The 57671-nt window shown below is 67.0% G+C and carries 52 protein-coding genes and 3 pseudogenes (1 of these 55 running past the window's edge); 30 read left to right on the forward strand and 25 right to left on the reverse strand.

The window, feature by feature from the left end:
• Positions 1-555 precede the first annotated feature (555 nt).
• Positions 556-1425 (reverse strand): SPFH domain-containing protein, encoded by an 870-nt coding sequence (locus VGZ23_11965; protein HEV2358307.1) that lies wholly within the window; start codon positions 1423-1425, stop codon positions 556-558.
• Positions 1426-1869: 444 nt separating this feature from the next.
• On the opposite strand from VGZ23_11965, the gene VGZ23_11970 reads away from it, so the two are divergent.
• The 3 genes and pseudogenes from VGZ23_11970 to groL all read left to right on the forward strand — a co-directional run bounded on the left by VGZ23_11970 (position 1870) and on the right by groL (position 4412).
• Positions 1870-2109, forward strand: a complete 240-nt coding sequence (locus VGZ23_11970; GenBank protein HEV2358308.1) for a hypothetical protein — start codon at positions 1870-1872, stop codon at positions 2107-2109.
• A gap of 213 nt (positions 2110-2322) precedes the next feature.
• A pseudogene (locus VGZ23_11975) lies at positions 2323-2764 on the forward strand (SufD family Fe-S cluster assembly protein).
• A gap of 16 nt (positions 2765-2780) precedes the next feature.
• Positions 2781-4412: a chaperonin GroEL gene (gene groL / locus VGZ23_11980; GenBank protein HEV2358309.1), complete on the forward strand. Its 1632-nt coding sequence runs from the start codon at positions 2781-2783 to the stop codon at positions 4410-4412.
• A 96-nt stretch (positions 4413-4508) separates the two neighbouring features.
• Here the strand turns inward: groL and fabZ are convergent, their stop codons facing one another.
• On the reverse strand, positions 4509-4958 hold the full coding sequence (gene fabZ, locus VGZ23_11985) for a 3-hydroxyacyl-ACP dehydratase FabZ (protein HEV2358310.1): 450 nt from the start codon (positions 4956-4958) through the stop codon (positions 4509-4511).
• A 421-nt stretch (positions 4959-5379) separates the two neighbouring features.
• The gene (locus tag VGZ23_11990) at positions 5380-5796 is read right to left on the reverse strand and encodes a PIN domain-containing protein (protein ID HEV2358311.1); all 417 of its coding nucleotides are present in this window, start codon (positions 5794-5796) and stop codon (positions 5380-5382) included.
• 28 nt (positions 5797-5824) lie between these two features.
• On the opposite strand from VGZ23_11990, the gene VGZ23_11995 reads away from it, so the two are divergent.
• The 3 genes from VGZ23_11995 (at position 5825) to VGZ23_12005 (ending at position 15550) form a co-directional block, all read left to right on the forward strand.
• Positions 5825-5959 (forward strand): hypothetical protein, encoded by a 135-nt coding sequence (locus VGZ23_11995; GenBank protein HEV2358312.1) that lies wholly within the window; start codon positions 5825-5827, stop codon positions 5957-5959.
• 639 nt (positions 5960-6598) lie between these two features.
• Positions 6599-15397 carry a glucoamylase family protein gene (locus VGZ23_12000; protein HEV2358313.1) on the forward strand — a complete coding sequence of 2933 codons (8799 nt, stop codon included), beginning with the start codon at positions 6599-6601 and terminating at the stop codon, positions 15395-15397.
• A gap of 3 nt (positions 15398-15400) precedes the next feature.
• Positions 15401-15550, forward strand: a complete 150-nt coding sequence (locus VGZ23_12005) for a hypothetical protein (protein HEV2358314.1) — start codon at positions 15401-15403, stop codon at positions 15548-15550.
• A gap of 186 nt (positions 15551-15736) precedes the next feature.
• Here VGZ23_12005 and VGZ23_12010 read toward each other — a convergent pair whose 3' ends face one another.
• Both VGZ23_12010 and VGZ23_12015 read right to left on the reverse strand, forming a co-directional pair.
• Positions 15737-16735, reverse strand: coding sequence for a sugar ABC transporter substrate-binding protein (locus VGZ23_12010; protein HEV2358315.1), 999 nt, complete (start codon positions 16733-16735; stop codon positions 15737-15739).
• A 34-nt stretch (positions 16736-16769) separates the two neighbouring features.
• Complete coding sequence (locus tag VGZ23_12015) at positions 16770-17768, reverse strand: ABC transporter permease (GenBank protein ID HEV2358316.1); 999 nt, start codon at positions 17766-17768, stop codon at positions 16770-16772.
• 203 nt (positions 17769-17971) lie between these two features.
• On the opposite strand from VGZ23_12015, the gene VGZ23_12020 reads away from it, so the two are divergent.
• Positions 17972-18217: a hypothetical protein gene (locus VGZ23_12020; protein ID HEV2358317.1), complete on the forward strand. Its 246-nt coding sequence runs from the start codon at positions 17972-17974 to the stop codon at positions 18215-18217.
• Positions 18218-18338: 121 nt separating this feature from the next.
• On the opposite strand, the gene VGZ23_12025 is transcribed toward VGZ23_12020, so the two are convergent.
• From VGZ23_12025 to VGZ23_12040, 4 genes are all read right to left on the reverse strand, one after another.
• Positions 18339-19253: an ABC transporter permease gene (locus tag VGZ23_12025; protein ID HEV2358318.1), complete on the reverse strand. Its 915-nt coding sequence runs from the start codon at positions 19251-19253 to the stop codon at positions 18339-18341.
• On the reverse strand, positions 19219-20139 hold the full coding sequence (nikB, locus tag VGZ23_12030) for a nickel ABC transporter permease (GenBank protein HEV2358319.1): 921 nt from the start codon (positions 20137-20139) through the stop codon (positions 19219-19221). The genes VGZ23_12025 and nikB overlap by 35 nt, the downstream gene beginning before the upstream one ends.
• Before the next feature lie 5 nt (positions 20140-20144).
• On the reverse strand, positions 20145-21710 hold the full coding sequence (locus VGZ23_12035) for an ABC transporter substrate-binding protein (GenBank protein ID HEV2358320.1): 1566 nt from the start codon (positions 21708-21710) through the stop codon (positions 20145-20147).
• Between the two features lie 175 nt (positions 21711-21885).
• Positions 21886-23577, reverse strand: a complete 1692-nt coding sequence (locus VGZ23_12040; GenBank protein HEV2358321.1) for an ATP-dependent DNA ligase — start codon at positions 23575-23577, stop codon at positions 21886-21888.
• A 76-nt stretch (positions 23578-23653) separates the two neighbouring features.
• Here VGZ23_12040 and VGZ23_12045 point away from each other — a divergent pair, with 76 nt between their 5' ends.
• The 4 genes from VGZ23_12045 (at position 23654) to VGZ23_12060 (ending at position 27495) form a co-directional block, all read left to right on the forward strand.
• Entirely contained in the window at positions 23654-24892 is a 1239-nt protein-coding gene (locus tag VGZ23_12045; protein HEV2358322.1) for an MFS transporter, read from the forward strand.
• A gap of 51 nt (positions 24893-24943) precedes the next feature.
• On the forward strand, positions 24944-25864 hold the full coding sequence (locus VGZ23_12050) for an LLM class flavin-dependent oxidoreductase (GenBank protein ID HEV2358323.1): 921 nt from the start codon (positions 24944-24946) through the stop codon (positions 25862-25864).
• 210 nt (positions 25865-26074) lie between these two features.
• Positions 26075-26470, forward strand: a complete 396-nt coding sequence (locus VGZ23_12055; protein ID HEV2358324.1) for a hypothetical protein — start codon at positions 26075-26077, stop codon at positions 26468-26470.
• 53 nt (positions 26471-26523) lie between these two features.
• Positions 26524-27495: a hypothetical protein gene (locus tag VGZ23_12060; GenBank protein ID HEV2358325.1), complete on the forward strand. Its 972-nt coding sequence runs from the start codon at positions 26524-26526 to the stop codon at positions 27493-27495.
• Positions 27496-27531: 36 nt separating this feature from the next.
• On the opposite strand, the gene VGZ23_12065 is transcribed toward VGZ23_12060, so the two are convergent.
• The 3 genes from VGZ23_12065 to VGZ23_12075 form a co-directional block, all read right to left on the reverse strand.
• On the reverse strand, positions 27532-28389 hold the full coding sequence (locus tag VGZ23_12065) for an aldo/keto reductase (GenBank protein ID HEV2358326.1): 858 nt from the start codon (positions 28387-28389) through the stop codon (positions 27532-27534).
• A 142-nt stretch (positions 28390-28531) separates the two neighbouring features.
• A complete protein-coding gene (locus VGZ23_12070; GenBank protein HEV2358327.1) occupies positions 28532-29719 on the reverse strand; it encodes an FAD/NAD(P)-binding oxidoreductase in 1188 nt (395 codons plus the stop codon).
• 35 nt (positions 29720-29754) lie between these two features.
• A complete protein-coding gene (locus VGZ23_12075) occupies positions 29755-30456 on the reverse strand; it encodes a hypothetical protein (GenBank protein HEV2358328.1) in 702 nt (233 codons plus the stop codon).
• A 118-nt stretch (positions 30457-30574) separates the two neighbouring features.
• Between VGZ23_12075 and VGZ23_12080 the strand changes: the two genes are divergently transcribed.
• Positions 30575-31207 carry an ArsR family transcriptional regulator gene (locus VGZ23_12080; GenBank protein HEV2358329.1) on the forward strand — a complete coding sequence of 211 codons (633 nt, stop codon included), beginning with the start codon at positions 30575-30577 and terminating at the stop codon, positions 31205-31207.
• 51 nt (positions 31208-31258) lie between these two features.
• On the opposite strand, the gene VGZ23_12085 is transcribed toward VGZ23_12080, so the two are convergent.
• Both VGZ23_12085 and VGZ23_12090 read right to left on the reverse strand, forming a co-directional pair.
• A complete protein-coding gene (locus tag VGZ23_12085; GenBank protein HEV2358330.1) occupies positions 31259-32899 on the reverse strand; it encodes an AMP-binding protein in 1641 nt (546 codons plus the stop codon).
• A 97-nt stretch (positions 32900-32996) separates the two neighbouring features.
• On the reverse strand, positions 32997-33203 hold the full coding sequence (locus VGZ23_12090; GenBank protein ID HEV2358331.1) for a hypothetical protein: 207 nt from the start codon (positions 33201-33203) through the stop codon (positions 32997-32999).
• A 124-nt stretch (positions 33204-33327) separates the two neighbouring features.
• On the opposite strand from VGZ23_12090, the gene VGZ23_12095 reads away from it, so the two are divergent.
• Together VGZ23_12095 and VGZ23_12100 are read left to right on the forward strand one after the other, a co-directional pair.
• Positions 33328-34500 (forward strand): sensor histidine kinase, encoded by a 1173-nt coding sequence (locus tag VGZ23_12095; protein ID HEV2358332.1) that lies wholly within the window; start codon positions 33328-33330, stop codon positions 34498-34500.
• The gene (locus tag VGZ23_12100; protein ID HEV2358333.1) at positions 34497-35177 is read left to right on the forward strand and encodes a response regulator transcription factor; all 681 of its coding nucleotides are present in this window, start codon (positions 34497-34499) and stop codon (positions 35175-35177) included. Before VGZ23_12095 ends, VGZ23_12100 begins: the two co-directional genes overlap by 4 nt.
• Here VGZ23_12100 and VGZ23_12105 read toward each other — a convergent pair.
• From VGZ23_12105 to VGZ23_12130, 6 genes are read right to left on the reverse strand one after another with little or no spacing between them, the layout of a single operon-like run.
• Positions 35107-35955 carry a YihY/virulence factor BrkB family protein gene (locus VGZ23_12105; protein ID HEV2358334.1) on the reverse strand — a complete coding sequence of 283 codons (849 nt, stop codon included), beginning with the start codon at positions 35953-35955 and terminating at the stop codon, positions 35107-35109. The genes VGZ23_12100 and VGZ23_12105 overlap by 71 nt on opposite strands.
• Positions 35952-37205, reverse strand: a complete 1254-nt coding sequence (locus VGZ23_12110) for a 1-acyl-sn-glycerol-3-phosphate acyltransferase (GenBank protein ID HEV2358335.1) — start codon at positions 37203-37205, stop codon at positions 35952-35954. Before VGZ23_12110 ends, VGZ23_12105 begins: the two co-directional genes overlap by 4 nt.
• Positions 37206-37219: 14 nt before the next feature.
• On the reverse strand, positions 37220-38038 hold the full coding sequence (locus tag VGZ23_12115; GenBank protein ID HEV2358336.1) for an alpha/beta fold hydrolase: 819 nt from the start codon (positions 38036-38038) through the stop codon (positions 37220-37222).
• Between the two features lie 8 nt (positions 38039-38046).
• On the reverse strand, positions 38047-39294 hold the full coding sequence (locus VGZ23_12120) for an MFS transporter (GenBank protein ID HEV2358337.1): 1248 nt from the start codon (positions 39292-39294) through the stop codon (positions 38047-38049).
• A gap of 2 nt (positions 39295-39296) precedes the next feature.
• Positions 39297-40988 carry a long-chain fatty acid--CoA ligase gene (locus tag VGZ23_12125; GenBank protein HEV2358338.1) on the reverse strand — a complete coding sequence of 564 codons (1692 nt, stop codon included), beginning with the start codon at positions 40986-40988 and terminating at the stop codon, positions 39297-39299.
• An 18-nt stretch (positions 40989-41006) separates the two neighbouring features.
• Positions 41007-41657, reverse strand: a complete 651-nt coding sequence (locus VGZ23_12130; GenBank protein ID HEV2358339.1) for a lysophospholipid acyltransferase family protein — start codon at positions 41655-41657, stop codon at positions 41007-41009.
• Between the two features lie 381 nt (positions 41658-42038).
• Between VGZ23_12130 and VGZ23_12135 the strand changes: the two genes are divergently transcribed.
• The 6 genes from VGZ23_12135 to VGZ23_12160 all read left to right on the forward strand — a co-directional run bounded on the left by VGZ23_12135 (position 42039) and on the right by VGZ23_12160 (position 47109).
• On the forward strand, positions 42039-42599 hold the full coding sequence (locus VGZ23_12135) for a hypothetical protein (protein ID HEV2358340.1): 561 nt from the start codon (positions 42039-42041) through the stop codon (positions 42597-42599).
• A gap of 36 nt (positions 42600-42635) precedes the next feature.
• Entirely contained in the window at positions 42636-43463 is an 828-nt protein-coding gene (locus tag VGZ23_12140; protein ID HEV2358341.1) for a methyltransferase domain-containing protein, read from the forward strand.
• 86 nt (positions 43464-43549) lie between these two features.
• Complete coding sequence (locus VGZ23_12145) at positions 43550-44434, forward strand: hypothetical protein (GenBank protein ID HEV2358342.1); 885 nt, start codon at positions 43550-43552, stop codon at positions 44432-44434.
• A 34-nt stretch (positions 44435-44468) separates the two neighbouring features.
• Positions 44469-45329, forward strand: a complete 861-nt coding sequence (locus VGZ23_12150) for a tetratricopeptide repeat protein (GenBank protein ID HEV2358343.1) — start codon at positions 44469-44471, stop codon at positions 45327-45329.
• Between the two features lie 74 nt (positions 45330-45403).
• The gene (locus VGZ23_12155) at positions 45404-46435 is read left to right on the forward strand and encodes a DUF2157 domain-containing protein (protein HEV2358344.1); all 1032 of its coding nucleotides are present in this window, start codon (positions 45404-45406) and stop codon (positions 46433-46435) included.
• A gap of 8 nt (positions 46436-46443) precedes the next feature.
• Positions 46444-47109: a hypothetical protein gene (locus VGZ23_12160; protein HEV2358345.1), complete on the forward strand. Its 666-nt coding sequence runs from the start codon at positions 46444-46446 to the stop codon at positions 47107-47109.
• A 24-nt stretch (positions 47110-47133) separates the two neighbouring features.
• On the opposite strand, the gene VGZ23_12165 is transcribed toward VGZ23_12160, so the two are convergent.
• Both VGZ23_12165 and VGZ23_12170 read right to left on the reverse strand, forming a co-directional pair.
• Positions 47134-47355, reverse strand: coding sequence for a DUF5652 family protein (locus VGZ23_12165; GenBank protein HEV2358346.1), 222 nt, complete (start codon positions 47353-47355; stop codon positions 47134-47136).
• A gap of 10 nt (positions 47356-47365) precedes the next feature.
• A complete protein-coding gene (locus VGZ23_12170) occupies positions 47366-47794 on the reverse strand; it encodes a cupin domain-containing protein (GenBank protein ID HEV2358347.1) in 429 nt (142 codons plus the stop codon).
• A gap of 984 nt (positions 47795-48778) precedes the next feature.
• Between VGZ23_12170 and VGZ23_12175 the strand changes: the two genes are divergently transcribed.
• The 8 genes and pseudogenes from VGZ23_12175 (at position 48779) to VGZ23_12210 (ending at position 52926) form a co-directional block, all read left to right on the forward strand.
• The gene (locus VGZ23_12175) at positions 48779-48967 is read left to right on the forward strand and encodes a hypothetical protein (GenBank protein ID HEV2358348.1); all 189 of its coding nucleotides are present in this window, start codon (positions 48779-48781) and stop codon (positions 48965-48967) included.
• Between the two features lie 4 nt (positions 48968-48971).
• Positions 48972-49808 carry a serine protease gene (locus VGZ23_12180; GenBank protein HEV2358349.1) on the forward strand — a complete coding sequence of 279 codons (837 nt, stop codon included), beginning with the start codon at positions 48972-48974 and terminating at the stop codon, positions 49806-49808.
• A gap of 91 nt (positions 49809-49899) precedes the next feature.
• Positions 49900-49995, forward strand: a pseudogene (locus VGZ23_12185) (VOC family protein).
• Positions 49996-50193 (forward strand): annotated as a pseudogene (locus VGZ23_12190) (ring-cleaving dioxygenase).
• Positions 50194-50234: 41 nt separating this feature from the next.
• The gene (locus VGZ23_12195) at positions 50235-50477 is read left to right on the forward strand and encodes a DUF2630 family protein (GenBank protein ID HEV2358350.1); all 243 of its coding nucleotides are present in this window, start codon (positions 50235-50237) and stop codon (positions 50475-50477) included.
• Positions 50478-50692: 215 nt separating this feature from the next.
• The gene (locus VGZ23_12200; protein ID HEV2358351.1) at positions 50693-51700 is read left to right on the forward strand and encodes a hypothetical protein; all 1008 of its coding nucleotides are present in this window, start codon (positions 50693-50695) and stop codon (positions 51698-51700) included.
• Positions 51701-51723: 23 nt separating this feature from the next.
• Positions 51724-52002 carry a hypothetical protein gene (locus VGZ23_12205; protein ID HEV2358352.1) on the forward strand — a complete coding sequence of 93 codons (279 nt, stop codon included), beginning with the start codon at positions 51724-51726 and terminating at the stop codon, positions 52000-52002.
• Between the two features lie 60 nt (positions 52003-52062).
• Positions 52063-52926 (forward strand): GNAT family N-acetyltransferase, encoded by an 864-nt coding sequence (locus tag VGZ23_12210; GenBank protein HEV2358353.1) that lies wholly within the window; start codon positions 52063-52065, stop codon positions 52924-52926.
• Here the strand turns inward: VGZ23_12210 and VGZ23_12215 are convergent.
• The 3 genes from VGZ23_12215 to VGZ23_12225 are packed head-to-tail and all read right to left on the reverse strand — an operon-like array spanning position 52923 to position 55352.
• The gene (locus VGZ23_12215; GenBank protein HEV2358354.1) at positions 52923-53930 is read right to left on the reverse strand and encodes an aldo/keto reductase; all 1008 of its coding nucleotides are present in this window, start codon (positions 53928-53930) and stop codon (positions 52923-52925) included. The genes VGZ23_12210 and VGZ23_12215 overlap by 4 nt on opposite strands.
• 1 nt (position 53931) lies before the next feature.
• Entirely contained in the window at positions 53932-54240 is a 309-nt protein-coding gene (locus VGZ23_12220) for a MoaD/ThiS family protein (GenBank protein ID HEV2358355.1), read from the reverse strand.
• Positions 54237-55352: a sialidase family protein gene (locus tag VGZ23_12225; protein HEV2358356.1), complete on the reverse strand. Its 1116-nt coding sequence runs from the start codon at positions 55350-55352 to the stop codon at positions 54237-54239. The genes VGZ23_12220 and VGZ23_12225 overlap by 4 nt, the downstream gene beginning before the upstream one ends.
• A gap of 209 nt (positions 55353-55561) precedes the next feature.
• Here VGZ23_12225 and VGZ23_12230 point away from each other — a divergent pair, with 209 nt between their 5' ends.
• Together VGZ23_12230 and VGZ23_12235 are read left to right on the forward strand one after the other, a co-directional pair.
• Positions 55562-57169, forward strand: coding sequence for an ABC transporter substrate-binding protein (locus VGZ23_12230; protein ID HEV2358357.1), 1608 nt, complete (start codon positions 55562-55564; stop codon positions 57167-57169).
• A gap of 72 nt (positions 57170-57241) precedes the next feature.
• Positions 57242-57671: the beginning of an ABC transporter permease gene (locus VGZ23_12235; GenBank protein ID HEV2358358.1), read on the forward strand. It continues 476 nt past the right edge of the window; the window shows 430 of its 906 coding nt (coding positions 1-430); the start codon lies at positions 57242-57244; its stop codon lies beyond the right edge, outside the window.

Raw genomic sequence — 57671 nt, forward strand, 5'->3', positions numbered from 1 at the left:
ATGAGGCCGGCCGGCGCGCTCGCGGCGCCGCGGTGCATTTCCTTTCCACCTTGGCGTGGGCCGAGGTACTGCGGGACTTGATGCCGCGGTTGGAAGCGTTCAGGAAGGCCCAATAGGCGGGCCTTGGACGCGTCCGCTACGTGACGATCCGCGCGGCCCGCGGCCATGGGGGTAATCGCAAAATCCCCTCCCGGCACCATCCCGGTTCCTGGTTTGGCAACTTCCACGGTCCAGCAGGGCTGGTAGGTTTCCGCGAACTTCCCCCGACGCGGCGGGCGCCGTCAAGATAAACCATGTCGGCAATGAGCGGGGAGGCGGTCGACGCCGGTCTCGCCCCACGTCTTGATCTCATGTCCAGGCCTAAGCGCTGCGCTTGATCTGCTCGATTTTCTCCGGCTTGAGCAAGATCTGCAAGTTGCGATGCGAGGCCGACCCTGGAACATCTTCTACGATGGCCTCTATGTGGTCACCGCGGCAGCGGAAGGCACCCTTGGCGATGCGGCGCCCGCCCAGACACCGTGGGCCGCGTTGCTCGCCGGCAGCACGTCGGAACGGTTATGGCGTCCTCTCCGGCGGAATCCCGCGCACCCCACCCATGAACGGCTCGAGCAGTTTGGTGAACTCCATCGGGAACACGAACTTCGTGGCCGGGCCCGCTCCGAGCGCTTTCAGGGCCTCCAGGTACTGGAGGCTCATCGTATTGGTGTCCACGGTCTTGGCGATGCTGAAGATCCTGTCGAGCGCAAGCGAGAACCCCTCCGCCCGGAGGATCGCGGCCTGACGGTCGCCCTCGGCCTTTAGGATGGCCGACTGCTTTTCTCCCTCGGCGATGGTGATGGCGGCCTGTTTCTTCCCGTCGGCCTCCGTGACGAGCGCGCGCCGGCTCCGTTCGGCGGACATCTGCCGCGTCATCGCATCCTGGACGTCCTTGGGAGGCGTGATCTCGCGGATCTCCACGGTGGTCACCTTGACCCCCCACCGCTCCGTGACCTCGTCGAGCTTGGCGCGCATGGCGTGATTGATCCGGTCGCGCTGGGTCAGGGCCTCGTCGAGGCTGAGGTCGCCGATCACCGCGCGCAGCCCGGTCGTGGCGATCCCCTGGGCGGCGCCGGCGAAGTTGCCCACCTGGATGACGGTGAGCTGCGGGTCGAACACCTTCCAGTAGATCAGGAAATCAATGGAGATCGGCGCGTTGTCCTTGGTGATGCAGGTCTGCGCGGGGATCTCGAGGAACGCCTCCCGGAGGTCTACCCACACCGCCTTGTCGACGATCGGGATCAGGTAGACGATCCCCGGACCCTTCGGGCCGAAGCTGCGGCCTAGGCGGAACACCACCAGGCGCTGGTACTCGCGGACAATCTTGATCCCGTTATACGCCAAGAGCACGGCGACGATGACGACCGCGACTGCGAACCCAGATCCCATGGTGGCTTCCCTCCGACCCTGCAGTCCCTTCGCCTTCGTGGGACCGGCCTCCTCGCAGCGCCTTCGGCCTCTGCCGGGCTACCGTTTCCCTTTTGAGACCGGGCATCTCTCGGCGCTGGTCGTGCCTGTTGGCACCGACGGCAGTTCCCATGTGCTTGCCTCGAAAATCGCCCGCCACCTTCGTGCGGCCTCGCGGGGCTGCGGGGCATGCTTCTGGCGTAGGCTGGAGGGATGGAAGCAGGCCGCCAGTACAGGTAAAGCCCCAGATCTGGACCGATGAGGCCCCTTGCCGGCTTCGCTTCTCCGCTCAAACAAGCGTACACTGAGAGTGCTTTCCCCTTCCTTACGCCCGCGGCCATGTCCCCGGCACCCGGTCGGCTCCTCGGAGGAGAAGGCACCCGATCGCAGCCTATGCGACCAGAGCCAGTGTTGAGGAGGATGACCATGGCGATCGACACCGAACGGAACCGGGTATTGGCTGCGTTACGGGATCAGCCGGACGGCGCGAACAGCTCCGTCCTGGGTGAGCATCTTGGCCTCGTGCGGGAGGACGTGGAACGCCATCTTCTCTACTGCGCCGATTACGGGTTGGCGACGTGGAAGCGAGTTCGGAGCGGATTGGGGCAGGCCGTGATCACGGAGCGCGGCCGCGACTACTTGGTGCGCCAGGATCGGTCGCCCTGAGCAAAGTAAGACGCCAAAGTCGGACCGAGCCAGGGATACGACGGTCAAGGTAGAGGTCGAGTGGCATATGCCATGCCGTCGGGGGAGTGTAAGCAGCGTTCCTTCTGGCACGGCTGGTGCCTGATCAGCGCCGCTCGTCCTGCGTCGCCCCGGCTGGTCGACGAGCTTGTCTGGGTCGGGTACGATGCGATCCGGCCGCAGCCCAGGTGGACAATGGAAATCATCTCCGCCCGTAGGTTCACAGCGCGGGCCAGGGCGTCGGGCGAGGCACTCGGCCGGGCCGGGCACCAGGGCCTCGTGAAGATCTATCCGGGCGCCAAGGGCATCAAGTGTGCCGGCCGCAGCGACGCGCTGATCCTCGACGACCGCTCGCGGTCGGACACGTGTCCGACGATGGCGATCGACGAAACGGACGTCCAGGTGACCCACGGAGGCGACCGTGGTCAAGGTCTCGGACGAGCAGCTGTTCTATCTCATGAGCCGCGGGATCAACCAGAATGAGGCGACGAACATGATCGTCCGGGAATTGTCGAGCCGATCTCACGCGAGTTGCCGATGGCGTACAGCCGCGGAGCTGAACCGGCTGATCCAGTTTGCAATGGAGGGTCGGTCGGCTAAACGGCCCCGCAGTGAGACGGGAGCGAGGAACTTTTGATTGAGGAGGTTGTCGCATGCCTGCCAAACTATTGCTGTACCATGAGGATGCCCGAAAGGCCCTGGAGCGCGGCGTCGAGAAGGTCGCGAGCGCCGTCCGTGTGACGCTCGGCCCGAAGGGCCGCAATGTCGTTCTGGAGAAGAAATGGGGCTCGCCAACGATCACAAAGGATGGCGTGACTGTCGCCAAGGAAATCGAGCTCGAAGATCCCTACGAAAACATGGGCGCGCAGCTCGTCAAAGAGGTGGCGAGCAGGACCAACGACGCTGCCGGGGACGGCACGACCACGGCCACCGTGCTCGCGCACGCGATCGTTAAGGAGGGCCTGAAGAACGTCGCGGCGGGCGCCAACCCCATGATCGTGAAGCATGGAATCGACAAGGCCGTGGACGCCCTCGTGGACGCACTCAAGAAGATCAGCGTGCCGCTCGAGGGCAAGGAGCATATCGCCCACGTCGCCGGCATCGCCGGGAACGACCCCGAGATCGGGCGGATCATCGCTGAGGCGATGGACAAGGTCGGCAAGGATGGCGTGATAACGATCGAGGAATCGAAGGGTGTTGAGACCATGGTCGAGGTCGTCGAGGGCATGCAGTTCGACCGCGGCTATATCTCCCCGTACATGATCACTGACGCCGACAAGATGGAAGCGGTCATTGAGGATCCGTACATCCTCCTGACCGAGAAGAAGATCAGCGCGGTCAAAGACATCGTCCCGGTCATGGAGAAGCTAATACGGTTCGGCAAGCCGCTCGTGCTCATCGCCGAGGATGTCGACGGCGAAGCTCTGGCCACGCTGGTGGTGAACAAGCTGCGCGGTATCATGCCAGGTGTGGCGATCAAGGCCCCCGGGTACGGGGACCGCCGCAAGGCGATGCTCGGGGACATGGCGGTCCTCACCGGCGGCACGGTGATCAACGACGACATCGGTATCAAGCTCGAGAACGTCGAGGTCGAGATGCTGGGCCGGGCCTCAAAGATGCGCGTGGCCAAGGAAGACACCACGATCATTGAGGGACGGGGAAGCAAGAAGGACATCCAGGGGCGGATCGCCCAGATCAAGAAGGAGATGGAAACGACGACCTCCGACTACGATAAGGAAAAATTGCAGGAGCGCCTCGCCAAGCTCGCCGGCGGGGTGGCCCAGATCAAGGTCGGCGCTGCGACCGAGACCGAGCTCAAGGAGAAGAAGCATCGATTCGAGGACGCGCTGAACACCAGCAAGGCCGCCGTCGAGGAGGGGATCGTCCCCGGAGGCGGGGTGGTCTTGCTCAACATCGCGAAGGCCCTGGACAAGGTGGACGCCGATGATGCCGACGAGAAGAGCGGCGTCAACATCGTCCGCAGGGCCATCGAGGAACCAGCCAAGTGGCTCGCGGCGAACGCCGGCATGGAGGGGGCAGTTGTTGTCGAGCGGATTAAGTCCGAAAAGCATGGCATCGGCTATGACGTCGCCGAGGACCGCTATACCGACATGCTGAAGGCAGGCATCATTGACGCGACCAAGGTCACGCGGCTGGCGTTGCAGAACGCCGCGAGCGTTGCGAGCCTGCTCCTCACGACCGAGGCACTCGTTGTGGAGAAGGGCAAGAAGAATGCGGCGGCGGCCACCCCAGGCGGCTACAACCCGGAGGACATGGACATGTAACGCCTGCCGGCGAGGGGTCGTCAATGAACTCCAGGAACCAGATCCGCGAGCGTCTGGCTTTCTTCGATCTCTTCTGAGGCCAAATCGAACAAGAGACTACCGGTTGGCGGACGTCGCCCCATCAACCGCGACCAACCCGTAGGTCACAATCCCCTCGGCCACGACCATGCCCTCTACCGTGGCGGTCAGTTGCGCCTTTCCGAACGGACCCTTTCCCCTCAGTGCAACCACGGTCGTGATGAGCTGGTCACCGGGGCGCACCGCTCGGCGAAACCGTACACGTTCGAGATTCGCGAGGTAGATCAGACGACCATCGATGTCGGGGCGAAATGACACGAGGATAGCCGCAACTTGAACCATCGCCTCGACGATGAGGACCCCGGGCATCACCGGATTCCCTGGGAAGTGGCCCGCGAAGAACGGCTCGTTGATTGAGACGTTCTTGACCCCGACGATGCGTTCGCCCGGTATCATCTCCAAGATGCGATCAACGAGCAAGAATGGGTAACGCTGCGGGAGTCTCGTCAAGATCTGCTGAATGTCCATCGCACGCTGCTGTGCTCTTGTCTAGACAAAGATTATCCTACGCAGAGCCACACGAGAATGCCCCGGACCAAAAGTTCGAGGAGGGGCGGGTAATTCCTCGAAAAGGGGCACCGCCTCTCCATCCATGCCGAACTCCTGCACAAGATCGGTCCTCACCAGTTGCGCCATCATGCGGCCACGTCGATTCCCCAAGCAGACTGGGGACCTGGAACTCGTGCGGCAGGTTGAGGCAGAACGATATGGCTGGACATTCCAAAAATAAGTGACATTAGCTCGGCCATTGCGCTCGATGACATTTGGATGAAACATCTCCCTAGGCTATCCGTACTTGTGCTTGTCTGTCAAAACGAAATCCCCTTCCCGGCACCAATGAAATTCTCATTTTGACCAATCTCTAGTTCTGGCGATACTGCACTCGCCGCTAAGGCATTAGGGTGAATGGTTTCCTTCCATGCAATCGATAGGTAGAAAATCCCCGGTGATCCAGGGTGAAGACCTGGTCGGTCTGACTCTCTTCGGCCAAGGCAACCAATGTGGCGTCGGCATAGTCCATGGGCAGATCCCGGTACTTCGCCATGAGGTCTGCAACACGGCGGAGGCTTTCTTGCGAGGAAGGTACCATCAGGAATGCGCCACGAAGGAAGAACTCCAAGCAGGCCTTCCGCGATGGCCATGCTGGGCCGACGAGATAAAGCGCCTCTGTGAGAACGGCTTCCGTTGTTAGGACCGGGCCCGCCGCCCATCGCTCCAGTACGGCCACGCAGTCTTGGTGCGCTCTCTCGCTGCGGTCGACCAGGGCGACGAACGCCCCCGTGTCGAGCAAAAGCTCAACGGGCACGCCGCAGGCGCCTCAGGAGATAGTCTCGGTGATGCCGCCCCAAGTCGGGTATGCCGCTCTCTACGCTTCCCAGCAGGTCCCGCACCAAGTCGATCGGCCGGCGCTGCGTCCCGAGATCAGCCTGGTTCAGGAATTGCTCCAAAGCCAAGCGGGCCACTTCTGATCGCCTGCGCCTTGTGCGTTTGGCGACTCGCTCGAGCCTAACGGCCAAATCGGTAGGCATTCGGAGCGTCAGTTGGGTCTCCACAATCTCGCTCCACTTCGTTTTTGCAATTCAACGTAATGCATTGCAATTCGGAAGTCAAGAGCTGATCATGTGGGAGTGATGATCCGATGGCGTGGCGGCCATGGGGATATCGCAAAATCCTCCTCCCGGCACCGAGAGTCCTTTCGCCGGCCGAGAAGCCTCGGTGCTTCCGGCCGATCCGGCCTTGTGCACGGCATCGATTCAACCCGGGGCTGGGAAGTCGTCGGTTGTCCTCGCGCCTGTTATACTAACCGGGGATAATGCGCAAGATGTTAGTGTGGTGGCGTCTCCCTCGGCCGACCAGACGCTGGTTTCTCCGAGGCTTCGTGCGGCGACTCCGCCAACATTCCGAAGGCACCCAAAAGCCACGATAGACATTCGGGGAAGAGGGGTATCGTTGGTGCAGCTTCACGGGTATCACACGCTGCTGTTTTATCCGTTGCACCCGGTGGCGGCCGGTGCCACAATGGCCGGCGGGCGGGTGCCATTCAGCGGCAGTGCACGACGGCTCGCGAACATCTCCCGTGCCAGAATCCCGCATTGCCAGCATGAATCATGAATACGGATCAACCGTCAGCCTTCACGCTCGATGATCTGGAAGAACCCATCCGGGCGGAGCTTTTCAGCCTGGAGCGGCTGGAGCAGCACGCCGAGAGTCTTGCGGCGGCGCAGACCGTCACGAACGATGTGAACCAGGGCCGTCCGCTGACCCCGCGGGTCGCAGAGAACGGCCGCGTGCTGCTGGAGTCATATCGGGTGATTGCTCCAGCGATTCGGGAGGAGTATGCGATCGTACCTGCGGCTGAATGGCTGGTTGATAACTTCCACATCGTCGGCCAGCAACTCCGGGAGATCGAAGACGATTTGCCGACCGGCTACTACCGCAAACTTCCGAAGCTCGCCTCGGGTTACTTGCACGGGTATCCACGCGTGTTTGGTCTGGCCTGGGCCTATGTGGCACACACGGACAGCCGTTTCGATCCGGACACGTTGCGCCGTTTTGTGACAGCGTACCAGCGGGTGCAGCCGCTCACCATCGGTGAGCTGTGGGCCGTGGCCATCAGCCTCCGGGTCGTGCTCGTGGAAAACCTGCGCAGGCTGGCCGAGCGCATCGTACGGAACCGCACCGCGCGCCAGGATGTCGACATGCTGGTTGACAGCGTGCTTGGCGCAAACGGACACGCTCCCATCTCAGCGGAAGCGGCTCTCCGCCGCTTCGAAGGAACACCGCTCGGGACAACCTTTATCGTACAGCTGGTCCAGCGTCTGCGCGATCTCGGCCCGAAGATGGATGTTGTCCAGCGTTGGCTCGACCAGCGCGTGGCTGCGCGGGGGACCACGGCTGACGAAATTGTCCGGACCGGGCACCAGGCACAGGCGGCGATGAACGTCACGGTACGGAACATCATCACCAGCATGCGTTTGATGACGGACTTTGATTGGTCCGAATTTTTCGAGAGCGTCAGCTTGGCGGACGAAATGCTGCGAAACGAAACCAACTTCGCCGAGATGGATTTTGCTACGCGGGATTCGTACCGCCATGCGATCGAGGACCTCTCGCGAGGATCGCACCATTCGGAAATCGAGGTGGTGAGACGTGTGGTGGGCCGTATCAAACAGGCTCTCCCGGAGCCACCTGGCGATGGCCCGCCACGCGAGGACCGGCGTGCGGATGCGGGCTATTACCTGATTGCTGAGGGGCGTCCGGCGTTTGAGCGCGAACTCGGTTACCGCCTCGCGTGGCAAGGTCGGCTCCTGCGCCTATATTTGCGAAGCGCGGTGCCGGGCTACCTTGGGACGATCGCCCTCGTCGCCGCCCTGATTGTGCTGTTGCCGCTGCTACATGAACGAGACGCTGGAGTCGCGGCGTGGGGGCTGGTGCTGCTCGGCCTCCTCGCGGTCGTGCCTGCTTCCGACCTGGCGATCGCGCTCATCAACCGAGCCGTGACCCACTCACTCAGGCCGCAGGTGTTGCCGCGGCTGGAGTTGCGCAACGGCGTCACGCAGGAGCTGCGAACGATGGTCGTCGTGCCCACGTTGCTCACGACCCAACATCAAGTCGAACAGTCAGTGGAGCGGCTGGAGGTCCACTACTTGGCGAATCCGGATGACGAACTGCGGTTTGCGCTGCTCACTGACTGGCTGGACGCGCCGACCGAGAGCCTCTCCGGCGATGACGAACTCCTTGCTGTCGCGGTGGATGGCGTCGTGAAGCTCAACAAACTCTACGGTCCCACTTCCGACGGCGGCGAGCGCTTCTTGCTTTTTCATCGGAAGCGTGTCTGGAACGAGGCCGAGGGCACGTGGATGGGGTGGGAGCGCAAGCGAGGGAAGCTGCGCGAGCTGAACCGGGTGCTTCGGGGCGGCGCGAACACGACGTTTCTGCCGATCGGCGGACGCCCGGTGCAAGCCCCGTCGGGTGTTCGGTACGTCATCACGCTCGATGCGGACACGCGTCTGCCGCGGGGCGCCGCGCGTCGTTTGGTCGGGACCATGGCGCATCCACTCAATCAGCCGAGCATCAGCGCGCGCGCTGGACGCGTCATCGAAGGCTATGGGATTGTGCAACCGCGCATCACCCCATCGCTGCCGGTCGACCACGAGGGATCGTTGTTCCAGATTATCTTTTCTGGCCCGCGCGGCATGGATCCGTATGCCTCCGCGGTTTCGGACGTCTATCAGGATTTGTTCGGAGAAGGTTCGTACACCGGCAAGGGAATCTACGACGTGGATGCGTTTGAGACAGCCCTGGCGGGCAAGATGCCGGATAACGCGCTGCTGAGCCACGATCTCTTCGAAGGCATCTTCGCGCGGGTTGCGCTGGCGTCAGACATCGAGCTGTTCGACGAATTTCCCTCGCACTATGAGGTGGCGGCTGCCCGGCAGCATCGCTGGGCGCGCGGCGATTGGCAACTATTGCCGTGGGTCTTCGGACGTGGGCGCGCAGCGTCAGGAGAGCGACGTGTCGCGATTCCCGCGATTGGCCGCTGGAAGATGGTCGATAATCTGCGGCGCTCGTTGTCCGCCCCGGCGGCGTTTTTCACGTTGGTCACTGCCTGGCTGTTGCCGTCGGCTGCCGCCTGGGTATGGACGACCTTCATCTTGACGACGGTCGCGATTCCCGCACTGCTGGCCTCCCTCATCGGATTCACCCCTCCTCACCGTGGGATCTCCAAGCGCGCCTATTTTCGCGCCGCCCTCACCGACCTTTCGGTCGGCGCGTCCCAGATAGGGATTACCGTGACGCTGTTGGCGTCCCAGACATGGCTGATGCTTGACGCGATTCTGCGGACTGTGGCTCGTATGTTTGTCACTCACCGGCGTCTCTTGGAGTGGGTGACTGCGACACAGACCAAGTCTGGGGGCGATCTGACGCTCTCTGGAGTCTATACACGCATGGCCGGCGGCGTGGTGCTTGCGGTGGCGGTGCTGGCGATGGTCGCCGTTGAACGGCACCCGGCGCGGGCCGCTGCGCTTCCGTTCATCGTTCTTTGGATTGCCGCACCCGCGGTCGCACGGTGGATCAGTCGCCCTCCGAGGCGCACCGGGGTCGAGCCGCTCTCCGAGGCCAACGCTCGAGTGCTCCGGGTGATTGCGCGCCGAACGTGGCGTTTTTTCGAGGCATTCGTGACTCCCGCAGACCACGCGCTGCCTCCCGACAATTTCCAGGAGGACCCGAAGCCAGTCGTGGCTCATCGAACGTCACCGACGAACATGGGGTTGTATCTGCTGTCCACGTTGGCGGCGCGCGACCTGGGCTGGCTAGGTACGGTGGACGCCGTTGAGCGATTGGAAGCCACCCTCGAGACCATGCGCCGGCTCGAATTGTTTCGCGGGCACTTCTACAACTGGTACGACACGGGCGAACTTCGTCCGCTCGATCCAAAGTATGTTTCCTCAGTGGACAGCGGCAACCTGGCCGGACATCTGCTCGCCCTCGGGAACGGTTGCCGGGAACTGATCCAGCACTCCTTTCTGGGACAGCGTGCGTTCGCCGGTGTACTCGATACGATTGCGCTCTTGCGCGAAGCGCTCAGCGAGATCGCAGAGACGCCACGCACGCATATCGTCACCCGGAAGCAGCTCAGCAATGCCATCGAGGCACTGGTCACCTCGCTGCAGCCGGCGCCGGTGACTCCCGTCGAGTGGGCGGCGCGTTTCGTCGAGCTAAGGACCCGGGCTCACACCATCGCCGACATTGCGCACGCCCTCGCCCAGGAACGCGGAGACGCTTCCGACTCCGAGTTGTGCGCGTGGGCGGATGCCGTCACGGCATGCGTTGAGAGCCACGCGCGGGACGCGGCGATGTTTGTTCCGTGGATCCGGCTGGATTCGGGCAGGAGTACGGCGACGGCCGAGCGGGCTCTGGGGCGGTCGCCGGAGTGGGTATCGTTCGAGTCGCTGTTTCACCCGCTCCCTGCGCTCGCGGACATTCCGGAGCGATTCGACGAGGCACTGCGTGAGCTTGCCGCATTCCGCGCAGACTTGCTCGGCCAATCATCCGCGACCACCGACACCTTGGCGTATGTCGATGCCCTGGCGCAAGCCATCCGGCGTTCAGCGGACGATGCCGCCGCGCTCGTTCGCCGCCTTACCGCGATCATACGGCGGGCCGAGGCTATGTTCCGGGAGATGGATTTCGGCTTTCTGTTTGATCATACGCGCCGGCTTGTGTCCATCGGGTATCGTGTCACGGACGGCGCCTTGGACGCCAACTGTTACGATCTGCTCGCTTCCGAGGCGCGCCTCACGAGCTTCATCGCCATCGCCAAAGGCGATATCTCGCCATCACACTGGTTTCGTCTCGGCCGACCGCTGACGCCGGTGGACCACGGGTCCGCCCTCATGTCGTGGTCAGGCTCCATGTTCGAGTATCTCATGCCGGTGCTCGTAATGGCGTCGCCGAGCGGCAGCTTGCTGAGCCAGACGTACGAACTGGTGGTGCGGCGGCAAATTGCCTACGGTGCAGAGCGCCACGTGCCCTGGGGAATCTCGGAGTCGGCGTACAACGCGAGGGACTTGAACCTCGCGTACCAATATACGAGCTTTGGCGTGCCGGAATTAGGGCTCAAGCGCGGACTCAGTGAGGATCTTGTGATCGCGCCATACGCAACCGCACTCGCGGCCATGATCGACCCTGGCAAGGCGATGCAGAACTTTGCGCACCTTGCCACGGTCGGCGGAACGGGGACGTACGGATTTTATGAAGCGCTCGATTACACGAGGGCGCGGGTGCCCGAAGGTGAACATGTCGCGATCGTGCGCGCATACCTGGCACACCATCAGGGCATGTCGGTGGTCGCGCTCGCCAACGTGCTCAACGATGGGGCCATGCGCACCCGATTCCACGCAGATCCGATCGTGCAGGCGACCGAGCTGCTATTGCAGGAGCGTACGCCGCGCGACGTGCTGGTCGCCCAGCCTCGTGCGGAAGAAGTCTCCGCGGCGGCGCGTATTGGGGAGCACGTTTCGCCAGTAGTGCGCCGATTCACTACCCCGTACGACGCAGTGCCCCGGACACATCTCCTTTCGAACGGACGCTACCGAGTGATGGTAACGACGGCGGGCTCGGGGTGGAGTCGCTGGCGCGATCTCGCGATCACGCGTTGGCGCGAAGACGTGACGCGGGACTGCTGGGGTACCTACATGTTTCTTCACGATGCGCAGACAGGTCAGTCTTGGTCGGCGGGCTACCAACCCAGCGGTGTCGCTCCAGATGCCTACGAAGCCCGGTTCACCGAAGACCGTGCCGAAATCACTCGGCGGGATGGTGCACTGACTACCACGCTCGAGGTGGTTGTGTCGGACGAGGACGATGCCGAGCTGCGCCGCGTATCGATCACCAATCTCGGTGTACGCACACGCGAAGTTCAAATTACGTCATATGCGGAGCTTTCGCTGGCGCCACAGGCCGCTGATGTGGCGCACCCCGCGTTTTCTAATTTGTTTGTGGAGACGGAGTTCGTATCGGCTGGGGACGCGCTTCTCGCGACGCGCCGTCGGCAAACCGATAAAGAGGCCGCGGTCTGGGTTGCGCATGTCGCGGTGGTGGACGGTGACTCCGTTGGGGAGCTGCAATGCGAGACGGATCGCGTCAGGTTCCTCGGACGCGGGCATCATGTGCGCGCGCCCGTCTCCATTATCGACGGGCGGCCTTTGTCGAACACCGCCGGTGCCGTCCTCGACCCTGTGATGAGCCTGCGGCGGACGGTGCGTATCCGGCCGGGCATGACCGCGCGCGTTGTGTTCTCCACGATTGTCGCGCCGGCTCGCGACCAGGTGCTGGCCCTGGCGGACAAGTACCGGGATGCGGGCACGTTCGAACGCACGCTGACGTTGGCCTGGACGCAGGCGCAAGTGCAACTGAATCATCTGGGGATCACGCCTGACGAAGCGCACTTGTTCCAGAGGCTGGCCAATGCCATCCTGTACTCGGATCCTGCTTTGCGACCGTCTTCGGAGGTGCTGAGCCGCGGTGCGCTCGAGCTTTCTGCACTTTGGTCGCACGGGATTTCGGGTGATCTGCCCATCGTGCTGGTTCGCATCGACGAGGCGGAAGATGTCGGAATCATCAGGCAGTTGCTGCGGGCGCATGAGTACTGGCGTCTGAAGCGATTGTCCGTTGACTTGGTCATTCTCAATGAGAGACCGCCGTCGTATGAACAGGAGCTGCAGGGGGTCTTGGATGGGCTGGTGCGCGCACGGCGGCAGCGCATGGCGTTGGACCCGAGCGACATTCACGGGGACATTTTTCTCCTGCGGGGAGACCTGCTGACGGCGCAGGAACGCACGCTGTTGCAGACGGCGGCTCGCGCGGTGCTGCTCAGCCGGCAGGGCTCATTGGCTGAGCAAGTGCTCCGGTCTCAGCGCGCCGACGCAGCGGCGCGACCCGTTTCGCGGCCGCGTCGCCCGGGAAACAGGGCGGACGTAGCGCTGAATGCCCCCGAGCTCGAGCTCTTCAACGGCCTCGGCGGCTTCGCGGACGGTGGCCGAGAGTATGTGATCATGCTCGGGGAAGGCCTGCGCACGCCTGCCCCGTGGGTCAATGTGATTGCAAACTCCGCGTTCGGGTTTCTCGTTTCGGAGTCCGGCTCTGGCTACACGTGGTCGCTCAATAGCCATGAGAATCAACTTACTCCCTGGTCGAATGACCCGGTGACGGATCCGCCCGGTGAAGCGCTTTACATTCGCGATGAGGAAACTGGCGAAGTCTGGACCCCGACGCCGCTGCCGGTTCGGGATGAATCGTCGCCGTATGTGGCGCGGCACGGCCAAGGCTACAGCCGGTTCCAGCATGGCTCGCGCGGGATTCTGACGGATTTGCTGCAGTACGTGCCGGTGCAAGACCCGATCAAGATCTCCCGTCTCGTCCTGCAGAATCATTCGGCGCGTTCCCGTCGCCTCTCCGTGACCGGATACGCGGAATGGGTACTCGGGAATTCGCGCAGTTCGACCGCTCCGTACATTGTCACCGAACTCGACGCGCAAACGGGCGCGCTGCTTGCGCGAAGGGCGTGGAGCGGCGAGTTCGGCGGACGCATAGCGTTTGCCGATCTCGGAGGGCGCCAGAGTTCCTGGTCGGGCGATCGCACCGCGTTTCTGGGTCGGAATGGCGTGCCTGAGCGGCCTGCAGCACTTGAGCGAGGTGGACCGCTTTCCGGAAGGGTGGGCGCGGGTCTCGATCCGTGCGCGGCGATGCAAACGCAGCTTGAATTGCGTCCCGGCGAGCGCGCTGAAATCGTGTTCTTCCTAGGTCAGGGGGAGAGCCGGGAAGAGGCGCGGGAGTTGATCAATCGCTATCGCGCCGCAAACCTCGACGGGGTCTTGCGAGACGTCACCCGGCGATGGGACGGCGTGCTCGGTACCGTCCAGATCGCCACCCCCGAGCGGGCAATGGACGTCCTCGTGAACCGCTGGTTACTCTACCAGACGCTTTCCTGTCGGGTCTGGGCCCGCGCCGCATTCTATCAAGCGAGTGGAGCGTATGGCTTCCGTGATCAGCTCCAGGATGTGATGGCGCTTGCCGTGGCTACACGCGATGTTGCTCATCAACACCTCTTGCGTGCCGCCGCGCGCCAGTTCACGCAAGGCGATGTTCAACACTGGTGGCACCCGCCGTCGGGACGCGGAGTGCGCACGCGCATTTCGGACGACTTGCTATGGCTTCCATACGCCGTCTTCCAATTCATCGAGGTGGCGGGCGATAACGGCGTGCTCGACGAAGTCGTACCGTTCCTGGAAGGCGAAGCGCTCGCTCAGGGACAGAACGAATCTTACTTCCAACCGCGGATCTCGGAAACCACCGGTACACTCTTTGAACACTGCGCGCGTGCGCTCGATCGGAGCCTCGCGGTGGGAAGTCATGGGCTCCCGCTGATTGGGACGGGAGATTGGAACGACAGCTTGAACCGCGTCGGGCCGCAAGGCAAGGGAGAGAGCGTGTGGCTGGGGTGGTTCCTGCATACGATTCTCTGGGAGTTTGCCAAGATCGCGGATGCGCGGGGCGAGCACCAGCGCGCGGAGACCTGGCGGCTGCACGTCAGCGCGCTGAAGGCCGCGCTCGAGCGGCACGGATGGGACGGCGAGTGGTACCGCCGCGCGTATTTTGACGACGGCACACCGCTCGGCTCTGCCACAAACACGGAGTGTCGGATTGACTCCATTGCTCAATCCTGGGGCGTCATCAGTGGTGCTGCCGAGCCGGGCCGTGGACCGCGCGCGATGGCCGCGGTTGACCAGATCCTCGTGCGGCGGCCGGAGGGGCTTGTGCTGTTGCTCACGCCGCCCTTTGACCGGACGGCGCACGACCCGGGCTACATCAGCGGGTATGTGCCCGGCATCCGCGAAAACGGCGGGCAATACACGCACGCTGCCGTGTGGACCGTGCTGGCCTTTGCGGCACTGGGCGACGGAGACAAGGCGGCTGAGTTGTTCGGCATGCTGAACCCGATTAATCGCGGCGTCTCGCGAGCGACCGTGCAGCGGTACAAAGTGGAGCCCTACGTGGCGGCCGCCGATGTGTATTCCGAACCCCCGCACGTGGGGCGCGGCGGCTGGACCTGGTATACCGGATCAGCCGGATGGCTCTATCGCGCGGCGATCGAGTGGATGCTGGGTTTTCGCGTGCGCGGAACAACGTTCTCAATCGATCCTTGCATCCCGCGAATCTGGCCCCGGTACTCCGTCCGTTTTCGGTATCATTCGGCAATCTACAACGTCCAGGTGGAAAACCCGTCCAGCGTTTGCCGAGGTGTTATTCTGGCTGAACTGGATGGCGAGCGCCTGGTGGGTTCTGCAACCATACCGCTTGCCAACGATGGCGCGGAACATCAAGTCCGCATTGTGTTGGGATAAGCGATGCGTGAGCGGTTGGCACAGGAGTTGCTTGAGGAGGAGGCCACGGATTTTCTCGGACGGGATCGCTACGTCCGCCACCGCGGGGCTTACCGGAACGGCTATGAGCCGGGCCGAGCGTGGACCGGCATCGCCCAAGACAGGCTGCGCTAATTCCCGATCTCGACCGGGCGCGCTATTTCGAAACCTGAGCAGACCGCGTACCTGCGGCGCAAAGACGCCGCCCCCGCGAGCGCCCGAACGGCGCCGAAGCGCTTCTCGATCTGGTGCATCTGGACGAGCGGGGTGCTCACCGGCCTTCCCTTTTGGCGTGGCGGCGGGCTCGTCACCGCATCCCCGTCACGGCTTCCAGCCAACCGGGCCCCGCTCGAGGGTGAAGTCCACCTGGTCCACATTCTGCTTTGTCACGACGAAGTACGGTGTGTAGAGTTGCGTGGGTACCGTCCGGCCCGACAGGATGTTGATCGCCGCCCTCACGCCCCACCTACCCATGATCTGCGCGGTCTGGACGATTGCGCCGGTGAGGAGTCCGTCCCGCAGCAGCTTCTCCGCGTCGGGCTGCAGGTCGACCGTGACGATCTTGATCTTGCCGGCCTTGCCCGCCGCGCGAATCCCCTGCGCAGCGCCGATCGCGAGGAAGTCGGCCGCGCACATTACCCCGTCGATCTGCGGAAAGGTCTGCATGAAGTCCTCCATCAGCTTGAGCCCTTGGTCCGGGGTATTCACCGAGTTCTGCTCGCCGAGGATCTTGATCGAAGTGTTGGCCCGAATATACTCCTTGAATCCCGCGGAGCGCAGCTCGAACGGCGAGGCTCCCGCCGCCGCTTTCAACATCACGACGTTGCCCTTTCCCCCGAGGACCTGGGCCATGAGTTCGCCTTCCTTGCGCCCGAGGAACTTGTCGTCGGAGCGGATCCGGGTCGCCACATGCGGACTGTCCGTCATGACGTTGATATTGATGACCGGGATGCGGGCCGCGTAGGCCTTCTCTACTACCGGGACCGTGCCCGGACCGGACACGGCGACCAGCAGGATGGCATCCACTTTGTTCGCAATCAAGTCTTCCATCTGGGCTATCTGTCTGTCGAGGAACTGGTAACCGCCGGCGTCGTGGAGGAGAATCGAGGCGCCGAGCGCGCGGGCTTCGTCCTGAATCCCGTAAGCCATGCCGATGAAGTGCGGGTTGGCGAGTTGAGTGATAAGCACGCCGAGCCGGTAGGCCTTGGCCGGTTTGGGCGGGCGCGCGTATGGCGCGTCGAGCGATGGGGCCGCCCATCCGAGGCCGGCGATTCCGAACACCAGCACGACAAGTCCCGCCAGGACCCTCAGGTGTCGCATACCGGTGATCCTCCCTTCTCCTCCATGATGGAGCTCATGCGCGGCGCTCGCGGACGAAATCGGTGCCGACGGCGAGCACGATGATCAGCCCGATCAGGATCATCTGGATGAACGAGGACACATTCAGGAGGTTGAGCCCGTTTCCCAGGATCGCAATGATGAGCACGCCGAGGAACGTCTGTACGACGCTTCCCTCTCCCCCGCCAAGCCGCGTCCCCCCGATCACCACCGCGGCAATCGCATACAGCTCCTGACTCTCGCCGATGGTCGGTTGACCGGAGAACGTTCGAGCGGTGAGGATCAGGCCGGCACAGGCCGCAAGAAAGCCCGACAGCGCGTAAGCCATTCCCTTATGCCACGCCACCGGGACCCCGCTGAGCCGCGACGCCTCCTCGTTCCCGCCGATGGCCAGCGTGTTGAAGCCAAACGGCGTTTCGGTAAACACGATGTGGGCGACGAGAAAGGCGGCAATCGCGACGGCGGCCGGGACCGGCACGGGGCCCAGGGTCCCGGACCCCAGCCAGAGCAACGGGGTTGGGAGACCTGAGATCGGCTGGCCACCGCTGATTGTAAACGCGGACCCGCGGGCGATCGACAGCGCCCCGAGCGTTACGATGAAGGGTGGGATTGGCGTGCGCGCGACGAGCATCCCGTTCACAGTCCCTACGCCGGTGCCCAGGGCGAGACCGGCCAGCATCCCTGGCAGGAAGCCCCATGCCAGCATCGCCAGCGCTGTGCACACACTGATGAGAGCCATGAGCGCGCCCACCGATAGGTCGATGCCGCCGTTGATGATGACAAAAGTCTGCCCGATGCTAATGAGCGCGAGCGGGGAGTACTGGCGGGCGACGTTACTCAGATTCGTCACCGTCAGGAAGTTGTGGTTGACGAGCGAGAACACGGCACCGAGCACGAGCAATACCACAGGCAGGCCTATCCGCCTCCACGGTACCTCCGGCCGGGCGGGCCGGGTCGCGTCAATGGTGCGGGCCCCTTCGACCGCATCCGCGGGCAGCGCCGACGTTCTGCTCATTCCGTGTCGGCCCCCACGAGCGCCGCAGCCATGCGCACTGAAGTTTCCGCCTGTGATTGACGTCAGGACAAAACGGGATTCGAGTGTTCGTCGTCGGCTTGTCATCCCCTCCGTTCCTTGCTCGAGGATCTTCGCGAATGGTGTCCCCCCGAAGCATGCGCCTCGGCCGTGTGATCGCTACCTGCTCGTGAGAGTGCGCAGCAGTGCCCTTCACGATCCCGACCGCGAGTGCGCACAGCCTGCGGGGTGCCGTCCACGATCCGCACCATGTGCTCCAGATCCGCGGTGACGGCGGTGCCGGCGCCGACGACCGTCAAGATCGCGGCCAGGCAATTGACCGCGCTCGCCCGGGCGGCTTCCCGGCCACGCGCAACATCCGCATCGGTGGCCAGCGCGCCTTAACAGTCACGACCTCCCATGCCAGACACCTGGCCGGCAAGGCAGAGTAGAGTCCCCACGCGCTCCGCGGGAACGTCGTTGGCGACGGGCTTCGGCGGCGGCGGGACCGTCACGCCAAGCTCGCGTAGTCGATCGTCAATCCGACCCAGGCAGCCTCTCTCCCCTTTCTGGTCAGTGTAGCCGCGGATCGAGTGCGTCGCGCAACCCGTCGCCGAGCAGATTGAAACCCATGACGCTCAGGAAAATCGCGCCCCCGGGAATCGTCGACACCCACCACGCCTGCCGCAGGTACGTCCGGCCCTCCGCGACCATGGCGCCCCATTCGGGCGCCGGCGGCTGCACCCCCAGGCCGAGAAAACTGAGGCCCACGCCGGTGAGAATCGCCGTGCCGAGACGGAGGGTGAGCAACACGACGACGGGTGCGAGGACGTTGGGGAGAATGTGCGCCCGAATAATGTGGACGTCACTCCCGCCCACCGCGCGGCCGACCTCGACGTAGGCTTCTTCCTTGACCGACAAAACGGATCCCCGCACGAGACGCGCCACCCCGGGCACACCGGCGATCCCGATCGCGAGCATCACGTTTTGAATTCCCGGTCCCAGCACCGCGACGATGCCGATCGCGAGCAGCAGCCCCGGAAACGCCAGCCAGACATCCACCACCCGCATGATCAGATTGTCGGCGCGGCCTCCAAAGAATCCGGCGGCGATCCCGAGGGGCAGCCCCAGGAGAAAGGAAAGCGCGACCGAGATCGCCCCGATCGTGAGCGAGATCCGGCCGCCGTAGAGGAGACGGCTGAGGATATCGCGGCCGAACGAGTCCGTGCCGAGCGGGAACCTCCACGTCGGCGGTTGGAGGGCGAGGCTGAATTGTGCGCCCGCCGGATCGTGCAGGGCGAGCTTGGGGGCCAGCAGCGCCCCCATGAGGAACGCCGTGACGACGATTGCCCCGGCAAGCGCGCCGCGGTGGCGGACGAGCCGGCGGACGCCGATCGCATAATGCGAGCGCAGGCCGGCCCCGGGTGCCGCCCCGGCCCGCGCGGCCCCGGGTTCAGGCGTAGCGGATGCGGGGGTCGAGAAGGCCATAAAGGAGATCCACGAAGAGGTTGACGGCGACGAAGGTCACGGCCGCGACCAGCACGATGCCCTGGATCATCGGCAGGTCACGATTGAAGATCGCGTCCACGGCGAGCCGGCCGATGCCCGGCCAGCCAAAGACCGTCTCGATGATCACGGCGCCGCCGAGCAGTCCCGCGAACTGCAGTCCGACGATTGAAAGCACCGGGATGAGCGCGTTCTTCAGCGCGTGCCGCAGCACGGTCCGGGTTTCGCCGGCGCCCTTGGCGCGGGCCGTGCGGATGAACTCCTGCCGCAGCACCTCGAGGAGGCTGCTGCGGGTGAGGCGCGCGATGATAGAGGCCGCCTCGGTTCCGAGCGTCACGGCGGGCAGGAGAAGACTCCCGCCGGTGTCGGCCCCCGCCGCGGGCAGCCAGCGCAGATAGTAAGAAAACACCAGGATCAGCACGAGTCCAAACCAGAAGCTCGGCAGCGAGATTCCGGCCAGCGCCAGGACCATCGACGCGTAATCCAGGAGCCGCCGGTGATGAAGCGCGGCGACCACGCCGAGCGCGAGCCCAAGGGCCATCGCGACGGCCATGCCGGCGGTTGCGAGCCGCAGCGTGTAGGGCAGGCGTAGTGCGATTTCCTCGGCCACCGGACGGCCGGAGTGGATCGAGCGCCCCAGATTGCCGTGGAGCAGGCGCCACAAGAAGACGCCGTACTGGACCGGCAGCGGCCGGTCCAGCCCCAGCGTGTGCCGGAAGGCGGCGATCTGTTCGGCGGAGCCGTAGTCCTGAAGCATGACCTGGGCGGGATCGCCCGGGACCAGGTGGATCATCAAGAACACGAGCACCGACACGCCCAGCAGGACGGGAACGAGCTGCAGGAGCCGCTGCGCGAGGTAGCGTTGCACCGCCGCTACTTCTGGAGATATGCGTCGTCGAGCAGCAGCGTGCCGAATTTGTCGACATACAGGTCGCGGACGCGCGGCTGGACGAACGTCACGTCGATCGGGCTGGCCAGCGGAATCCAGGGCGCCTGCTCGAGCAGGAGCTCCTGGAGGCCGCGGTAGACCGCGAGCCGCTTCTGCGGATCGACCGTCACGCGGCCCTGCTCGAGGAACCGGTCCACCTGCGGGTTGGAGAAATGCACCCGGTTCGTGCTGGCCATCCGGCTGCTGTGAAAGAAGTAATAGAGGATGTCGGCGTCCGGCCAGCCGTAGCTGATCAGGATCGCGTCCTGGTCGCCTTTGGCCGTCCGCGCCAGCAGCGTCGCCACCTCGATCTGCTCGATGTTCATCTGCACGCCGATCTTCCTGAGCTGGCTCTGCAGCACGATGGCAATCCGCACATTTGTCTCACGCGGGTACGTCCACACGGTGAAGGCAAGCGGCCGGCCGTCCTTCTGCAAAATCCCGCCGGGACCGGGCGCCCACCCCGCCTCGCCGAGCAGCCGCCGCGCCCGGTCCGGCTCGTACTGATAGGCGTGCTTCAAGCCCTTCGCGTAGCCCCAGATCGTCGGAGCCAGCGGACTGTCCATCGGCACGGCCAGCCGTTCCAGGGCGTAGTCGACGACCTCGTTCCGATTGATCGCGTAGCCGAGGGCCTGACGGACCCGGACGTCGCTCAAGAGTGGTTTCGTGACGTTCAGGCCGAGATAGAGGCCGCCGTCCTCGGCCGTTTGAAACACCTGGTACTTGCCACTCTGCCGCAAACGCGCGACCTCCTTTGCCGGCGCGGTGGGCAGAATGTCGAGGTCGCCCCGCTCGAACGCGATTCCCCGGGTCGACTCGTCGGGAACGATGTGCAGGATCACGGTATCGGCGTACGGCGCCCCCCGGTTTTGGTAGAATTTTGGCCCCCACGAGTAATCGGCGTACCGGTCGAGGACGATGCGGTCGCCGGGTATCCACTGCCGAAACTTGAACGGGCCCGTCCCGACGGGATTCTGCCCGTAGTCTTTGCCGTACTTGGCGATGGCCGCCGGCGACAGCATGGCCAGGAACGGAATTCGCAGGGACGAGAAGATCGGCGCGTAGGGCTGCTTGAACACCAGCCGCGCGGTCAGGGCATCCGGCGTTTCCACCCGCTCGATCGGCCCGATCCAGCTTGCGCCGGGCGCGGCCGTCGCCGGGTCGATCAGACGATCGATCGTGGCCTTCACCGCTTCGGACGTAAACGGCGTGCCGTCGTGGAACCGCACGCCTGAATGCAGCCTGAACGTGAGAATCTTCCCGTCGGCGCTGATCGTCCACGAGTCGGCGAGGTTGGGCACGAATTCGCCCGTCCGCCGGTCCACGGTGACGAGGGTGCCGTACAGAAGAGCGTGGGCGATGCTGCTGCTCGGCGTCTTGTGCGGGTCGAGGGACGGCGGGTCGGAATCGATGGCGATATTGAGTACGCCTCCGCGAACGGGGGCGCCGTGGACCGCGGTGCTCAGTGCGCCCACAAGCATGGCCAGGACCAGCAGGCCGGCGAGCCGCACGCACAATCACTCCTCTCGGGATCAGGTTAAGCGAAGATTGTCGTTTCGTTGAGAGCCGGGCACGCCTCGGTCCGTGAATTGCTGCAAACCTTCCCGATCTGTTTATTAAGGCCCTTCCCCGCCGGACATATGATCACCTTATAGTGACCCCGGTAGTGTGCCACCGCGGGATCGGTCAACGCCCGGTCGCGGTGCCTTGAGGCGGGTGGTCTGTCCGCGACGCGAGGCGGGCGAACAACTCGCGCACGTCGTCCAGCGAGTTGATCTCCTCAGACGGCTTGTCCGGGCGAATCCGGGCGATCCGCGGAAACCGCAGGGCGAAGCCGGAGTCGTGCCGGTTGCTTCGCGTGACCGCGTCGAACGCGACTTCGAGGACGACGGCGGGCTCGACGATGCGCATGAAGCCGAGGTCCTGCCGCGTGTGCGCAAGGAACCAGGCGGTCAGCTCCTTGATCTCCGCGTCCGTCAATCCGGAGTACGCCTTCCCGATGGTCGCGAGCCTCGTGCCGTCCCGTACCGCGAAGGTGTAGTCTGACAGCACGCCCGCGCGTTTGCCGTGGCCGTACTCGGCGGCAATCACCACCACGTCGAGTGTGCCGACGCCCGGCTTCCACTTGGTCCAGAGCCGCCCCCGCCGGCCGGGTTGGTACGGGGCATCGGGACGCTTCATGACGATGCCTTCGTTGCCGGCGGCGCGGGCTTCGGCGAACCGGGTGGCGAGGTCGGCCGGCGTCCGGGCCGCGGCGGCGGCGCTGAGACGCACCGGCGGCGGGAGGCGGAGTGCCTCGAGGGCTGCGCGCCGCTCCGTGAGCGGCACGCCGAGAAGGTCGCGGCCATCGAGGTGGACGAGATCGAAGGCGACCAGCACGACCGGGATCTCGTGGAGGAGCGCGCCGGGATTCCGGCGTTGCAGCCGCTGCTGAAGCCGGCCGAACGCGAGGGCCCGGGAGTCCCGCCAGGCGACGATCTCGCCGTCGATGACGAAGGCGCCGGTCCGCGCGGCGAGGGCCGGTGGCAGTTCCGGGAACGCGGCCGTCACGTTGTCGAGTGTGCGGGATAGGATGAGCACGCCGCCGGCGGTGCGGTGCGCCTGCACTCGGATCCCGTCGTACTTGTCCTCGACCCACAGGGCCGGCGTCCGCTCGTCGAGGGCCTCGGCCGGAGCCGCCACAGGACTGGCCAGCATGAACCGGAAGGGCCGGCCCGGCACCAGCGTCACCTGCTGCAGTGTGCCGGCGCGGGCGCGAAGCGCGACCTCGCCCGGATCCGCGATGAGAAGCGCCGCCTGCCGGACCGTCCCGGCATCGCGTCCAAACGCCGCCGCAATTGCCGGGAGCAAGAAGCCCTCCCGCAGGCCGATCCGCATGTCGGACGTCATGATCTTGATGAGATAGGCGGCTTCCCGCGGCGACGCGTCGCCGAGCAGCCGTGCGAGCGTCGTCGTCTTGGCGCCCCGTGACGCAGCGCCCCGGGCGGCCGCGATCGCGGTGAATTCCTGTTCCACATGCGCGAGGGTGAGCGGTTCCGGAAAGAGCCCGGCCGCCCGCGGGTACCGCGCGAGCAACGACGCCGCGGTGTCGCCGAGGTCGCCGTGGGCCCGGTAGGTGCCGCGCACGTCCGCGTCGGGGGCGCGGGTGAGGTCGCGCAGCACCTGGAGGATCGCGGCCCACCCCACACCGAGCCGGCGCCCGTCGCCCGGCGGAAACGGCCGTCCGGCGAGGAACGCGCACGCGCGCCGGAGATCGTCGTCCGCGAGCGTCCCGAGGTAGCGCGCGAGGCAATTGACCTTGGCGGTGATGGACCCCGTCCGGCGCACTTCGTCCAGCACCCCGGCGAGATCCGCGAACGGCGCCCCCGCCGTCTTCACCGTAGCCGCTCAGCACCCATGGTCAAAGACGTTTGCCGCCCTGCATTGGACCCTTTCGAGCATGGCCGGAGGCATCGTGCGGATCATCTCCTTCCGGCATGCTACACTTTCCGCCGTGGAAGATATCGTGACGCCGCGCCGGGGCGAAGTCGGCGTCGTCTACCTCACCGGCCTCGCGCAGGGCCTGAGCCTGATCACGTTTCCCGCGGTCAGCACCATCCTGACCAATCCGAAACTCTACCATCTCAGCGACAGCGAGTACGGCGCTCTGTTCGTACCGCTCGTCGTGTTGGCCATCGCCGGTTCGAGCCTCGGGCCGGGCATTGCGCGGCGGTCGGGTCTGAAATGGGTCTTCGTCGCCGGGATGGGCTTCAATCTCGGAGCCATGGTGGTGCTCGCGTCCAGCCAATGGTTTGTCGCCTCACACGGGGCCGCCTACGCGCTGCTGCTCGTGGCGACGGCGGCCCTCGGCGCGGGGTTCGGGACCACCCTGATGGCGCTCAACACGTACGTCGAGGAATTCTTCCCCACACGCAGCGACGTCGCGATTCCCGCCCTGCACGCGTTTCTCGGCACCGGCTCGGCGCTGGCGCCGGTCTTGATCGCGGTCTCCGCCGGCGCGGCGTGGTGGGCGCTGCCGGTCGCCGTCGCGTCGGGCTTCATGCTCCTCGGCCTCGCCGCCCTCGGCCAACCCCTGCGCGGCGGCGAGGAGGACCCCGTGCCGCGGGCGGCGGCGATCGAGATGCCCCGGGAGCGGCCGGTCGGTCTCTGGCCGTATGCCGCCGCGGTCCTCCTCTACGGTGTCTGCGAGACCGCGTTCGGCAACTGGGCCACGATCTATCTCCACGAGGACCGGCGGCTCTCCCTCGCCTCGGCCGAATTCGCGCTGACCGCGTTCTGGGCGTTCGTCACGGCCGGCCGCGTCGCCGTCGCGGCGATCGCGATCTGGATCCCCGTGCGCTGGATCTATCGCGCCCTGCCGCTCCTCATCCTCGCGGCGTTTCTGGCGATTCCGGCGGCGAGTCACCGCGCGGCGGCGGGCATCGCCGCCTTCGGCATCGCCGGAGTGGGGTGCTCGGCATTTTTCCCGCTGAGCATCAGCCTCGCGGAACAGAGGTTTTCGACGCGCGCCGCGACCGTCTCCGGCGAGCTGGTCACCGTCTACATGATCGGCTACGGCTTGGCGGCCTTTGGGATCGGTCCCATCAGGGACGTCGGTCACGTCCCCCTCGGCGTCGTGTATCCGGGCGCGAGTGTGCTGGCCGCCGCCACCGCCGTGCTCGCGTGGCGCGTGACCGCCGCGATGCCGCGTTGAGGTCACCGATCGGCTCCGCGTCCATCATCTGACACCGAGGAGGGAACGCGCATGCGATTTGGCATCGCCATCCCGCAGTTCGTCGCCGACGGGACGTTCAATCCGGCCGCCTTCCGCGCCTACCTGGCGCGGGCCGAGGCGCTCGGGTTCGACAGCGCCTGGACGCAGGAGCAGGTGCTGGGCTCGTTGCCCCATTTGGGACCGATGGAGACCATGACCTACGCGGCCGCCTGCAGCGAGCGGCTGCGTCTGGGATGCGCCGTGTTCGTCACGCCCCTGTACAGCCCGGTCCATCTGGCCAAGAGCCTCGCCACGCTTGACCAGCTCAGCCGAGGCCGGCTCGAGGTGGGTGTCGGCACCGGGGGGCGCGGTCGAATGTTCTCCGCGTTCGCGGTCGATCCGGATCGACTGGTCGCGCGGTTCGTCGAGGGGCTTCAGCTGATGAAGGCGCTGTGGACCGAACCCCGGGTCACGTTCACGGGCCGCTTCTGGCGGCTCGACGAGGCGGCCATGGAGCCCAAGCCGTTTCAGAAGCCGCACCCGCCGATCTGGTTCGGCGGCAGCCATCCGGCGGCGGTGCGGCGTGCCGTCCGGCACGGCGACGGCTTCTTCGGCGCCGGATCGCAGACCACCGGCCGGTTCGCCGAGCAGGTGCGGATTCTGCGCGACGCGCTCGCGGAGAGTGGACGACCGGCCGCGGGATTCCCGATCGCCAAACGCGTCTACCTCGCCGTGGACCATGACGTCGTACGCGCCCGGCGGCGGATCGGCGCTGCGCTGCACGAACTCTACCGGCATTTTGGACTACAAAACCTCGAGGCCGTCGCCGTCTTCGGTCCGCCGGAGGCATGCGTGACGGGGCTCCGCGAGGTGGCGGACGCGGGCGCCGGGATGATCCTGCTCAATCCGCTCTTCGATGAAGCGGAGCAGATGGAGCGCCTGGCGGCCGAGGTCGTCCCGCAGCTGTCGTAGAGAGTCTCCCCGCACCCGTCGGACGCGGCCGGGCACCAACGGTACACCTGCCCGCGGCGCCTGGCGCGTGTTTATCGGCGGTGGACATGCCGTCGACCCACCGTCGATCATGATTAGGTCTACCATCGTTCGAGCCCGGGTACAAAAGAACCGCCGGCGCTGCGACGTGGGCGGTTCGGTCATGGGCGAATTCTAAGCGGGGGGGAAGGCGTGGCGTCGCCGTTTCACGTCAACAAGGGGCTCCTGCCCGTCGTCATCTACACGGCGACCCATCGGATTGAGGGGTTCTATCACACTTTCGACGACGGCCGGCGCATACTCGATGACTTGAACGGACAGGGGAGAGCCTTCATCCCGTTGACCGACGCCCGGATCACGAAGTTGCAGGGCCACGGCGAAGACCTCATCGTGGCCCACTTCGTGGCCATCAGTCTGCACAGTATCACGCTCTTCTTCCCGAATCCCAAGGTGGTCGCGCCAAGCAGGAGGACGTCCTCGTCCCGCGGGGGCGCGGAAGGGTCCCGATCGGCGCAACGGGTTGTGGAATCGACGAGCGCCTCTCCGGTGCGCTTCGAATGGGCGGGCACCGGACGCCGGCTCGGGTGAGCCTCCGGACCACCTCGTCCGCGCCTTCTCGCAGACGGATGAATTCTTGGTCCGTGGTGGTGGGGTTGTGCTGCGCGGCGGCGCTCAATGGAGCCCCGCCTGCCGGCGCCGGGCAGGACCTCCCGCGCCTGTGTCAGGCCGACTCGCTCCTCGTCAGCGACAATCCGGAAACCGTACGGGAGACGCGGGGACTCTTCTTCGCGGAGACCGGCAACGCCACGTGTGTCCGGCTGTTGTACCATCACGAGAACGGGCATCCGACGTCTCCGATGGCCGTGCAGGTGTGGGCGCGTGACGACGATGATGTCCCGGCGCGGCTCGAGGTGACGCTGGGGGCCGGCGGTCCCGCGCCGGATCCCATGGTCGCCGGACACCTCGCGGCCGTCAGATTCTGGCACGCGCTCCTCTCGGACACGGCGGCGGCCGTGAGCATCGCGCCGCACCAATGGAAGCCGCTCATGACAACCGTCCTCCGGCCGCAAGACGTTATCAGCGGGCTCGCGCAAATCAAGATCGCGTCGGGGCGTCTCACCGTCGTCGTGCTCGCCTACCTTCCCGGGGCCTCGGAAGCCGACATCACCCCGGCCAGTTTTCTCGCCAGGGTGGGCACCCATCCGTTCGGCGTTTTCAAACTGCCGTTGATCGAAGAGCACTTCGAGGCGCTGTTGGATCAGCCGCGCGGTCTTCTGCTCGCGGCGGGCGGCTTTCTGACGAGCCCTCAACAGCACCACATGCTGAAGGGGAACTACGGGGTCGTCTATCATCTCCGGGTCGACTGCGTCAATCCTTCGACCCGTCCGGTGCTCCTCACCGTGGAGCTCTCGCCGCGGCACGGGCCCGCCGCCGGCACGCTGGTCGTCAACGGCACCCTCGTCGACATCCCGCCGCTGGCCCGCGACGCCCGCTGGGAAGTCGGCCGCTACCGCGTGCCGCCCGGGCGGTGGCCGTTGGACATCTGGACGTCACCCGAGGGCGGGTCCGCGTATCCGGTGCGGCTGGATTTCCTGCCCGGCGACGGGTCCTGACGGACGGCGGGCCCGGCTGAATCCCGCGCCCGGCCCTCAGACGAACAGGGGAAGCATCTCGAGCCGCGCGGTCGCCTCGCGCATCGCCGCCGCACCCGGCGCGGCCGTGAAACGGCCGGCGGCGTCCAGCACCTTCGGCAAGAGCGCGATGTCACCGACGGTGTTGAGGAAAATGCCCGGGCGTGAGAGGACCCAGTGCACCGCGAGGTCGATGTCGCGCTGATCCTCGAGCGGCTGGTACCAGGTGGTGCGCGTACGCTCGCGGCCCCACCACGGGCGGCGGGCGATGGCCTTGATCGTCTGCACGGCCACGTTCCGCTCGCGGCACGCGGCGACGAGGCGTTCGAACATCGCCGCGTAGTGGGGATCCTGCATCATCACGTAGTTGTACGGCAGCAGCACCGAATCGAAATCGAACCGCTCCAGGCTGCGCAGGTGCGTGGCCGCGATTTGCGTGCCGTGCCCGGTCACGCCGATGTATCGCACCAAGCCCTGCTCGCGCGCCTCGACGCAGGCGTCGAGCGCGCCGCCCGCACTGAGCGCGGTATCCCACTCGATCGGGTCGGCGAGATTGTGGAGCTGGATCAAGTCGACGCGCTCCACGCCCAGGCGCTCCAGCGAAAGATGGATCTGGCGCTTCGCCGCGTCGTACGCGCGGCTTCCCGTCTTGGTGGCGAGGAAGAAGCGATCGCGGTGCGTCCGGAGCCACGGCGCGAGCCGCAGTTCGGCGTCGCCGTAACTCGCGGCGACGTCGATGTGGTTGACCCCGTGGCGTAGGAGGAGGTCGAGGACGGGGTCGGCTTCATCCTGCGTGAGCCGCGCCAGCGCCGCCGCACCGAAGATCGTCCGCATGCTCTCGTGTCCGGTCCGCCCGAAGGCGAGCGTTGGGATCATTCGGTCTGCCTCCCGCCCGGCGCGTGCTCGCCGGGACCGCCGCGGGTGTCTCTCCCGCGCCGTCGAGGCGGTATTCGAGGCCGCGACGCCCGCTCCTCGGCGTCCCACTCGACGCCGCGGCACCGGTCGCCTGCGAGGACCGTTAGGACTTGACGGGCAGTCTCCCCCTGACGTCGGCCGGGCGGAAGGGGCCCGGCTCCGCGATGAGCTGCCGCGCGGCGTCGACCTGGCCCCAGGTGTTCCACAGCAGGACGCCCCGCACGCGGCCGTGCTGCAGATAGTAGACGACGCCCTGGCGGAACGGCTCCACCCAGTCCGACACCGTCTCCAGGCGCGAATCCAGGTCCCCCACCGCCTCGTAGCCCAGGTCGAACAGGTCGGAGTAGAAGAACGGCAGATGCCGGTAGGGCTCCTCGGCGCCGGCCATGGCGCGGCCGGCGGCCCGGCCCATCGTGTTGGCATTGTCTTCGTGCTCGACCCGGATGCGCCGTCCGAGCGCCGGCGCGGGGAACAGGGCGACGTCGCCCGCCGCGTAGACCGCCGCACGCGTCGTCTCGAGCCGCTCGTTGACGACGATGCCGTCCTCGACCGATAGACCGGCTGCTTCGGCCAGCGCCGTGTTGGGGGCGATGCCGATCCCCGCTACGACGCCGTCGACCGCGAGTCGCTGCCCGCCCCGCGTGAGGAGAATCGCCCGACCGTTCTCCTCCGGTTGGAGGCCGGCCGCCGTCTCGCCCGGGCGCACGTCCACGCCCCTCTCCCGGTAGTACCCGTTGAGAAATTGAGACAGGTCCGGCGGGAATATATGATGGCCGATCCCGGGCCCCGGAAAGATCATGACGGGCTGCCGGCCGTTCATCGCGAGGGCCGCCGCGATCTCCGACCCGATGAAGCCGGCGCCGATCACGGCGAACCGCCGGCCTCGCTCGGTGAGCTCCCGCAGCCGTGTGTAATCATCGAGCGTCCGATAATAAATGATCGCGTCGTCCCCAAACGTCAGCCGCTTCGGGGCCCCGCCGGTGGCCAGCAGCAGCCGGTCCCACGTGTAGACGGTTCCACGGTCGTCCGTGACGCTGCGCCCCGCCGGATCGAGCGCGCGGACCGTCCGCCCCAGATGGAGATCGGCGCCCCGGCGGTCGGTGGATCGCCAGATGCTGTCGAGCGGTTTTCCCTTCCACAGCGCCTTGGATAGCGGGGGCCGGTTGTAGGGCGGGTGGGGATCGCTTCCGATGAGGCCGACCGATTCGTTGGGATCGACCTCCCTGATTCCCCCAATGGCGGCATCGGCGGTCATGCCTGCGCCGACGATGAGGTAGGTGTAGTGGGGCATGGCAGTCCTCCCAATCGGACGGCCTTCCTTACCGGCTATTGAAACTTATTGGGGAACTGTTTGGCAATGCCGTCGGCCAGCGCGTCGGTGAGCGAGTTGATCTGCTTGATCATCGGCTCCCACTCGTCCGCCTCGCCGGACCAATCCTCCTTTACGACCGCGTCGATTTCCATGACGTGGTGCTGGACGTGGCTCACCAGCAGGCCGTAGACCGCCCCTTGGGGCAGGTTGGGGTTGGCCGAGGCGACGAAGGCGGCGATCGCCTTGCCGTTGCGCTGCAGTGCCCCAAGCGCCGCCTTCTTTTGCGCCGCATCGCCTCGGAAGCCGTTGGCGAAGGCGGCCTTCATGTAGCCCTTCACCGCCAGGTAGTGGCCGACGAACAACGCGGTGAATTTATCGGCCGCCGCCTGCCCGTATACGGGCGCGATAGACGCCCCGATGGCTTTCGCGTTCTTCAGGCCGTATTCGTCGGCTTCGCCGGCCGCGCCCTTGATGCCGAGCCGCGTCGCGATCACGAGATCCCTGACCCAAAACACGTGGTCGTCGTAGAGCCCGCGCAGGGTCATCTTGAGCTCCGCGACCTTCGCCGGATTCGGCGCCGGCCCGCCCTGGGCCGGGGGCGGCACGACCCATGCCGTTAGGCTCGCCGCTACCAGGATGCCCACGATCAATCGCGCCGTGCGTTGTCCCCCAGCCAACGCGTGTACGATCGCACCGAGTCCGCGCATCGCGACCACCTCCCGAGATCCGCACCGTGTCGTTCGCACCGTACCACGCGGCTAGAAAAAGTCAATTAGTTAAGATATTTTTGTTACAATTGACATACGATGCCGCCACCGGGTAGGATGGGACGCGATGGATGATACCCGGAGCCGGATCGTCGAACTCTTGCGCGTCCGCGGCGGCCAGACCGTTCAGGACTTGGCGCGGTCCCTCCATCTGACGCGGACCGCCGTCGTGAGCCACCTAAGCGCGCTGCGCGCCGAAGGGCTTGTCACGCGGGGCGGCCTACGTGCCGGGCGGCGCCGGCCGAGCACGCTGTACGTCGTGACGGACGCCGCCGACTGGGTGTTTCCGAAACGGTACGAGGAATTCGCCGCGGCGCTGCTGGACGGCCTCAAGCGGGACAATCCGAAAACGTTCACCCGCGTGCTCGAGCGCCTGGGCGACGGTTGGGTGGCCCGGGATCTTCCCAGGGTCGGCGGGCTTCACGGGCGGGCGCGGGTCAAGATGGCGCAGCAGATCCTGAGGGAACGGGGCTTTCTGCCCACGCTCGAGTGGAGCGCCGGCGCCTACACGCTTCGCGAGCACAATTGTCCCGTGATGATCCTCGCGGCCGCGCATCCCGACATCTGCGCGGCCGTGCACCGGTGGCTGGAGGCCCTCGTCGGCATGCCGCTGGCGCGCAACCGGTGCATGGCGCAGGGCGCTTCATTCTCCGAATACGTGGCGCGAACGGCGCCGGTCCCCGGGCCCGCGGAATCCTGACCGGCCGTGGCGGCGCACGGTGCGTCGCGCCGGCGGCGCCGCCCGTTCCCGTCAGGCCGTCCGCACCGCGGCGGCGTCCTCGAGGCCCAGTTCGGCAACTGCGATCTCGCGCATCCGGAACTTCTGGATCTTGCCGGTGACCGTCATCGGAAACGTATCCGTGAACTTCCAGTAGCGCGGGATCTTGAAAGTCGCGATCCTCCCGCGGCAGTGCTCGGCCAGCTCGTCGCCGGTCGCGGACGCGCCCTCGCGGAGCCTGACCCAGGCCATCACCTCTTCACCGTACTGCCGGCTGGGCACACCGATCACCTGGACGTCGGCCACGGCGGGGTGCTTGTAGAGGAACTCCTCGACCTCCCGGGGATAGACGTTCTCGCCGCCCCGAATGATCATGTCTTTGATGCGCCCGACGATGTTGAGGTAGCCGTCGTCGTCCATGGTGGCGAGATCGCCGGTGTGCATCCACCGCTGGACGTCGATGGCCTCCCGGGTCGCCGCCTCCTGATTCCAATAACCGAGCATGACGAGATAGCCGCGGGCGCACAATTCGCCCGGGGCGCCGCGCGGTACCACGTGGCCCGTGGCCGGATCCACGATCTTGATCTCCACGTGCGGGTGCACGCGCCCGACGGTGGACACGCGCTTCTCCAGCGGGTCGTCGGTGGCGCTCTGCGTGGACACCGGCGACGTCTCGGTCATGCCGTAGGCGATCGTCACCTCGGCCATGTGCATCTGCGACTGCACCCGGTTCATCACCTCGACCGGGCAGGGAGAGCCGGCCATGATGCCGGTGCGAAGCGTCGACAGGTCGAAGTCGGCAAACCGCGGATGTTCCAGCTCGCCGATGAACATCGTCGGCACGCCGTACAGGGAGGTGCAGCGCTCCGCCTGCACCGTTTCCAGCACGGGCAGCGGGGCGAACGATTCGCCCGGGACGATCATGCAGGCGCCGTGGGTGGTGCAGGCGAGGTTCCCGAGCACCATCCCGAAGCAGTGGTAGAACGGCACCGGGATGCAGACGCGGTCGCGCTCCGTGTACCGCAGCGCCTCGCCGATGAAGAACCCGTTGTTCAGGATATTGTGGTGCGACAGCGTCGCCCCCTTGGGAAACCCCGTCGTCCCCGACGTGTACTGGATATTGATGGGATCGTCGAACTGCAGCGCGGCTTCCGCCTCCGCGAGCCGCGCCGCCGGCACACGGTCCGCATCGCGCAACAGCGTCTCCCACGACTCCTCGAGCACCAGCGCCTCCCGGAGATCGGGGCACCGGGACCGCACGTCCGCCAGCATGCCAACGTAGTCGGACTGCCGGAACGCGCGGGCGAGGAGGAGGACGCTGATCCCGGCCTGCGTAAGCGCGTATTCCAGCTCGGCGGTCTTGTACGCCGGGTTGATGTTGACCAGAATCGCGCCGATCCGCGCCGTGGCGTACTGCACGATCACCCACTCGTACCGGTTCGGCGCCCAGATGCCGACGCGGTCGCCCTTGCGCACGCCGTGGGCGAGCAGGCCGCGTGCGGCGACATCCACCTGGTCCCAGAAGGCGCCGTAGGTGGCGCGATAACCTTGGTGCGGCACGATCAGCGCGTCGCGGCCCGGGTGGCGCTCGACGGTACGCCGGAGGTTCTCGCCGATCGTCTCGCCGAGCAGCGGGGTCGAGCTGGCGCCGTGGGTGTACGAGACCGCCGGCATGCGCGCACCTCCCATGACCGAGCATATCGAGGCGAGAAGCGAAGAGGTTCGGTTCTCGTGGCGGGACGTTCGGTGTTCGGCCGGTGATTCCTGTGCTCTACCACGGAATCCAGGTGCCGCACTGCGGGTACGGGCACGCCGGCAGCGTGACGGGCGCGCCCCAAAGGCCGAGCCACCACGCCGCCCAGCGTTCCCAGATCCACGGGATATGACCGAGGGCGAAGTAAAGCACCAGCAGGCTCACTAGCCCCAGGACCCCGACAAGGACCGATAGCTCCGGACCGACCTGCTCGACCGACGCCATGTCTGCTCCCCCTCAGCCGACGTCCAATCCGATCCACCTCCGACAATAGGCGGTTCCGTCCGGATGCGCATCGGTCGAAGGGCCCACGGGAGGGTTGGGCCGGGCCGTCGAAAATGGCGTGCCGATGCCTGATCGCGAGCGTCCCCGGGGCATCTGGACCCGCCGGCAGCGGGCGGTCACTCTTCTCGCCTGGATCCTCTTCGGAGGACTCGCGTTGTGGCGGGTGTTGCTCGGCCCCTGGCCGTCGTTTCTCTACCGGCTGGCGGGTGTCGCGGTGCTGTATCTCGCCGTGCGGACCGGCCTCGTGCTGCGGGGCGAGATCCCGGCGTGGGCGGAGTACACATTTCTCTTCGTCGATGCGGCGTTCGTCAGCGCGGTGGTGCGCCTTCTCGGCGGGCTGGCCTCGGATTTCTACCTCGCGTACTTCTTCGTGCTCGGCGAGGGGGCCGTCACGCTCGACCTGTGGCTGGTGGTCGCGCTGAGCGGCTGGGTGACCCTGGGGTATGCGCTCGCGACGCGGCCGTCGTCCTTCGACGCGATGTGGGTGGCGGTCTACCGCCTCTTCTTCCTGTTACTCGCGAGCGTCGGCGCGGCCTGGGTGGCCTGGCGGGAGGCGGCGCACGGTCGGGAAATCGCGTACCTCGGCGAGCAGCTTCTGCTTGAGGAAGAGCGCCGCCGGCTGGCCCGCGAGATCCACGACGGCGTGGGCCACATCCTGGCCGCGGGGGCGCAGTCGGTGGAGCTCGTCGAGCGGCTGCTGCCGACGGACCCCCAGCGCGCCGCCGCGCTCCTGCCCGATCTCAAGCGCCTGCTCCGGCAGGGGCTCGACGAGATCCGCCTCCTGGTCCTCGGACTCCGGTCCCCGGGACCGGCGGCGGGAGACGCCGTCGCCGCCGCCAGGCAACACCTCGCCGCGTTGTCCACCCGTACGGACATCACCACCGAGGTGCGCGCCGGTCCGGCGGAGATTCCGCTGTCGCCCGCCTCGGAGTTTGCGTTCCGGCGAATCCTCCAGGAGGCACTGACGAACGTGGTACGCCACGCCCGCGCGGACCACGTGGCAGTGACCCTCGGCCGCTCCGCGGATGCCGTGACCTGCAGCGTCGCAGACAACGGCGTCGGCATCGACGCCGGACGCGACGGCCATTGGGGTGGATTTGGGCTGGAGCACATGCGCGAGCGGGCCGCGGAGCTCGGCGGCACGCTCGACGTCGCCTCGAACCCGTCGGGCGGCACGACCGTGACGTTCTCGCTCCCGCTGCGCGCCGCCGCACGGCCGCGCGAGGGAATGCCGTGAGCGGGGCGCCCCCAAAAATCCGGCTGCTCGTGGCCGATGACGAGAGCGTCCTGCGGCGTGCCCTCACGAGCCTACTCGGCATGGCGCCCGATATCGAGATCGTCGGGGAGGCCGCGGACGGCGACGAGGCGGTGGAACTCGCGGTGGCGCGGCAGGCCGACGTCGTCCTGATGGACATCGGCATGCCGCGTCTCGACGGCATCGCGGCGACGCGCCGGCTCGCCGAGCGGGCGCCCAGCGTGAAGGTCGTGATCCTCACGATCTACACGGACGACGACCGTGTCTTTCGCGCGCTACAGGCGGGGGCCCGGGGCTACCTCCTCAAGGACGCGAGCCCGGAAGAGATCCTCCGGGGGGTGCGCGCCGTCCGGGACGGCGAGGGGATCCTGCACCCCGGCCTCGTCGGCCGGGTGATTCGCGAATTCACCCGCGTCGCGGAGCCGGATCCCGAGCGGGCGCAGCGGTTCTCCGAGCTCACAGCGCGCGAGCGGGAGGTCCTGGACCTGCTCGCGGAGGGACTTCGTAACCACGATATCGCCGCCCGCCTGTCCATCGCGGAAAAGACCGTCAAGCATCACATCAGCAGCATCCTGTCCAAACTGCAGCTCAACCACCGGACGGAGGCCGCGCTGCTGGCGTCGCGGCTGGGTCACGGCCGGCGCGGCGAAGCGCGTTGACCTCCGCCCCCGCCAACAAGATGAACGCCACCATGTACGACCACGTCATGAGGAGGAACGTCAGGCTGAAGGCGTCGCCGAACCGGTTCACGCCGGCAAGGTACCGGATGTAAAGCGGAAACACCAGCGTGATGAGTTGGAGGGCGGTCCCGGCCAGCACGGCGCCCGGCCAGAGGGCGCGAAAGGGTAGCCGCACGTTCGGCACCACCGCGTAGAGCACGAACGGCATCAGCGCGGCGAATACCCAGCCGCCGAGCAGCCCGAGGATCCGTCCCCACCCGGGCATCGGGCCGCGGTGCGCTCCCGCGAGCAGCGCGACATTCGAAGCGGCCACGGACAAGACGAGCAACGCCGAAAACACCAGGATCATGAGGAAGGCGACCAGGCGCTGCTGCACGATCCCACGCGACGGCGCGCCGAAGACCCGGGCGAAGCTCGTTTCGATCGCGGTGAACAGATTCGAGCCGGCCCAGAACAGCGCAAGGAACCCGACCAGGCCGAGGAGCCCCGAGTGGTTCCCGGCGGCGTTGATCACGTCGGCCATCTCGCGGGCGACCTCCGCGGGAAACGCGGCGCGGATCGCGTGCAGGAGGCCCGCCCGCGCGGGGCCGCCCCGGTAGACAAACCCCCCGATCGCCGCGAGCGAGAGTGCCAGGGGAAACATCGCATAGATGATGTTGAACGCGATGATCGTCGCCTGCTCGGCGAGTTGATGCTGCGTCAGCCGCTCGAGGAAACGCCCCGCCCAGCGCACCGCGCGCGCGTTCGCGAGATTCACGCCCGGACGCCCGCGCCGCCGGCGGCGTTGGCCGCGTCGATCATCGTTTGGATGCCTGTTTGAAGGTCGCGGGTGAGCCGCAAGATGGTTTCCTTGCGGGTGCCCCGGGCGTCGTACGCGGCGAGGTACCCGCGCACGTCGATCGGCTCGCCGACCGTGACGGCCGCCGAGCGTCTCACCTTGGGCAGTTCCACGTAGCGGCCGCGGATCTCCCGTTCGAGCTTCGTCAACGTCTCGGCCATGCGCTCCGGCGTCGGACGGTTGAGCACGTAATCGTCGGCAAAGGACACCGAGCGGGCCGCGGCCTCCGCCCGCTCGAGGTCTCGCCGGAGGTCCGCCGTCCGCGCCTTCCGCTCCGCATCGGAGAGATCCGGTTGAACGCGCAGAGCGTCCAGCGCTTCGAGCAGGTGGAGCATCAGCCGGCGGGCCCGGTCAAACGGGAACTCGTCCCGCACCCGGCCGAGATAGCGGCGCTCCAGGCTGTCGAGGAGAAATTTCTGGATGTGATGCACGCGGTCGTAGACGGTCCACGCCGGGTCGGAGCGGAGGCCCCATTCCTCCTCTTTGCGGCCGAGCAACTCGACCCCGATCGCGTAGATGCGGTCGTAGAGCGGACCCGTCCGGCGCTCCCCGAAATACGCCGCCTCCAGGTCCGCCGCCAGCCGGTCCAGCGCCGGTGTGACGTCGTCCAGGTAGCCGTACTTGATCGCGACGGGGACGATCACGACGGGGCGGCCGGAATATCCCTCCTTGCGGTTTTCGCTCGCGACGTCGAGCGCGAGCATCGCGACGCCCGGCTTGAACGGCATCACCAGGTCGTTCAGCAGGTAGACTTCGCCTTCGGGGAAGACGAGCAGGTCGTACCGCCCCCGCTTCAGGATGTCTTTCGCAAATTGCTGGCACTTCGCGTTCTCCCCGCCGCGGTTGACGGAAAACCCGCCCATCCACTGCGTGACGAGACCGTTGAGGCCGTGGTTGGCGTCGAAATTCTCCCGGGTCGCCATGAAGGTCGCAAACCGGCCGGTCCGGCGCATCAGCTCCGTCACCACCATGGCATCGGCGAAGTCGGAGTGGTTGGGCGTAATCAGGACACCCGGGGGGAGGGTCCGGAGTGTGTTCGTGTCTCGGATCTCGCAGGAGACACGCGCCCGCGGCATCGCGTAGAACCGGTTCACCAATCGCATCAGCCTGATGAAGGTCCGGCTGGGTCTGGCCGGCCGAAACTCCGTGATCGACGGCGGCTGCCGCACGGCGCTTCCCCCCGTCACGTCATCGTGGCGACGTGCTCCCGCAGGAACCCGATGACGCGCCGATCGTACTCCCGGGTCCCGACGCGACGCGTCCGCGCATGCCCGGCCTGCTCGACGATCCAGAGCGATTTGGGGTCCCCGCACGCGCCGTAGAGGGCCCGGGCATCCCCGACGTCGGTCAACCGGTCCTGCATTCCATGAATGATCAGGACGGGGCGCGGACTGATCTTGGCGATCGCGTCGATGGGAGCGACCGACGCCAGCGGCGCCCCGACGAGGCGCTCACCGAGCCGCCGCGTCCGGCGCCACGCCAGGGACGCGAGGGGCCCCCAGACCCGGCGCGCGACGCGCTCGACGGCGCGGTCGAGACGCGCGTAGCTGCTGTCCGCGACGACCGCGTCGATCACCGGCGTCTCGGCGGCCGCGAGGATCGCCGCCGCGGCGCCCATCGAGAGCCCGACGACACCGATCCGGTGACGCGGTCCAGCCCGCTGCCGGACGAACGCGACGGCGCCCAGGACGTCCTGGACCTCCCGGTAGCCCAGCGTGACCGATGTGCGCTCGCTGCCGCCCCAGTTCCGGAAGTCGAAGGCGAGCACGCCGAAGCCGGCGTCCAGGAGCGCGCGGGCCAGGCCCGCCATGTCGCGCTTGCTTCCCGGCACGCCGTGGCAGAGGATGATCGTCCCCGTCGCGCCGTCCGGCTCGCCGTACCAACCGGCGAGCCGGATCCCATCCGGGCTCCGAAAGGCGACCGCACGCAGCCTCCGGTCCGGGATGGCCCGTCCCCGCGTGAACCAACCGCCCCGGAGCATGGACACAAGCGACGGCCGCATGGAGGCGACTATCGAGTGCCCTTGATCTTCCAGATGAAGATCGAGCCGAGCACCACTTCGACGATCGCCATCGAAAAGATGACCGAGTACCCGCGGTTGGGCCCCATCCGGTTGAAGACGTCGAGCAGCGGCCCCGCGATGACGGGGGCGAGCACCTGGGGCAGCGTGTTCGCGATACCCCAGATCCCGAGATCCTTCGCGGCCGACTGACCCGAGGGCAGCACGTCGATCGCAAGCGCCCAATCCACGCTTGCATACGCCCCGTAGCCGATGCCGAACAGGACGCCGATCCAAAGCAGGGTGTGGAACGGCGGTTGAAAGAGCAGGCCGATGCCCGTGAAGGCGAGGAACATCCCCGCCGTCGAGACGATGCCCTTCCGCCCGATCAGATCCGAGGCCGGTCCGGCCACCAGCGCGACCAGCGCGCCCGCGGCGATCACGACGGCGCTGATGGTCCCGGTCGCCTGCGCCGCGTCGGGCCGGGAGAGATGGAGCGTATCGCGGAGGAAAAACTGGAGGAAGGTGATGATCGTGTAGAACCCCAGCATGACCAATCCCCGAGTGGCAAACAGCCAGGCGAAATCGGGGTAGCGGCGCGGGTCGACCCAGAACGACCGGATGAAGGCCGGGAGCACAAGCGGCGGGGCCTCCCGCAGCGGGGTCTCGCCGACCTTCCAGACGATGATGGCCGTCGCGGCGAGCAGCACACCGGCGATGACCCAGTAGACGGCGGCGGTCATGCCCTGCCCGACGAGGCGGCCGGACAGCAGCGCGGCGGCGATCGTTCCGCCCATCATCATGCCGCCCATCACCCCCGACATCGCGCCGCGCTGGGTGCGGGGGATCTTGTCGGGAATCAGACCGTTGAAGGCGCTCGCGGCCAGGTTGACTGTCAATTGGACCCAGAGCAGGGCCGCGGCAAACGCGGCGTAGGTCGGCGCGTACCGCAGACCGAGCAGCCCGGGCACAGCGAGAAGCACCCCGCCGACGACGAACGGCCGCCGCCGCCCCATCGGCAGGGTGGAGCGGTCGCTCAACGCGCCGGCCAAGGGCGATATCACCATGGCCACGACGGCGCCGCCCGCGAACAGGAGCCCGAGGTACAGCCCTTTCTGCGTCTCCGGCACGAACCGGAGTACTTCCGCCGGGACGACCACGGTGAGGAGCGCGCCCCAGTTGAAGCTGATCGCAAACCAGAAGACGCCCAGCCGGACGAGGAGCGCGAGCGGAACCGGCCGGAGCCGCTCCTGCTCCACGGTCAATCCTCCTCGCCGCTCCGCGCGGCCTCGGCCTCGCGGATTTCGCGCCGGAGCGGCTTCCCCACGGCGGACTTGGGCAGGGCGTCGACGACCCGCACCCGCCGGGGGACCTTGTATGTGGCGAGCCGCGATCGGCAGAACTCGATGATCTCGCGGCGGACCTCGCGCGCGTCGCCGGCGGCGCCGTCCTTGAGGACCACCTGGGCGACGAGTTGCTCTCCCCGGACCCGGTGCGGGACGCCGACGACCACCGCCTCGCGCACCTTGGGGTGCTCGTGCAGCACCTCTTCGATCTCGCGGGGGTAGACTTTCAGGCCCCCGATGATCACCAGGTCCTTCTTGCGATCGACGATGTAGAAGTACCCATCGTCGTCCATCCTGGCGATGTCCCCCGTGTAGAGCCAGCCGTCCCGGAGCGTCGCGGCCGTCTCCTCGGGCGTGCGCCAGTAGCCCTGCATCACCTGCGGGCCGCGGATGATCAGTTCCCCGGCCTCGCCGGGCGCCACGTCGCCCTCGCCGGTATCCTGATCTACGATTCGGGCGTCGGTGTCGGGCATCGGCAGGCCGATGCTGCCCGTCTTGCGCAGGCCGTGGACGGGGTTTGTGTGGGTGCCCGGCGAGGCTTCGGTCAGGCCGTACCCTTCCACGACGGTCGCGCCGGTGAGCCGCTCGAATTCGGCCTGGACTTCCCGCGGCATGCTCGCCGAGCCGCTCACGCAGACCTTGACCGAGGACAGGTCGTATCGCCGGACGTCCTTCAGTTGGTTGATGGCAAGATACACGGCAGGGGCGCCGGGAAAGATGGTGGGCCGGTACCGGGCGATCGTCTCCGCCACGAGCCGCGTGTCGAACATGGCCATGAGCACGCAGATCACGCTCGCCCCGACGGCGACCGGGGTATTGAGCGCGACCGTGAGCCCGTACACGTGGAAGAAGGGCACGACCGCCAGGAACCGTTCCTCGCCCTCCCCGATGTCGCTGAGCCAATGCCGCATCTGCGTGCAGTTGACGACGAGGTTCCGGTGGCTCAGCATGGCGCCCTTGGGGACGCCCGTCGTGCCGCCTGTATACTGCAGAACGGCGAGGCTTTCCGGATCGACGGGGACCTTCGGCGGGCGAGGGGAGGCCCGCCGGAGGAGTGCCGTGAGCCGGGGTCCGGTCACCGCGCCACTCTGCCCCCGCATGCGCAGCCGGGCGATCAGTCTCCACAGCCAGGGAAAGAAATCGTACGGCTCGCTGATGATCACCGACACGCCGCTTGACTCCGCGAGCGCTTCATTGACCTGCGGCGCCAGACGTGAGAGGGTGACCACCACGCTCGGCTCCGAATTCTTGAGGACTCGCGTGAGCTCACGGGCCGTATACAGCGGATTGATGGGCACCACCGCCGCTCCCGCCTTGAGCGCGCCGTAGAAACACACGATGAACTGCGGCAGGTTCGGGAGGTGGAGCGCGATTCGGTCGCCCGGCCGGACGCCCTGCGCGATCAACGCGTTGGCGAACCGGTTGGCGAGCCCGTCAATCTGGCGGTAGGTCAGCGTGGCCGAGAACTTTGGGCCCGCCAGAATGACGGCGGGGCGGTTGGGGAACCTTCGCGCGCTCTCCTCAAGCAGCCCGAACAGCGGAATATCGGGATAAGAGAGTGTCGCGGGGACCCCTTCATCGTAGTGGCGGAGCCATGGCCGGTCCACGAGTATCCTCCCTCGAACTCAACTCGCGGCGCGCAAGCCGGGCATTCCAGCGTCCTCTGAGGCTGCCACGGCACCGCCCGACAGCCGAACAATCGCATCCATGACCCGCGCGGTCAGCGCCGATTGGTCGCGTCTCGTCGGCGCGCCTGCCGGCACGAAAGCCTCCCCGATGCGGACCGAGATCCTCCCTCGGCGGGGCATTCTCGTTCCGAGCGGCCACACCTCGTAGGTCCCGGCGATCCCGACCGGGATAATCGGCACGCGGGCCAGCCCTGCCAGGAACGCGAGACCGTCGTGGGCGGGCTGGAGGCGACCGTCGGTGCTGATCTTCCCCTCTGGGAAGATCACGAGCGCCTCGCCGCGCCCGAGGCGCGCCAGGCACTCCTGAATCGCACCGCGGTCGAGCCGTCCGCGCTTGATCGGGACAGGCCGGAATGGACGGATGAGCGCGCCCAGCACGGGCATCGTGAGCAACTCCGCCGCGGCCAGGAACGTGCACCGCCGCGGCACGGCCGCCGCCACCACAAGGGGATCGATCTGGCTGCCGTGGTTGGCGGCGAGAATCACGGGGCCGCTTCGCGGGACGTGCTCCTCGCCTGTGACCTCCAACCCGAAGCCTAGTTTGAGGAGTCCCTTGAAGACCCATTGAAACGCCGCGTATCCGTCCATCGCCAATCCCCCACGTTCCGGCGTGCCGCTGCTCCGTCGAGACCGTCCTCGCCCTGACGGTACCGTACCCCACGATGCCGGGCATCGGCCGAAAGACCCACCTGGCCGCGTTGGCTTTGTCGTGCGGCCGCCAAACCGTATCTCGCGGCGGTTGATTGGGTGGGTCCAAAGGCCGATGCCCGTTCCCGGCAGGGCTGCTACCGTCCATACCAAGGACGATCAGCGGGAGGAGTGACCGATGGACATCCGAGGCCTGGAACGGGCGTTGGACACGGTCCTGGGCATCACGATCACGCTGATGTGCGTCGTGGGCGTGTTCGTCCTGAGTCGCTATGCGCTGTCCGTCGTGTTTCGGTAGGGTCGGGGGAGAACGGAGAGGCGATGACCGTTTGGGGGGTGGTTCACGTGGATCCGCAGACGCCTGAGGCCCTTCGGGAACGCGTGGCCGCATTGAAACGGCGGTTACTTCTCGCCGTCGCGGGCCTGCTCGTTGTCATGGTGTCGCTCGTAGTCGGCGTGCTCGCGCAGAACGTCCGTGCACAGCCGAGCCTTGTCCGGGCTGCAGCAGGCGAGGTGACCAAGGCTGACTTGGACGCAATCCAGAGTCAGGTGAACGAGCTCCAAAGTCAGGGGAACGAGTTCCGGGCGGAACTGGGAGCGTACGGCATCCGGCTTACCGCGGTCGAGGAAGAGCTTCATGCGCGCACGCCCGCCCCGACCGACCAGGTGACGGCTCAAGGGCCCGGCGGCTACTGGACGGTCATCACGACCAAAATGCAGATCGTCGAAGGCAGAGGCGTCATGCAAGTGATGGGTCCTTTCCCCAGCGCCGCCATGTGCGACGTGACGCTCAACGGCATCCTCGGCGGCCTCCGCGAGCAGGGCATCGCGGTCGAGTCGTCGGCCTGCCGCAAAAACGTCGCGATTGTCGTCCCGAAGTAGGTCTGTCGTCCACGTCACGAACCGCGTGAGGGGGGGGTGGAGTCCGTGGAGGTCCGCGATGCACCAACGGCATGGCCCAACGTTGACCAGGCGGTCGATCCGGCCCGACTGGTGCGCTACCTGGATGCGGTGGGGGCAATCGTGGAAGCCCAACAGTACAAGCGCCAAACGTTCGCCGCTCTCGAGATTGAGCCCGGTCATCGCGTGCTCGACGTCGGCTGCGGGACCGGTGAGGACGTGCGCATGCTCGCGCAGTTCGTGGGGTTGGCCGGTCGCGCCGTCGGTGTGGACAGCAGCAACGTCATGATCACGGAGGCCACGCGGCGGGCGCTGGGCACCGATCTGCCGGTCGAGTTCCGCGCCGCGAGCGTCTACTGCCTCCCGTTTCCTGACGCCGCCTTCGACGGCTGCCGGGCCGACAGGATGTTCCAGCACCTGGACGATCCCCGGACCGCCCTGTGTGAGATGAGTCGGGTCGTCCGCTCCGGCGGGCGGATCGTCGTGAGCGAGCCCGACTGGGACACCCTCATCGTCGATGCCGATCGGGACGCGACTCGAATGATTCTGCACGCCCGCTGCGACCGATACCGGAGCGGCCGGATCGGCCGGCAGCTGGCAGGCCTCTTTCGGAAGTGCGGGCTACTCGACGTCGTGACCATGCCGCCCACGACGTTCGTCGTCACGTCGTACGACCGGGCCAACGACATCTTTGGATTGCGGGACGCGGCCGATCGCGCCCGCGATGCAGGCGTCGTGTCCGCGGCCCAGGCCGGCGATTGGCTCGGGCAACTGGAAGAGGCCGATCGGACCGGGTGTTTCTTCAGCGCCGGGACGCTCTTCACCGTGGTGGGGCGGCGGGCGTGATTGCCCGGCTCGGGTGGGCCTTTCGACCGATGCCGGGACGCCCCGGGGCCCCTACGATCTAGGCAAGGCACTGGGAGGTGGTTGGCATGTCCACGAGGATCCTGGCCGCGTGCCTGCTCTCCGTGGCCCTCACGCTACCTGCCGCGGCCCAGCCATCCCCATCAAGCGCGGCGCCGGGTGGCCAGCCTGGATCGGCGGCTGCGCAGGATGTGGTGTTCCGGGTCAGTCCGTCGGTACCCCCTGCCGTGGGCGAGGACATCCGGCAGCTGTTCTGGGAGTGCCTGAAGTTCCTCGGCGGCGACACCGGGCTCAGCCTCACGCACCCAGTCACCGTCTACGTCTACGGATCACAGCGGGAGATCTACGAAGGTCTCCTGACCGAGCTCGGGGTGTCCGAAGGCGAGGCGCGCCGCATTGCGGCGGAGGCGTCCTTCTTCGTCGTCGGTGAGCGCGTCTTCATCAACGCCGGCACTTCGCTGTTTCTCGATGCCCCTCGGCGCGAGGCTCGTGCGCGGGTCATCGCTCACGAACTGACCCACATCCTCCACAACGATCTCATGGGGGGCGCGCGCCCCGCCGCGCAGTGGATCAAGGAAGGCTTCGCGGTGCGCGAGGAGCTGCGGGCCGCCGAGCATCTGGGATTCCGGCCGGTCGCGGAGACCTCCCGGGAGCCCGTCAACCTGACGGTGTTCGCATTCCGGCACCGGGAACTGATTCCTTTCACCGATCTGGTGGCCGGGAGTGAGTGGCAGGCGCGGGCGCTGCGTGAAGGGCCCGACCGCATCTACGCCCAGGCATTCGTCGCGGTGGAGTACCTGGTCCGGACGAAGGGCCGGCCGGCGCTCCTCGCGTACTTCCGCGCCTTCCAAACGTCACAGGATCCCGGCGGCAATTTTGCCGACGCATTCGGGCTCGATTCCGACGCGTTCCAGCACGAGTTCGAAGGATACGTCGCATCGCTCGTTCCGTGAAGGGGGAGACCCAATGTTCCGACGGGTGGCGATAGTGTGCACAGTCGTGATCATCGGGGCCGTCGCCGCGGTGGTGGCCGGCTCCGAGCGGGCAGGCGCCGACACCGGTCAGGTGCAGGTGGTCGTGGCGCGGGATATCCTCAACGGCGATCCCGTCGGGGTGGAGAGCGCGTTTACGGGGACCGACCCGCAGGCCTGTATTCACGTCACGCTGCACGATGTCGACGAGTCCCACCTCGTGCGGGTCGTCGCCTACCGGCCGGACGGCTCTTTGTACGAGTCCTCCCAAACGAAAACGCCGACCCCTCCGTGGCACAAGTACTATCCGAAGTACCGGATCTGGTGGTGTGTGTCGATCGCGGAGCATGAACCGGCGTTTCGGGTTGGGGAATGGCGCGTCGACGTGTTCCTCGACGGGCGCTTGGCGCGCACCGTGGGATTCGACATCGTCGGTATGGGGCTCGATGAGGAGGAGAAGGCGGCCGCCCGGCTGCAGACGCTCCAATCACGGGTGGATGCCAATCCGTCTGATGCGAGAGCTCACGTGGATCTTGCGGAAGCCTATATCGACCTCCACAAGCTTGACGAGGCGGCGACGCAGCTCCAGCGCGCCATCGCGCTCGACCCCGGAATGGCCTCAGCGCATGCCGTGCTCGGCTACGTGAACCTACGCCAGGGGCGCCTGGATGAGGCGGAGCGGAGTCTGCTCCAGGCGGTCAAACTCAGGGACGACTATACGTGGGCCCGCTATCAACTCGCGTTTGTCTACAAGGCGAAGGGAGATACGGCCCGCGCGACCGAGCAATTTCAGCGGGTCGTTCGGCTCGCAGGCGACACCTCGATCGGAAAGAGCGCACAGGAGGAACTGGCCAAGCTGGGCGCCGCGCCTCAATAGAGGCCGCGGCCGGCGAGGGCAAAAATGCGCGCCGTGGGACTGGCCAACGTGTGGCGTAGAAGGGGGGAGGCGACGTGAACATCGCCAAGCGCGATCTCATTCGCGCCGCCACGGAATGCGGGGTATCCGACCAACAGGCGGAGCTCTTGTGGAACACGCTCGACGGACGCCAAGCGGGATTCAGGCGTTTCGACGTACCCACCGTCGCGTACTACCTGGGCGCCCTGGTCGTGATGGCCGCGATGGGGTGGTTCATGACCACGGCTTGGGAGCGGTTCGGCGGCCGCGGCATCCTGCTCATCGCGACGGTGTACGCCGCCTGCTTTGCGCTGGTTGGATACCGGCTCTGGCAGAGCAAAAACTACCGGGTTCCCGGGGGGCTGCTCGTGACGTTCGCGGTCTGGATGGTGCCGCTCGCGATCTACGGGCTCGAACGGACGACAGGTCTTTGGCCCCAGGGCGATCCCGGCGCGTACGCCGGCTACTACATGTGGATCAAGGGAAGTTGGTTCCTCATGGAGCTCGGGACTATTACGGCCGGCCTCGTCGCGCTGCGGTTCGTTCGATTCCCCTTCCTCACGTTTCCGATCGCGTTCGCCTTCTGGTACATGTCGATGGATCTGGCCCCTTTGCTGCTCGGACGGCCGCACGATGTGCTGTGGTACGGCGATGACGCTCTGTGGGTATCGCTCGGCGTGGGGCTGATCATGCTGGTCCTGTCGGCCCTGGTCGACCGGCGAACAGTGGAGGACTACGCCCGTTGGGGCTACCTGTTTGGCCTGCTCTCATTTGCCGGCGGTCTTACGGTGCTGATGCGCACGGAGTCGTCGTGGGCGGCCTACGTCGCCGTCAACCTGGCCTTGATGTTCACGGCAGTCGTCCTGCAGCGCCGCGTGTTTCTCGTCTTCGGCGCGATCGGAGTCTACGTCTACCTCGGGCGCCTCGCCTACGTCGTGTTCAAGGACTCCGTCATGTTCCCGTTCGCGTTGACCGTGCTCGGGCTCGCCATCATCTACGGGGGCGTGCTCTACCAGCGCCATCACGAGCGGATCGAGTCGGGCATCCGCGCGATATGGTCGGGGCGGCCGTCCGCGGCGGCCGACTGAGGCTGCTCGTGCGAGACACGAGGGTGCGGAAGGGCGCGCGCGTCACCTCCGCGGCAACGGCCCGCGCGCTGATGCTGACCGGCGGTTTGATCGTGTGTCTCGCTCTGCCGGGGCGGGCACTCTCCGCGCCGGCGCTCGGGCCCTGCGGCGGTCACGCCCGGGTCGATCCCGGTGCGGGCGTCGGGCCGCTGCGGCTTGGGATGCCGGTGGCCGATGTCGAACGGCTCCTCGGAACTCCGCCGATGCCGGTGAGGCAGGGGACCGTCGCGGGGGTGCCCTGGGAAGACTGGTATTTCTTCCCACGCACCGACGTCGAGGTGTTCGCCAAGGATTCGGCCGTGGTTCAGATCGTGCTGGGAGCCGGCACGCCAGACACCCGAGGGTGCGCGACGGCAGAAGGCATTCAGTTGGGAAGTCCGGCCGCGGCGCTCAGAGCCGCGTACGGCGCACCGGACGGCGTCTCGATTGTCCGGAACCAAGGCGGCGGTCAGGTCATCGCGTTCTGGGTCTACGACAAACGGGGATTGCAGGTGATACTGGACACCGGCAACGACGTCCTGGGGCTGGAAATCTTCACTTCTGGAACGTTTTGCAGCGTGCAGGACAGCCTGCGGGCGCTCGGGTGGCCCCGGCTGGATTGCGCGGCGTTCACGCCGCCCTTGTCCGGCCGGTGATGGCTGCGAGGCCAGGCGCGTGCGTTAGGCGGACTCGCGGGGGCGCGGGGCGAAGAACAGCAAGTACGCGATTTCCAGCAGCCCGGCTGTGTTCACGACGAGGAGCACGACAAACCACGCTGGTTGCTCCGCCCGGGCGGCCCTCCACAACGCGAGCCCCTTCCAAATCAGCGACCACACGATCAGCCCCGCCAGCAGGGCCGGGTGGAGGTGCGGTATTCGTGGCCAGAATCCGAGTGGCCCCATCGGCCGGATACTACCGCCGCCGCTCGTATGGGACGATGTTTTCCCATTCCGACGCGTCGGACCGCGCCACCACGGCGACCACAGGCTCCGTATCGCTCAGGTTAAACACCTCGTGGGGGATCCCCGGCTCGATGAAGATGAAGTCGCCCGCTTCGTTGTCGATCCGGCGCGAACAGTCCGGACCGTATTCGTGGCGGACCCGGCCCTGCAGAATATAGAGCATGACCTCGAACCCGACGTGAATATGAGCGTACGCGACGCCGCCGGGCGGAATCACCGCCACGTTCATGGACAGCTTCTTCGCGCCGACGTTGTTCGCGGACAGTCCCGTCTTGTACCGAATGTTATTCCAGGTCCTGTGCACCGGGCTCCCGCGGACGGTGAGGACGCCGTCGCCGCCGTCCACGCCCTGCCTAACGTCGCCGGTCGAAGATCCCACGGCGCTTCCTCCTCTCGACGTGCCGGATGAGAAGCGGATGCCGGTTCACGCGCTGGGGGAGCGGGGAGTGAGGCCGAACCTTACGGATGAACGAGAATGGCCTCAAACCCGTCGCTTCGTAGACGGCCGGCGAGGCGCTCCGCGCCGGGCCGATCGAGCGTACCTGTGATCCAGACCCGGTGGGGTGGTCCCGTCGGGACATCGACCAGCGTGGCGGCGTACCCATGTGCGCGCAATTGACCGAGAAGTTCTTGAGCGTATTCCGGAACGTTGAACGCTCCGGCCTGAACGTGATAGCCGGCGGGCCGGCCGCCGTTCTCTGGCGCCGGCCCCGCGACCCGAGGCGTGGATCCCGTGGGCGCGGTGGCGGGTGGCGCAGCAATGCGCGCAATGGGTGGCGCCGCGGTGGGCACGGTGGACGCCGGCGGCGACTGGGCGACGTCGGCCGGGGCGGCAGCCGGTGGGGTGCTCGGCGGCGCGGGAGGGAGCGTGACGGCCGGTGGGGCCGACGGTGCCGCGGCGAGCGACGAGTGGGTCGTTCGCGTCAAGAAGTGTGCCAGGGGATACCCCATGGTGGTGGCTATAAATAGGAAAGTAACGACGACCGGCCACCTGTCGCGTTTGGCCGGCGCCGGCCGGGCCGGAGGGGTTGGCTTCAGCGCTGCATCCGCCATTGATTGTTTGCGAAGCTCAGCTATGCGGCGAAATCTCGCGTCCGCTTCGTCTCCGTCGTCGGGTTGTCCAGCCATATCGCGCAACCTGGAAACATTGGCGTTCCGGAACGCGCAACGCGCCCGGATCCCCGCGTGGTGAGTCCAGCGGCGATGTGGCTGCGATGTGAGGTGCGATCGACCCGCTGCCGTTTTTCTAATAAAGCGCATGATATCCTTCCAGGCAGGCGTTTGTTGTCCGTGGCGCGGCAGGAAAACCGCCAAAAGTTGCGCAGATCGGCATGCGAACCGACGGATCGTGCGGAGGAGACGAATGCGGGCGGCAAAGGCAGTGCTCGGGATCATCATGCTCGGAATCGGCGGGGTGTGGTTTCTTCAGGGAGTCCGCGTGCTGCCGGGCAGCTTTATGACCGGCTCACGATTCTGGATGGTGACCGGGGCGTTGGTGGGCGTCGCGGGCATCGCGGTGTTCCTCGACGGCACCCGGCGTCCGGCGCGCTAGGGCGATGCAGGCCGACGCGTGTCGTCCGGCGGCGGCGCGGGTGCCGACGGTGCTGCTCGTGCTGTGCGCCCTTGTGGCGGCCGGCCCCATGCCCGGCCCGCCCGCGGCGCGCGCCGGTGCGCCCGCATTTGGGCCCGGCGTGTTCATCGTCGTGACGGTGGACGCGGGTACCTGGGCACCCTATGAGTACGGGTCGGCATTCTTCTTCAATGCCGAAGGCGACGCCTACACGGCATCGCACGTCGTCTCGCAGGCGGTGACCCATGCGGACCTGAGACTCGTCGCCATCGTGGACGGGGTCGAGTACATCGCCCGCGCCGTGTGCTGGAATCCGGCCTCGCCCGACGGGACGAATACGTACAACCGGGACGTCGCGGTCATTCACGTCGGGCCCGAGGTCCCGTTGTTCCCGATCGGATCCTATCCCCCCGCGGACCGGCGGTTGGCCGCCCTTCCGCTCGCGGTGCGGCGGGGCAGCGCGCCCGTGGCGGGACGCGCCGTGTGGATCGCGGGGTTCGGCGGGCGCCGCGCGGGGCCTGTTTTTGTGCCGCGCACCCAACGGGGACGCGTCATGCGCGTCGAGCCGCTCCCCGACGGCACGGTGGTCGCCAGAATCCAATTCCCGCTTGACGCCGCGCCGGCGGACGGGGATTCCGGCGGTCCCATCCTGGACGCGCAGCGGGCCGTCGTCGGCATGGCCGACTGGAGGCGGACACACCCGCTCACCCCGGGGACCGCGGAGTTGGACGGCGTCGCCGCGGCGTCGCTCGGATGCGTGGCGCGGGTTCCCCCGGAACGCAACCGGCTGGATCCCTCGAATACACCACTCCGGATGCCGTAGGATTTCGCGTCTACGCCCCCAACCCGACCGTCCGGCGCGCCCGGAATACGCCGGCCGACGAGGACGTAGTCAGGGGCAAGGCGGTGCGCGCATGCGTCTCGAGGGCATTCACCACATTACCGCGATCACGGCCGATGCGCGGCGGAACCTGGACTTCTACACCGGCGTGCTGGGCCTTCGGCTCGTCCGGTCGATTTACTTCCGCGAGCCGAGCGGCGTGCTCTTCGAGATCGCGACGATCGGCCCCGGCTTCACGGTCGACGAACCGCTCGAGCACCTCGGCGAATCGCTGTCGCTTCCGCCGGCGCTCGCACACCTGCGCGTCCAACTGGAGCGCGTTCTGACCCCGCTCCCGAATGTGCGTCTGGCCCGGCGTGTTTCCTGAGCTCGCGCACTGTGCAAGAATCATCCGTGGAGGTGTGTGTCATGCAGGATCCGGACGTCGTCGGTCACATCAATCAGCTGGCGGGCGAGGAACACGCGCTGTGGGAGAAAGAGACGCGCGGCGAGGCGACGGAGGAAGACCGGTTGCGCCTCAAGCGGATCCAGGTCGCCCTGGACCAGTGCTGGGACTATCTGAATCAGCGACGCGCCCTCCGGGACGCCCGCCACAACCCTGACGACGCCAAGGTGCGCGACGCGACGACGGTCGAGCGCTATCAGCAATAGCGGACGCCCGCGGTAAGTTCGGCGGCACTTAACCGACGCCCCCGGGGAGGAGTACGTCCCCGGGGGCTCACCCCATCGGCGGCGGGTGGTGTCCCCCGGCTTTCTGCTTCGACCGCCGTCCCCGCTGAATTTCTTTTGAAAAATCCGGCGGCGGCGGCAGGAGCCCACCGCAGCGCGACGAACCGGCGGGGCATTGCCTCGGGGGGAGGTATCTTATGGGTCGCTTTGTTGTCATTGTATTGCTCGCGGGTCTCGTCTCGCTGGTCGCGGGTCCGGTCCGGACGAACGCCGCGACGACCTGGACCGTGCGCGTCGGCGCGTCCGCCACCAATCAGGCCGATCAGGCGCTTGCGTTCCTGCCGCGGATGATCACGATTAATGCCGGTGATTCCGTCCAGTGGAAGCTCGCGGCCGCGGAACACACCATCTATTTTCCGGCGGGGCAGAAGCCGCCGGATCTGATGATCCCGGGAACGACGAAGGGCGAGCTGGTCTGGAATCCCGCCGTCTTTTTCGCGATCCGGCAGCCGGCATACGGCGGCGGCAGCCCCTTTACCGGCGGGGCGCTGCTGAGGGATCCCCAGGCGCCGAAGTCCTTTATGGTCATGTTCACCAAGCCGGGGACCTACGATTATCTCTGCATGTTCCATCCCGGCATGGAGGGTCAGGTCGTGGTCCAGCCGGCCGGAAGCCCGTATCCAATGACGCAGGCGCAGTATGATGCGATGGCGGCCACGCAGGCGCAGGCGGCGTTGAAGGCGGCGAAGGCACTACGGACGGCGGCGGGCCCGATCGTGTCCATGGCCGGCGGCCATCGCAGCTACACCCTCAACCTGGTGGGGTCGGCGAAGGACAACGCCACCTATTACCGCTTCCCCGTGCAGACGCTAATGATCAACCGCGGGGACACGGTGACCTGGGTCATGCGGGACCCGACCGAGCTGCACACGGTGTCGTTCGGCGTGGGGAAGCGCTATTTCGACATCGCGACGATGCGGCCCCAGAAACAGGGCCCGCCCACGCTGCTCGTCACGCCGGACGTCATGGCGCCGGCGGGCGGCAGCGTGCACCGCGGAGCGGGGTTCTACAACTCCGGGTTCCTGGCGACGGAGGGTCCTGCCGCCCGAAGCTACTCGCTCACGTTCACGAAGGCCGGTACGTTCGACTATCTGTGCGCCGTCCACGACGATTTTGGCATGAAGGCGACGATCGTCGTGCGGTAGGCCGGCGGGGGAGGGAAGCGCGAATGATTGTTCAGGCGGTGTTCCACATCCATCCGGACAACAAAGAAAAGGCGAAGGCGGAGATCCGCAAGATCAAGGCGATTATCGCCAAGCACGGCGGGCGGAACCTCAAGTACTATGCGTCGGTAACGTCCGAGACTCCCAATCGGATGTTCGTCTACGAGGTCGACAAGTTGGCGCATTTCGACACGCTCGGCGCCGATCCGGACTTTCGCGACGTGAAACTGGACTCGCTGTATGCCGATGCGGCCATGACATTCTGGGCCGAAGTGGAGGTGTAGCGGCGATGAGCCTCCGGTACCGCGTCCCCGCGCCGCGGTCCGGCGGCTCCTAGCGCGGGCATGCCGTTCGGGATTCGGTCGATCCGGCCGGATGATGCGGAAGAGTGTGGCGCGGTCGCCTTCGAAGCCCATCGCGCCGTTGCGGCCGCGCACAACTTCCCTCCGGAGCACCCATCCGCGGAGTTCTCGACCGGCCTCATCAAGACGAAGGTGGCCGACCCCAACGCGGTGGGGATGGTCGCCGAAGACAGCGGCCGGATCATTGGGAGCGGCTTTCTCAATACGTTTCCCGGCACGCCCGTCGCGGCGGTCGGGCCGCTCACGGTGCATCCGTCCGCCGAAGGCGGGGCAGGCCGGCGCCTGCTTGAGGCCCTCCTGGACGAAGCCCGCAGCCGGCGATTCGATCGGGTGCGCCTCGTGCAGTCTCCGAGTCACCTGCGTTCGCTCGCATTGTACGCAAAGGCCGGTTTCACGGTGCGGGAACCGCTGGTCCTCGTCCAGGCCCCCTCGTCGCCGGGGCGCGGCTCCCAGGGGACGCGCGTGCGTCCGGCCGTCCGAGGCGATCTCGCCGCCTGCCACGAGCTGTGTACGCACGTCCACGGGTTTGCCCGTGATTTTGAGCTATCGCTCGCCTTCGGTCAGGAGACCGCGCTCGCATGCGAAGACGCCGGCCGGATTACCGGCTACGCCACGGGGCTCGGCCTCCGCGGACACGCCGTGGCCCGCACGACGCGCGACCTCTGCGACCTGATCGCCGCGGCTCCACGACTGCCGGCGCCCGGCTTCTTCGTGCCGGCCCGGAACGGGGAGCTCCTCCGATGGCTGCTCGACGCCGGCTTCCGGTTGGTGTGGCCGGCCCATCTCATGACGGTCGGAGACTATGCGGAGCCGCGCGGCGCGTTCTTGCCCTCAATCGCCTTCTAAGAGGACCGGGCTAAGTCGACCACGCGGCGCATGACGTCGCCGGCGACCGGCCCCCGTGCCGTCCACCGGAGGGCGTCTTCCAGCTGTCCCTGGCCGGAGTAGCCGACGAGCACGGTTGAGATGCCCGGCGTCGCGAGGGCGAAGCGCAGCGCGAGCTCCACCGGCCCTTCGCAACCCAGGTCCGCGGCGAGGCCGCGAATCGCGGCGGCCCGCTCGAGATTGCGCCCATACTCGGTCCCCGCGGCCAGGAGCGGCCCGGGATCGCCGGCGTTGGGGTGCCGGGCCGGGCGGGCAGCCAGCGCACCCGCCGCGAGCACGCGAATGTTGATGACGCCCACGCCCGCCGCCGCGGCCGCGCCGATCAGTCCCTCGAAGTCCTGTTCGCCGCCGCTCGCACCCGGGAAGCCGGCGCTGGGGTTCAGGGCATTGAAGTACGTTTGGATGGTCGCAAAGGCGCCCGAGGCAACGGCAGCGTGCAGGGCCGCGGTTTGCCCCAGGCCGGTGATGCCGATGTGGCGCACGAGCCCGCGCGCGACGAGCCGCCGCATCCCCTCGGCCACCGGTCCGCCGACGGTCTCGAGCGTGACGGCGTGGCCGCTGCCCACGACCGGCGGGCCGGCCGCCTGACTCCCGGTGATGGGGTTGTGGAGCTGGAGGAGATCCACGGATTCGCGTCCCAGCCGGCGCAGGCTCGCCTCGCACGAGCGCTCGATCGCCGCGACGGGATTCGCGAGGCCGTCCGGCTGCAGCCGCACCTTCGTGCCCACGACGACGCGGCCCCACGCGCCGAGCTCGCGGAGGACCCGTCCGAGATTTTCTTCCGAGCGGCCGTCTCCGTAACTCGGCGCGGTATCGAAATACGTCACGCCGGCGTCCAGCGCCCGCGCGACGGCCGCCGTCTGGTCGGCGCGATCGCCCCGCACCATCAGGCCGCCCACCGCGCCGGCGCCGAACCCCAGGGCGGAGACGGACAGGCCTGTCCGGCCGAGCGGTCGCCGTTCCACGCTAGCTCCGGGGCGCTCCGCCTGCGATCGCGCCCACGATCAAGAAGGGCTCGGCCCCGGAAGCCACCGCCTCGGGCAGCGGCGCGTCCGGGGGCTCGTGCGAGAGGTCCCGCCCGCACGCGAAGAACCGCACGAGCGCCCGGCGCTCCTGCGTGGCATGGTCGCGGATCGCGCCGCGCAGCATCGGGTAGCGGGCCTCGACGGCATCGAGAACCGAGCGCTGCGTCGCCTGCCCCTCCACCTGCAGGGTCACCTCGCCGCCCGCCTTCGCGAGGGTCCGAAGGTGCGCCGGCAGCACGACCCGGATCATGCCAGGGTCTGTACTTCCACGGACAGCACGGCCGGCAGATCACGGACGATCGGCGCCCAGCTGTCGCCCGCGTCGGCGGACGCGTAGACCTGCCCGCCCGTCGTCCCGAAATAAAGCCCGCACGCGTCGAGCGCGTCCACGGCCATCGCGTCCCGCAGCACGTTGACGTAGCAGTCACGCTGCGGCAGGCCCTTCGTGAGCGCTTCCCACTCGTTGCCGCCCGTCCGGCTGCGGTACACGCGCAGCCGGCCTTCCGGCGGATAGTGCTCGGAGTCGCTCTTGATCGGGATGACGTAGATGGTTTCCGGTTCGTGGGCGTGCACGTCCACCACGAAGCCGAAGTCGCTCGGCAGGTTGCCGCTGATCTCGCGCCACGACTCGCCGGCATCGTCGCTCCGCATGACGTCCCAGTGCTTCTGCATGAAGAGCGTGCCGGGCCGGGACCCGTGCATCGCGATGCGGTGCACGCAGTGGCCGACTTCGGCGGTCGGGTCGGGTATGTGCTCCGACCGCAGGCCCCGGTTGGCCGGCCGCCAGGTCGCGCCCGCGTCATCGGTCCGGAACACGCCCGCGGCCGAGATGGCGATGTAGATCCGGCGGGGATCGCCCGGATCCAGCATGATCGTGTGCAGGCACATCCCGCCGGCGCCGGGCGCCCAGTGAGGTCCCGACCCGTGGCCGCGCAGTCCGGGAAGCTCCGCCCACGTCTTGCCGCCGTCGGTGGACCGGAACAGCGCGGCGTCTTCGACGCCCGCGTACACGACATCGGGATCGGTCCGCGAGGGCTCGAGATGCCAGACGCGCTTGAATTCCCACGGGTGCGGGGTCCCGTCGTACCACTGGTGCGTGCCGGGCACGCCCGCGTACGAGAATTGGTTGCCGACGGGCTCCCAGGTGGTCCCGCCGTCACTCGACCGCTGGATCTGCTGCCCGAACCAGGCGCTGGTTTGCGACGCGTACAGCCGGCTCGGATCCGCGGCCGAGGCCTTGACGTGGTAGATTTCCCAACCGCCGAAGTGAGGGCCGCTGACCTCCCACCGCTCCCGCTTCCCGTCGGACGTCAGGACGAATGCGCCTTTGCGTGTGCCTACCAGAACTCGCACGGTACTCATCGGTCGCCCCTTTCCAACGCGCCGCGCCGGCCGCAGTCCCCTGGATGGGGGCTACGTGCTCTCCATGCCGGAATTCCGCTTCGGCCCGCCCGGCGCCTGCCGCACCGCGGGCGGCCGCGTCGAGCCGCGCGGGCCTGCCGCAGGAACTGGCGGGCTCACAAGTCGAAGCGAGCGCGCCGGGGAGCACCATAGCGAAGGGGGGCGGACTCATGGTTCGCAGGACACTCTGCCGCGCGGGCGTGCTGGCGGTCGCGTGCGCGGTCGCGTTCACAGTGGGGATTCCGAACGGCGGGCACGCCGCGGCGCCCACCAGCATCCGGATCGCGATCGGCATCGACGCGGACACGCTCGATCCCGAGGGACAGACGACCACGACCGTCGCCAACATGGTCGATTACATGTTCGACTCGCTGGTGTGGCCGAACGACGAACGGTCGGGCGTCAAGCCGGGCGAGCCGCAGTACACGAAGCTCGTTCCGCAGTTGGCGACGTCATGGACGGTGAGCCCCGACGGCCTGACCTACACGTTCAAGCTCCGTCAGGGCGTCAAGTTCCAGGACGGCACCGACTTCAACGCCGAGGCGGTCAAGTTCAACGTGCTGCGCTGGCTCGACACGTCGGTGCGCAACCCCAATCGCTACTACTTCACCGACATCGACACGAACCGGGTGGAGACGCCGGACGCCTCCACCGTCGTACTGCACTTGAAGCGGCCGAGCCCGACGCTGCTCGGACGCCTGGCCAGCGGCGTCGGCGAGATTCTCTCGCCGGCCGCGGTCAAGAAGATCGGCAACGACAAGATTCCGCTGGGCCCGGCCGAGGCCGGCACCGGGCCGTACGTGTTCAAGGAATGGGTCCACGGCGACCACATCACATTCGTCCGTAACCCGAACTACTGGGGCCGCAAGCCGTACTTCGACGAGGTCGTCTTCCGCGTGGTGCCAAACGCCGGCACCCGGGAGACGATGCTGCGCGCCGGCGACGTCCAGATGGCGTTCGAGCCCCCCGCCCCGGATGTCCCGGCCCTGCGCAGGGACTCGAATCTACGCGTCGTGGAAGGGCCGAGCGATCGGGACGTCTTTATCGGGCTCAACAACCAGTACGGTCCGCTCCGGGACGCGCGCGTCCGGCAGGCGCTCAACTACGCGATCAACAAGCAGGCGATCATTCACAGCGTGCTCTTCGGCCTGGCCACCGTGCTCGAGTCGCCGACCACGTCGTTCCTGTTCGGGTACACGAAAGTGCAGGCCGGGGGGTGGCCCTTCAACCCCGTGAAGGCGAAGGCCCTGCTGGCCGAAGCCGGCGTCCCCAACGGATTCACCGTGAACTTCCGCACGCCGACCGGCCGCTACATCCAGGACTATCAGTTCGCCCAGGCCGTGGCGGCACAGCTGGCCAACGTCGGCATCCGGGCGCAGATCCAGACCACCGACTGGCCGTCCTACGTTGGCTGGCTGCTCACGCCGCTCGAACGCAGCCCCCTGCAGATCTTCGTGCTCGGGTGGGCGACGCAATACCTCGACGCAGACGGCGAACTGTACGGGCAGTTCTACTCCGGGCAGTGGCCGCCGCACGGGCTCGAGTCGACGTTCTACAAGAATCCGAAGGTCGACGAGCTGCTGGTCGCCGGCCAGACGACGTCCGACCCGAAGAAGCGCCTGGCCATCTATCAGGAGGCGCAGCAGATGATCTGGAAGGACGCGCCCTGGGTGTTCCTCTGGAGCCAGAATTTCTACGTGGTGACGAGCAGTCATCTGGAGGGCGTGACCACGACGCCCAACGAAAAATGGGCGGCGGTCTACGCGACGTGGAAGTAGCGCCGGGGGCCATCGCTGAGCCCCCGCAGGGGGGCAGAGGGTGCCATCGCCGGCGGCTTTCTAAGTTTTGCGATCCGGCGCCTCGTCGCGGCGGTTCCGACGCTGTTCGGGGTCACCCTCATCATTTTCTTCATGGTGCGTGTGCTCCCGGGCGATCCGGCGCGGATCCTCGCCGGCCTCGAGGCGGACCAGGCCGAAGTCGACCGGATTCGTGTCCAGCTCGGACTGACCAAGCCGCTGCCGGTCCAGTACGCGCTCTTTCTGGAGGGCGCGGTGCGCGGCGACCTGGGCCGGTCCTCGATCACTCAGGCGCCGGTGCTCTCCGAGATCACCGCCCGCCTGGGTCCGACGACGCTGCTGGCCGCCACGGCCACGGTGCTGGCCGGCGTCGTCGGGATCGCCTCGGGCATCATCGTCAGCACCCGCCAGTACACGACCAGCGACTACGCGGTGACGGTGCTGGCCCTCGCCGGCGTGAGTATTCCGGTGTACTGGCTCGGCC

The organism is bacterium (assembly GCA_035945995.1).
In the GTDB taxonomy this organism is placed as follows: domain Bacteria; phylum Sysuimicrobiota; class Sysuimicrobiia; order Sysuimicrobiales; family Segetimicrobiaceae; genus DASSJF01.

Excerpts from the sequence above, each read along its gene's own strand:
- VGZ23_12085 (HEV2358330.1), bottom strand. The coding sequence starts at position 32,899 with ATGCCGGCGGTCTCGTACACCCACGGCGCCAGCTCGACCCCGCTGCTC.
- VGZ23_12165 (HEV2358346.1), bottom strand. The coding sequence starts at position 47,355 with ATGGGGCCACTCGGATTCTGGCCACGAATACCGCACCTCCACCCGGCC.
- VGZ23_12230 (HEV2358357.1), top strand. The coding sequence starts at position 55,562 with ATGGTTCGCAGGACACTCTGCCGCGCGGGCGTGCTGGCGGTCGCGTGC.
- VGZ23_12090 (HEV2358331.1), bottom strand. The coding sequence starts at position 33,203 with ATGGCGTCGGTCGAGCAGGTCGGTCCGGAGCTATCGGTCCTTGTCGGG.
- VGZ23_12070 (HEV2358327.1), bottom strand. The coding sequence starts at position 29,719 with ATGCCCCACTACACCTACCTCATCGTCGGCGCAGGCATGACCGCCGAT.
- VGZ23_12175 (HEV2358348.1), top strand. The coding sequence starts at position 48,779 with ATGCGGGCGGCAAAGGCAGTGCTCGGGATCATCATGCTCGGAATCGGC.
- VGZ23_11965 (HEV2358307.1), bottom strand. The coding sequence starts at position 1,425 with ATGGGATCTGGGTTCGCAGTCGCGGTCGTCATCGTCGCCGTGCTCTTG.
- VGZ23_12135 (HEV2358340.1), top strand. The coding sequence starts at position 42,039 with ATGACCGTTTGGGGGGTGGTTCACGTGGATCCGCAGACGCCTGAGGCC.
- VGZ23_12080 (HEV2358329.1), top strand. The coding sequence starts at position 30,575 with ATGGATGATACCCGGAGCCGGATCGTCGAACTCTTGCGCGTCCGCGGC.
- VGZ23_12145 (HEV2358342.1), top strand. The coding sequence starts at position 43,550 with ATGTCCACGAGGATCCTGGCCGCGTGCCTGCTCTCCGTGGCCCTCACG.
- VGZ23_12000 (HEV2358313.1), top strand. The coding sequence starts at position 6,599 with ATGAATACGGATCAACCGTCAGCCTTCACGCTCGATGATCTGGAAGAA.
- VGZ23_12065 (HEV2358326.1), bottom strand. The coding sequence starts at position 28,389 with ATGATCCCAACGCTCGCCTTCGGGCGGACCGGACACGAGAGCATGCGG.
- VGZ23_12050 (HEV2358323.1), top strand. The coding sequence starts at position 24,944 with ATGCGATTTGGCATCGCCATCCCGCAGTTCGTCGCCGACGGGACGTTC.
- VGZ23_11970 (HEV2358308.1), top strand. The coding sequence starts at position 1,870 with ATGGCGATCGACACCGAACGGAACCGGGTATTGGCTGCGTTACGGGAT.
- VGZ23_12205 (HEV2358352.1), top strand. The coding sequence starts at position 51,724 with ATGATTGTTCAGGCGGTGTTCCACATCCATCCGGACAACAAAGAAAAG.
- VGZ23_12180 (HEV2358349.1), top strand. The coding sequence starts at position 48,972 with ATGCAGGCCGACGCGTGTCGTCCGGCGGCGGCGCGGGTGCCGACGGTG.
- VGZ23_12200 (HEV2358351.1), top strand. The coding sequence starts at position 50,693 with ATGGGTCGCTTTGTTGTCATTGTATTGCTCGCGGGTCTCGTCTCGCTG.
- VGZ23_12115 (HEV2358336.1), bottom strand. The coding sequence starts at position 38,038 with ATGCGGCCGTCGCTTGTGTCCATGCTCCGGGGCGGTTGGTTCACGCGG.
- VGZ23_12130 (HEV2358339.1), bottom strand. The coding sequence starts at position 41,657 with ATGGACGGATACGCGGCGTTTCAATGGGTCTTCAAGGGACTCCTCAAA.
- VGZ23_12210 (HEV2358353.1), top strand. The coding sequence starts at position 52,063 with ATGCCGTTCGGGATTCGGTCGATCCGGCCGGATGATGCGGAAGAGTGT.
- VGZ23_12195 (HEV2358350.1), top strand. The coding sequence starts at position 50,235 with ATGCAGGATCCGGACGTCGTCGGTCACATCAATCAGCTGGCGGGCGAG.
- VGZ23_12225 (HEV2358356.1), bottom strand. The coding sequence starts at position 55,352 with ATGAGTACCGTGCGAGTTCTGGTAGGCACACGCAAAGGCGCATTCGTC.
- VGZ23_12015 (HEV2358316.1), bottom strand. The coding sequence starts at position 17,768 with ATGAGCAGAACGTCGGCGCTGCCCGCGGATGCGGTCGAAGGGGCCCGC.
- VGZ23_12220 (HEV2358355.1), bottom strand. The coding sequence starts at position 54,240 with ATGATCCGGGTCGTGCTGCCGGCGCACCTTCGGACCCTCGCGAAGGCG.
- fabZ (HEV2358310.1), bottom strand. The coding sequence starts at position 4,958 with ATGGACATTCAGCAGATCTTGACGAGACTCCCGCAGCGTTACCCATTC.
- VGZ23_12025 (HEV2358318.1), bottom strand. The coding sequence starts at position 19,253 with ATGGCCTTCTCGACCCCCGCATCCGCTACGCCTGAACCCGGGGCCGCG.
- VGZ23_12010 (HEV2358315.1), bottom strand. The coding sequence starts at position 16,735 with ATGCGACACCTGAGGGTCCTGGCGGGACTTGTCGTGCTGGTGTTCGGA.
- groL (HEV2358309.1), top strand. The coding sequence starts at position 2,781 with ATGCCTGCCAAACTATTGCTGTACCATGAGGATGCCCGAAAGGCCCTG.
- VGZ23_12005 (HEV2358314.1), top strand. The coding sequence starts at position 15,401 with ATGCGTGAGCGGTTGGCACAGGAGTTGCTTGAGGAGGAGGCCACGGAT.
- VGZ23_12095 (HEV2358332.1), top strand. The coding sequence starts at position 33,328 with ATGCCTGATCGCGAGCGTCCCCGGGGCATCTGGACCCGCCGGCAGCGG.